The organism is Streptomyces sp. NPDC020362 (genome assembly GCF_040642095.1).
Classification (GTDB): domain Bacteria; phylum Actinomycetota; class Actinomycetes; order Streptomycetales; family Streptomycetaceae; genus Streptomyces.
Window position 1 is genome coordinate 55,114 of record NZ_JBFAET010000009.1, and the last position, 56,991, is coordinate 112,104.

Genomic DNA, 56,991 nt, shown 5'->3' on the forward strand with positions numbered 1-56,991 from the left:
GAAGGTGCCGGCGAGCAACCAGAACGGGCCCGTGCGCACCGCGGAGAGCAGGACCGTGACCGCGCGGCGGGCGGCACCGGTGACGGGCGGCGGCTTGGGCACGAACTCCTGCGCGCCGTAGGGCTTCAGACCCACGTCGGCCGGGTGGTCGCGCAGCAGCAGCCAGACGAAGGGGACGACGGCGAGGGCGGCCAGGGCGACCGTGACGGCGGCCGGGCGCCAGTCGTACGACTCGACCATCCAGGACAGCAGGGGCAGGAAGATCAGCTGGCCGGAGGCGGACGCGGCGGTGAGGATGCCGCTGACCAGGCCGCGCCGCTCGGTGAACCACCGGTTGGTGACCGTCGCGGCGAAGGCGAGGGCCATGGACCCGGAGCCGAGACCCACCAGCAGGCCCCAGCACAGCAGCAGCTGCCAGGCCGCCGTCATCCACACGGTCAGGCCGGAGCCGAGCGCGATCACGGTCAGCGCGACGGCGACGATCCGGCGGATGCCGAAGCGGTCCATCAGCGCGGCGGCGAAGGGCGCGGTGAGGCCGTAGAGCGCGAGGTTGATCGAGACGGCCGCGCCGATCGTGCCGCGCGACCAGCCGAACTCCTCGTGCAGGGGGTCGATGAGGAGGCCGGGCAGGGAGCGGAAGGCGGCCGCGCCGATGATCGTGACGAAGGTGACGGCGGCGACGAACCAGGCGCGGTGCACGCGGCGGCGCCGGGCGGGCGGGGCCTGGAGCTGGGCTGCGGCTTCGGTTGTCTGAGTCACGTCATAAAGGGTCGGGTTTCCGGTCCCGCGCATCGAGTGGCCCGAAGGCCAGCATTCGATAGGATCGGGCCATGACTGTCGGCCAGGTTTTCCGCCCGCACCGGATCGTCGTCCTCGCCCTGGACGGGCTGCTCCCCTTCGAGCTGGGCATCCCGCACCGGATCTTCGGGCGGCCGCGGGACGCCGAGGGGCGGCTCCTGTACGAGGTGGTGACGTGCTCGGTCCGGCCGCCCGGCCCGGTCGAGACGGACGCCGACTTCGCGGTGCAGGTCCCGCACGGTCCCGAGGCCCTGGAGTCGGCCGACACCGTGATCGTCCCGGCGTCGTACGAACTGGGCCCGGTCTACGACGAGGGCAGGCTGACGGACGAGCTGGCCGCCGCGCTCGGCCGCATCCGGCCCGGCACCCGGCTGGCCTCCATCTGCACCGGTGTGTACGTCCTGGCCGCCGCCGGGTTCCTCGACGGCCGTCCGGCCACCACGCACTGGGCGGACGCCGAGCGCTTCCAGCGGATGTTCCCACGGGTGAAGGTGGACGCGGACGTGCTGTTCATCGACGACGGCGATGTGCTGACCTCGGCCGGAGTGGCCGCCGGGATCGACCTGTGCCTGCACATCGTGCGCCGCGACCACGGCACGGCGATCGCCAACGACGTGGCCCGCCGCACGGTCGTCCCGCCCCACCGCGACGGCGGTCAGGCCCAGTACATCCACCGCCCGGTCCCGGACCCGCAGCTCGCCACCACGACCGTCGCCCGCGCCTGGGCCCTCGGCCGGCTGCACGAGCCGATCCAGTTGCGGGACATGGCCGGGCAGGAGGCCATGTCGGTGCGCACCTTCACCCGCCGCTTCCGTGAGGAGGTCGGCATCAGCCCGGGCCAGTGGCTCACCCAGCAGCGCGTCGAACGCGCCCGCCACCTGCTGGAGTCCACCGGCCTCTCCGTCGACCAGGTGGCCCGCGACGCGGGCTTCGGCACGGCGCAGTCGATGCGCCAGCATCTGCAACAGGCCCTCGGCGTGACCCCCACGGCATACCGACGAACCTTCCGAACGGGGGTCGGTGAAACCGGCGAGCAGTACGGCGAGGTGGGAAGCCGGGGGTGAGAGCGACGGGGACGGCGGGTCGACTGGGTGACGGGGACGGCGGGTCGGCGGGTCGGCAGGTCGACTGGGTGACGGGGACGGCGGGTCGGCAGGTCGACTGGGTGACGGGGACGGCGGGTCGACTGGGTGACGGGGACGGCGGAGTGACGGGGCCGTGAGGTGACTGGGCCGTGACCGGGATGCCCGGGTGCGGCCGCTCCCCGACGGCGCCTGCCGGCCGACGCCCACCGACGCGCCGACACCGACCGCACTCGGGCGCTGCGGACACCCGCCGACCGCACTCGGAGACCACGGCAACCCCACCGACCGCACCCCGGCGCTACGGCACCGTGGGCAGCCGGTCCTGGACGCTCGCGGACGCCACGGCGGCAGCCTCCCCCACCCCCGCCGCCCGGCCCGCCCTGCGTCTCTCTCCCCACCAGCCCACCCCCGTGAGCGTCAGGGTCAGCCCCACCCCCGCCAGGATCGCCGTCGAGGGAGCGGTCCGGGTGAGCAGGGCGCCCGCCAGGGAACCGGTGGCCGCGTATCCGGCGCCGACGGCCGCGTACATGACCGAGTAGGCGGCAGCCAGGGCCTCGGGCGGGAGGGCCTCGCGCAGGGACAGGTTGCGGGTGAGCATCGCCCCCGACTGGAGCAACCCCGCCACCGCCAGCCCGGCCGCCATGCCGGGCCCGGACGGTATCAGCGCGACCGCGGTCAGGACCGCCGCCATCGCACACAGCAGCACCACGCTGCGCGTTGCCAGCCGGCCCGGCCAGGTGCGCAGCCCGTACAGGAACGCGCCCACGCCCGCGGCCGCCGACATGCCCAGCAGCAGCGGTCCCGCCCAGCCGACGCCGATGCCGCGCTGTTCCAGGAGCGCGGGCAGAACCAATTCGGCGAGGGCGAGCAGGGACAGTCCGGCCGCACCGGTGACGTACACCGGCCAGGCGCCCGCCAGCACACGGAGTCTGGGCGTGCCCCCGGTGTGTTCCTCCGCCTGCCACCCCTCGGGCAGCAGCCACAGCCCCGCGACCGAGGCGGCCATCAAAGCCGCCGCGAGCACCAGCGGTATGCCCGGGGCGACACCGAGCGCGAGGCCAGTCACCGCGGCCGGGGACACCGCCCAGATGCCCGAGGTCAGCATGGACTCGACCGACAGGGCCTGCGCGGCGGCGTGGCCGGGGACAAGCGAGGTCAGCAGGGCCCGCAGTCCTCCGGAGGCGGCCGAGGGCGCGGCACCGGCGAGGAACGCGAACGCCGCGAGGAGCACGGGGTGCACGCCGGGAAACGTGCCCAGGCACGCGAAGCCGGCGGCCCCGGCCGCCAGTCCTGCGGCCAGATGCGGGCGGGCCCGGCGCGGGTCCAGGCGCATGCCGAGGACCGGGGCGCCGAGGATCTCGCCGATGACGTAGGCCGCGGCGAGGGCGGCGCCCAGCGAGTAGCCGCCCGGGCGTTCACGGACCAGGAAGACCAGGGCCAGCGGGGCCATGGCCACCGGCATGCGGGCACCCATGGCCACACAGGTCCAGGTCAGCACCGGTTTCGAGGCGACGTCGCGGTAGGTCATGCGATGACGGTAGAGGTCGCCGCCGACAGTCCTCTCGGCAATTTCCCCCGCCTGTGGACAACTTCGCGGCTGTGGACACCCGTCGGCGCCTCAGAAGGTGAGCACCGCCCGTGCCACCCGCCCCGCCTCCGCCTCGGCCCGCGCCTTCTCGAAGTCCTCCACCGGATAGGCCGCCGTCACCAACTCGTCCAGGAGCAGGCGGCCCTGGCGGTACAGCTCGGCGTACAGGGGGATGTCCCGCTGGGGGCGGGAGGAGCCGTAGCGGCAGCCGAGGATCGCCTTGTCCAGGAACATCGAGGAGACGAGGAAGGACGCCTCGGCACTCGCCGCGGGCACGCCGAGCAGGACGGCCTGGCCGTGCCGGTCGAGGAGGTCGATCGACCGGCGGATCAGCTCCACCCGGCCGACGCACTCGAAGACATGGTCGGCGCCGGTCGGCAGGATGTCCCGGACGCCGTCCACCGAGGTCAGGAAGTCGGTCGCGCCGAACTGCCGGGCCGCCGCCTCCTTCGCCGGGTTCGCGTCCACGGCCACGATCCTGAGCGCCCCGGCGATGCGCGCGCCCTGCAGGACGTTCAGCCCGATGCCGCCGGTGCCGATGACGACCACGCTGTCCCCGCGGTCCACCCGCGCCCGGTTGAGGACCGCACCGACCCCGGTGAGCACCCCGCAGCCGATCAGCGCCGCCGCCTGCAGCGGGATGTCCTTCGGGATCCGCACCGCCTGCACGGCCTTCACGACCGTGCGTTCCGCGAAGGCCGAGTTGGAGGCGAACTGGTACACCGTCCGCCCGCCCCGCGTGAAGGGCTGCTGCGGACGGCCGATCGCCCGGCGGCACATCGTCGGGCGGCCCCGGTCGCACTCCGCACAGGTGCCGCAGTTGGCGAGCGTGGACAGGGCCACGTGGTCGCCGGGGGCCACATGGGTCACGCCCGGTCCCACGGCCTCGACCAGGCCCGCGCCCTCGTGGCCCAGCACCACGGGGACCGGGAAGGGGATGGTGCCGTCCACCACCGAAAGGTCGCTGTGGCACAGCCCGGCCGCCGAGACCGCCACCAGCACCTCACCGGGCTCCGGCTCCCGCACCGCCAGGTCGTCCACCACCTGGACCTGTTTGCCGTCGAACACCACACCACGCATCACACGACCCCCTTCGGCTCTCTCGGCAGGCCGAGCACCCGCTCGGCGATGATCGTGCGCTGGACCTGGTCCGAGCCGCCGTAGATGGTGTCGGCCCGGGAGAAGAGGAACAGGTGCTGGTCGGGGTCGAGTTCGTAGGGCGCCGCCGGTGACCAGTCCGCGGGCCCCGCGGAGGCGGCCGCGCCCCGGACCTGGACGGCCAGCTCCCCGAGCCGCTGGTGCCAGTTCGCCCACAGCAGCTTGGCGACACTGGGCGCGCCCGCGTCACCGGAGCCGCCGAGGGTGCGCAGGGCGTTCCAGCGCATGGTGCGCAGCTCGGCCCACTGGCGCACGAGCCGGGCGCGTACGACCGGGTCGTCGGCGGCTCCGGTGCCGAGGGCCGTGCGTACGACCCGCGCCAGTTCCTCGGCGAATCCGATCTGCTGGGCGAGTGTCGACACCCCGCGCTCGAAGCCGAGCAGGCTCATCGCCACCCGCCAGCCCTGCCCCGCGCCTCCGACGACGTGCTCCACGCGCGCGTGCGCCCCGTCGAAGAAGACCTCGTTGAAGTCGCTCGTCCCGGTCATCTGACGGATGGGCCTGACCTCGACACGGCCCGGCTGGTTCATGGGGACGAGCAGAAAGCTCAGACCGTGGTGGCGGCGCGAGTCCGGCTCGGTCCGGGCCAGGACGAAGCACCAGTCGGCCTCGTGGGCGAGGGAGGTCCAGATCTTCTGACCGGTGATCCGGTAGGACACCCCCTCCCGCACCGCCGAGGTACGGATGCCCGCCAGATCGGACCCGGCGCCCGGTTCGCTGTATCCCTGGCACCACAGCTCCTCGCCTGCGGCGACGGGCGGCAGGAAGCGGCTCTTGTGCTCCGCGGTGCCGTGGGCGATGAGCGTGGGAGCCAGCAGGTTCTCCCCGATGTGCCCGGACCGCGGGGGTGCGCCCGAGCGGGCGTACTCCTCGGCCCAGGCGACCTGCTGGGTGAGGGTGGCGGTGCGGTTCCCGTACCCGGACTCGGGCCAGCCGAGCCCGATCCAGCCGGCCGCGCCGAGGGTCTTCTCCCACGTACGCCTGTCCGTCGCGCCGCCCGCGTGGGCGGCCAGCCAGGCACGGACCTCGGTCCGGAACGCCTCGTCCTCGGCAGCGAATTCAAAGTCCACAGGGGTCTCCTCACAGCACCGGTCACATCGAGAAACCCAGGGGCGCGGGACTGCATCGACATGCGGCTCCGCCGCGTGAGCGCCACCGGCCGCAGAAGATCCGCCGCCGCCGTACGACGCATCCCCGAGCTCCTAGGCGTTCGGCCGAGACCCCTCGCGGGCGGCACTCTCCATGGCCGCCAGCTGCAAGAGCATCGGCATCGGATCCACCCCCACCGACCCGGGCAGGAGCTCCGCGATCCGCTCCGGCGTCCAGGCCCCCTCCCCGTACACCGAACGGAGTTCCCGCGGCTGGGCCCAGACCGCGATCTTCGGCCCGGCGATCGTGTACACCTGCCCGGTGATGCCCTGCTCCTTGGCGGGGTCCGACAGCAGGTACACGACGAGCGCGGCCACGTCCTCCGGCTCGCCGATCTCCTTCAGCTCCATCGGGACGCCCGCCGACATCCGCGTACGGGCCACGGGGGCGACCGCGTTGGCGGTCACGCCGTACTTGTGCAGTCCCAGGGCCGCGCTGCGGACCAGCGAGATGATCCCGCCCTTCGCGGCGCTGTAGTTGGCCTGCGAGACGGAGCCCTGGTGGTTGCCGCTGGTGAAGCCGATGAGGGTGCCGGACTTCTGCTTCCGCATGACGGCCGAGGCGGCCCGGAAGACGGTGAACGTTCCCTTGAGGTGGGTGGCGACCACCGGGTCCCACTCCTGCTCGGACATGTTGAACAGCATGCGTTCGCGCAGGATCCCGGCGACGCAGACGACCCCGTCGAGACGGCCGTACGAGGACAGGGCCGCATCCACGACCCGCTGCCCGCCGGCCATCGTGGAGATGTCGTCGGCGACCGCGACCGCCTCGCCGCCCGCCGCCTCGATCTCCTTGACGACGGCGTCGGCGACCTCGCTCGTCGGCGAGGTGCCGTCGGCGGCCACCCCGTAGTCGTTGACGACGACCTTCGCACCCTCGGCCGCCGCCGCGAGCGCGACCGCCCGCCCGATGCCCCGCCCGGCGCCCGTCACGGCGACCACCTTGCCTGCCAAGAAGTTCCCCACGTCCGGCCCCTTCCCGCTGTTTCTGACGGACCGTTAGATTTTATGGCCCGTCAGATGTGCGGACACAAGCCCTGGGGAGGCACCGATGTCACTGCCCGCCGAGTTCCACGACATCGCCAAGCGCGTGAACAACTGGGGGCGTTGGGGGGCCGACGACGAGATCGGCACCCTGAACCTGATCACCGGCGAGGTGGTGCGCGAGGCCGCGGCCTGCGTCCGCACCGGCCGCAGGGTGCCGCTCGCGCTGCCGCTGCAGCAGGACGGGGTGCAGACCGGGATGATCCCCGGGCGGGTCAATCCGCTGCACACGATGGTGCAGATCAACCAGGAGCTGTTCGGGCCGGGCACGGTGGCGTGCAGCGACGACGCGGTGACCATGGGGCTGCAGGCGGGCACCCACTGGGACGCGCTGACCCACGTCTCGCACTCCGGGAAGCTCTACAACGGCCGCCCGGCGCGGACGGTCACCGCGCACGGCGGTGCGGAGTTCTGCGGGATCGACAAGGCGCGGCACATCGTCTCGCGCGGAGTCCTGCTGGACGTGGCACGCGCGCGCGGCGTGGACCGGCTGGCGGGCGGGCACGCGGTCACACCGGAGGACCTGGCGGCGGCCGAGGAGTTCGGCGGGGTACGGGTGCGCACGGGGGACGTGGTCCTGGTGCGCACGGGTCAGGTGCAGGTCTGTCTGGCCGGGGACAAGCACGGGTACGGCTATCCGTCGCCAGGCCTCTCGGTGCGCTGCCCGGAGTGGTTCCACGCGCGCGATGTGGCGGCGGTCGCGAACGACACGCTCACATTTGAGATATTTCCGCCGGAGATCGACAATCTATGGCTGCCGGTACATGCCCTGGACCTGGTGGAGATGGGGATGCTCCAGGGGCAGAACTGGAATCTCGAAGAGTTGTCCACAGCCTGTGGAGAAGAAGGGCGGTACGCGTTCCTGTTGTCAGCGATGCCCGAGCCGTTCGTCGGCGCGACGGGGACACCGGTGGCGCCGGTAGCCGTCCTCTGAGGCCCGACGGCCGTCCTGCGAGATCCGGCAGCCGTCCCGTGCGGCCCTACAGCCGCCCTGCGAGGCCGACGGCCGTCCCACGAGGCCCGACGGCCGCCCTTGTGACGCCGGGTCGGCGGAGCGTGGAGCCCGGTTGGCGGCGCGCCCCCTGTATGCGACTCGCGCCGCCATCCGGTGCGACCCACACTCGACGAGGGCTGTCGTCACCCGAGCCCTCGTCGTCCCCTCGCGGCGAATCGTTGCTCACCAGCGTGTTCATACGGTCACACGCCGTCAACACCGGTACGGGGGTTTATTGTCTTCGCCCTGTTCATACGGGACGCGCACGGGTGCATCCCCGGCGCACTGCCGCACGGAGGGGCCTACACCGCTTCGAACGCAAGGTCCTCGTACGCGGACAGACCGCTTCCGTACGCCACCGCTGCGCCCTCGCGGGCCTCGGAGCAGCGGTCCAGCTCGCACCAGATGCTCTTGCCGGAGCCCTCGGGGTTCCAGCCCCAGCGGTCGGCGAGGCAGTCGACGAGCGCCAGACCCCGGCCTCCGGTGGCATCGCTGCCCACGCAGCGCGGAACGGGCGCACGGGAACTGGAGTCGGCCACCTCCAGCCGCACGGTGGCCGACTCGTCCGCCTCCGTCTCCTTCGCCGCTTCCTCCGCGGCGCCCGGCAGGGACAGTCGCAGTACGGCCGGGCGGCCGGTGTGCACCACGGCGTTGGTCACCAGCTCGGAGACGAGCAGGACCAGGGTCTCGGCCAACGGCTCGTCGGCCCCTATACCGAGCCCGGCGAGGCGCGAGCGCGCCCACTTCCTGGCCCGTCCCACCTCCGCGGGGTCGGGCCGGATCTCCAGCTGCACTTGAAGCACCTGCACCGCTCACACCATCCGAACCGGCGGACACATGACCCCACGCCACCCGGACGCCGCGGCGAAAGCCGCGGCGAGCAGCACGACGAGGGCCACGATCGTAGCCATTTTCTGCATGGCCAGAACAATGGCCAGAGCAAGGGTCACGGACCGTGACTCCCTTGCGAGACAGCATGGTTGACGTACAGTCACCCCAACAAGCGCTTCGGGCATATTCCAGCGCGAAGGAGTACGCGTGCGCCATGCTGTGCGAGGCGCATGCCGGGGAGTCGAACAGGCGGGGGCAGAGGCCCTGACCGCCCCGCGAGCGGGGGTGCACACCCCGCAGTCCGGCGACACCCCGGGGGCACCACCGGCACGGCTCGTGCTCGCAGCCACTCGCATCCCACACAAGGTACCGGAGGGGGCACCCGACTCCAGGACGTGACGAGTCACGCGATGGACACAACCCGGTATCGACGCTCTGTGATTCCGGTATGCCACGATCCGCGACATCCCGAGCCGGCGTCGCGCCGGCGGTCCGGCCCGGCGTGCCGCCGGGCGATCAGGCCACCAGGTCGGCGGCAAGCACGTCCTCACTCTGCGTACCCCCACCACCACGACGGGCCCGCACCCAGGCCCGTTTGAGATGCAGATGGACTTCGGCCTCCCAGGTGAAGCCCATGCCGCCGTGCACCTGGAGGCAGTCGCGCATCCCGCGCACGGCGGCCTCGTCGGCGAGCAGCCGGGCGGCGGCGATGTCACAGCGGTCGGCGGTCACGGCAGCCGCGTAGACCGCGGCGCGGGCCGTCTCGGCACGCACCAGCAGGTCGGCGCACAGGTGTTTGACCGCCTGGAAGGCCCCGATCGGCTGCCCGAACTGCTCACGCGCCCGGGCGTGTTGCACGGCCAGCTCGCACGCGCGCGTGGCCGTGCCAAGCTGCTCGGCGGCGGTGAGCAGCACGGCCACCGGGTCCGGTGCACCGGCACCGGAGGCGCCGGGACCGGCGGGAACACGGTGCAGCGGCGTCAGCGGGTCCACCGAGCGCAGGGGTACGGCCCCGGAGGCGTCCCCGCACACCACGTCCGCCGCGTCCAGCCACTCCACCAGCGAGCCGTCCGCGCGGGCCACGACCCGTTCCCCGGTGGCGGCGCCGGGTACGGTGCCGGCGGCCAGGTGGGTGGCCAGCACGGGCCCCGCCAGCAGTGCGCGGCCGGTCTCCTCGAAGACCAGCACCGCCTCCGGCAGGCCCAGACCGACCCCGCCCTCCTCCTCCGGCAGCCGGAGCGCGAACAGGCCCGCCGCGCCCAGCTCCCGCCACAGCTCCCGGTCCAGGTGCCCGGGCCGGGCCACGGCCGCCCGCAGCGCGTCCGCGCCGAACCGGCGCTCCAGCAGCTGCCGCACGCCGGTCCGCAACGCCCTTTGTTCCTCGGTGAGTCGGAACCGCACGGTCACCGCCCCCTGGGCAGGCCGAGGATGCGCTCGGCGACGATGTTGCGCTGGATCTGCGAGGTGCCGGCGGCGATGGTGTACGACAGCGAGGAGAGCCGGTCCAGGACCCAGGGCCGGTCCAGGTCGAGGCTGTCCGGGCCGAGCACCTCGGCGGCGGTGTCGTACAGCTCCTGACGGGCGTGCGAGTACCTCAGTTTGAAAACCGAACCCCCGACGCCCGGCACCCCGCTGCTCGCCTCCGCCTCGCTCACGTTCCACTGGGTCAGCCGCCACAGCGCCCGGAACTCCGCGCCCAGCCGCCCGAGCCGCCGGCGCAGGACCGGATCGTCCCAGCGGCCGTTCTCCCGTGCCGTGCGGGCCAGTTCGCCGAGCACCCGACGGCAGGCGACGACCTCGCCGACGAAGGCCGTGCCGCGCTCGAAGGACAGCGTCACCATGGTCACGCGCCAGCCGTCGTTCTCCGCCCCGACCCGGTTGGCCACCGGCACCCGGACCTCGTCCAGGAACACCTCGGCGAACTCGGCCGACCCGGCGAGCGTGCGCAGCGGCCGTACGGTGACGCCCTCGGCGGCCATCGGCATGGCCAGCCAGGTGATGCCCTTGTGCCTGGGCGCCTGCGGATCCGTGCGGACCAGCAGTTCGCACCAGTCGGCGACCTCGGCGTGCGAGGTCCAGATCTTGGAACCGGTCACCACGTAGTCGTCGCCGTCCCGCCACGCACGCGTGCGCAGCGCGGCGAGGTCGGAGCCGGCCTCCGGTTCGCTGAAGCCCTGGCACCACACCTCGTCCCCGCGCAGGATCGGCGGCAGCCAGCGCGCCCGCTGCCCGGGGGTGCCCTCGGCGGCGATGGTCGGCCCGGCGTGCAGCAGCCCGACGAAGTTGGCTCCCACATAGGGGGCGCCCGCCTTCTCGGTCTCCTCCAGGAAGATCAGCCGCATGGTCGGGGAGGCGTCCCAGTGGACGTCGGCGTACCCCGCGTCGTGGAGCATCCGCTGCCAGCCGAGGTCGTAGGCGCGGCGGCCGGGCCAGTCGTCCGGGGACGGCTTGGCCGGCAGGGTGGGCAGCACCTTGGCGAGCCACTCGCGCAGCCGGGCCCGGAACTCCTCCTCCTCGGGCGTGTACGAGAGGTCCATCAGCTGTCGAGGTCCAGGTCCAGCATGCGGATGGCGTTGCCCCGCATCAGCTTGTGGACGGTCTCGTCGTCGAGGCCCTTCACATGGTCGAGGGCGACCTCCTTGGTGTGCGGGAAGGTCGAGTCGACGTGCGGGTAGTCGGTCTCGAAGGTGGCGTTGTCGCGGCCGACGACGTCGATCGAGGCGACCCCGTGCTTGTCGCGGAAGAAGCAGCAGAAGATCTGCCGGTAGTAGTACGTCGACGGCGGCTCCGGGATCAGATCGCGCACCCCGCCCCAGGCGCGGTGCTCCTCCCACACGTCGTCGGCCCGCTCCAGGGCGTACGGGATCCAGCCCATCTGGCCTTCGGAATAGGCGAGTTTGAGGGTCGGGAACTTCACCAGCACCCCGCTGAACAGGTAGTCCATCATCGAGGCCATCGCGTTGTTGAAGCTGAGCGAGGCCTGGACGGCGGGCGGCGCGTCCGGGGAGGCGGCGGGCATCTGCGAGCTGCTGCCGATGTGCATGTTGACGACGGTCCCGGTCTCCTGGCACACCGCGAAGAACGGGTCCCAGTACCCGGAGTGGATGGACGGCAGCCCCAGGTAGGTGGGGATCTCCGAGAAGGTCACCGCGCGTACCCCGCGCGCCGCGTTCCGCCGGATCTCGGCGACGGCCAGGTCCACGTCCCACAGCGGGATCAGGCACAGCGGGATCAGGCGCCCTGCGCTGTCCCCGCACCACTCCTCCACCATCCAGTCGTTGTAGGCGCGCACGCAGGCGAGGGCGACCTCCTTGTCGTGCGCCTCGGCGAAGGTCTGCCCGCAAAAGCGCGGGAAGGTCGGGAAGCAGAGGCTGGCCTCGACGTGGTTGAGGTCCATGTCGGCGAGCCGTGCCTTCGGGTCCCAGCAGCCTCGCCGCATCTGCTCGCGGGTGATCCCCTCCAGGGTCATCTCGTCCCGGTCGAAGCCGACGGCCGCGATGTTGCGCTTGTACGGGAACTTCAGGTCCTCGTAGATCCACCAGTCGGTCGGCTGGCCCTCCGGATCCATGGTGATCTGGTACTTCCCGCCGACGTACGCCAGCTCCCCGATCCCTGCGGTCAGCGGCTTGGGGCCGCGGTCCCGGTACTTGGCCGGCAGCCAGGTCTCGAAGAGGTGGGCGGGCTCGATCACATGGTCGTCGACGCTGATGATGCGGGGCAGTTCGGGCATGGATCCCCACCTATCGATCTGATGGACCGTCAGATTTACCGTTTCCAGCAGGCTAGCCCCGCACCCCTGGACCGACAAGGCGCACGGCCCTACGCTCTGCCCACGATCTGACGCACCGTCAGCTGTCCAGGGGGTCGACGTGAACGACACCGCACATGCCCTGAGCGCCGCGCGCACCCTGTGGGAGCTGGTGGACCGCCGGGCCCGCCTCACCCCGGAGCACCCCGTCCTCCTGCAGGACGACCGCCGGCTGACCTTCGGCGAGCTGCGCGAGCGCGCCGAGCGGGTCGCCGCTGGCCTCTACGGCATGGGCGTGCGCCCCGGCACGGTGGTCGCCTGGCAGCTGCCCACCCGCATCGAAACGGCCCTGCTGTCCTTCGCGCTGGCCCGGATCGGCGCCGTGCAGTCCCCGGTCATCCCGTTCTACCGGGACCGGGAGGTCGGCTTCGCACTGCGCGAGTCCAGGGCCGAGTTCTTCGCCGTGCCGGGCGTCTGGCGCGGCCACGACCACACGGAGATGGCCCGGCGGCTCGGCGCGAAGGGCGTGTTCGAGGCGTACGACACCCTCCCCGACGGCGATCCGTCCGTCCTTCCCGCTCCCCCGGCGGACGGCACATCGGTCCGCTGGATCTACTGGACCTCGGGGACCACCTCCGACCCCAAGGGAGTCCTGCACACCGACCGCTCGCTGATCGCGGGCGGCTCCTGCCTCGCGCACGCGCTGCGCCTCACGCCGGACGACGTGGGCTCGATGGCCTTCCCGTACGCGCACATCGCGGGCCCCGACTACACGGTCATGCTCCTTCTCTACGGCTTCCCCGCGGTGATGTTCGAGCAGTTCGCACTGCCGGACGCACTGGCGGGGTACCGGCGGCACGGGGTGACGGTGGCCGGCGGCTCGACGGCGTTCTACTCGATGTTCCTGGCCGAGCAGCGGAGGCGGCCCGGGGAGAAGGTCATCCCCTCCCTGCGGCTGCTCGCGGGCGGCGGGGCCCCCAAGCCCCCCGAGGTCTACCACGCGGTCGTCCGCGAGATGGGCGTGCAGCTCACCCACGGCTACGGCATGACCGAGGTGCCGATGATCACCATGGGGGACCCCGAGGACACGCCCGAGAACCTCGCGACGACCGAGGGACGCCCGCCGGAGGGGATGGAGATACGGGTCGTGGACGGCGAGGTGCGGCTGCGCGGCGAGGCGGTCTGCCGGGGCTATCTGGACCCCGCCCAGACGGCCGCGGCCTTCGACGAGGAGGGCTTTCTGCGCACCGGCGACCTCGGCCGTCTGACCGGCTCCGGGCACCTCGTGCTCACCGGCCGGCTGAAGGACGTGATCATCCGCAAGGGCGAGAACATCTCGGCGAAGGAGATCGAGGACCTGCTCGCCGCGCATCCGGCGGTGGGGGATGCGGCGGTGATCGGACTGCCGGACGCGGAGCGCGGGGAGCTGGTCTGCGCGGTGGTCGAACGGCGGCCGGGCGCCGCCGAGTTGACGCTTGCGGAGGCCGTCTCCCATCTGCGGGCCAAGGGGCTGTCGGTCCACAAACTGCCCGAGCGGCTGGAGGTGGTGGACGCCCTGCCGCGGAACGACACCCTGCGCAAGGTGCTCAAGTACAAGCTGCGGGAGCGGTTCTCCTGACCCCGCCCGGGGAGATGCCCCCAGGTCCTTGACCCGGGGGCGGGTTCCTCACCGGCTGCTGCGCACCCGCGTCAGTTCAGCCGGAACGTCGCCTCGACCGGGTAGTGGTCGCTGGGCGCGTTGGTGTCGATCTGTCCGCTGGTCCAGCCGGGCTGGGGGTCGAAGTCCGCCTTGACGGCGGACACCGCCGCCGGCACCGGGCGGCCCGGGGCGTTCAGATGGCCGATGTAGTCGAGGTCGTCCCGGTAGTCCTTCGGGAAGGTCTCGACGCCGGACATGTACTGGCACCAGGCGGAGACCGGGCAGTCCATGGTCCGCAGGGTCTGGCCCGGGTCGGCGGCCGGGGTGCCGAGCACGCCGTTCGCCGCGCTCTGGGCGTTGGCGTAGTCGCCGCGCGAACGGCCGCCGTAGTACTCCACGTTCAGGTCTCCGCCGATCAGCACCGGACCGCTGGAGCCGGCGATGCCGTCCACCCAGGTGCGGATCTCGCCGAGCTGGGCGAGCCGGGTGGACTGCGTGGTGTCGGTGGAGGTGCCGGACTCGTCGGCCTGCAGGTGGGTGCCGACGACCCAGCTCTTCACGCCGCCCTTGTCGATCTGCACCAGCGCCGCGCCCTTGTTGGCGTGGTAGTCCCAGGTGCCGTAGGTGGAGTTGCTGAAGATGTGGGCGTACTGGGCGGTGATCGGGTACTTGGACAGGATCATCGTGCCGCCGTTGATGACGAACCACGAGTTGGAGCAGTCACCGCTGATGCCCGTCCAGCCACCGCCGGAGCAGCTCTGGCCGACCACCGGCGTGTGGTAGGGGTACAGGTCGGCGAGCTTGGCGGTGATGTCGGCGGTCGAGGTGTTGTTGAAGTCCTCGTCCAGCACGACCACGTCGGCGCTGTGCCTGCGGACGATCGACTCGATGACCGGGGTGCGCTGGGCCGCCTTCTCGTTCTGGGTGCTGTCGACGATCGGTGTGCCGAGATCGACGTTCCAGGCGAACACCGAAAGGTCGGTGCCGGTGGCCGCGGTCGCGGCGGGGGCCGTGTAACTGCCGAGGCCGAGCAGCGCGGCCGCCGCTGCGGAGGTGAGGGCGGCAGCAGTACGACGCGAGACCATGCGCTCTCCAGGTGGAAGTGGGGTCGTCCCCGACCCGTGCTTGGCTGGCGGTGCGCGTACATGACATCTCGGCTTCAGGTACTCACCGGTACGGCCGCGGGAACATCGGTCGATCACTCCATGGAGAAAAGGTGTCTGGACAAGTTGGGCCCGGCGCGAGCGGATCCGACCGGTCGGCGCCGTCGGATGCCCCGCGTCGTGCACACGCACGGCCGGGCTGCGCCCCGAGGGTGCGCCTACTCGGGCACCGTGAAGTACCGCGCGAACGCCGGAATGACCTCCGCCTCTCCGACCGTCCCGTCGCCGTCCGTGTCGAGGGCGACGGCGGTGACCTGGGCGATCTCCTCGGGGACGTGGAAGACGCACAGGACGCGGACGGTGTCGGGGACGGTGGCACGGCCGTCGCCGTCCGGGTCGGCCACGGCGAGGGCCGCATGGAGGAAGGGGCGGGCGATCTCGGCGAAGCGCCCGGGGTTGTCGCGCAGGCGCTTGACCGCGCCGGTGACGAACTCCTCTCGGGTGATGCGCTGGTCGCCGTCCCGGTCCGCGATGCCCGCCATGCCCTGCCAGAACGCCTCCGCACCGGCGTACAGCGCCTGGCCCTTGTCGGACCGGGCCGGGACGGCGAACTCGGCGAGCAGGGCCTTGGCCGCCGCGCTGAAGTCCTCGCGGTCGATCCAGCCGTTGCCGTCCTGGTCGAAGGTGGCGAACCGGGCGGCGATCCTGCGCTCGTACTCGGTGCTGACCATGTCTGTTCAGGCCGCCTTACGTTGACGTGAGGGTTGGTCCGGGGTGGAGCGTACGTCGGCCATGACGGCCACGCGGCGGGAAAGCGGCGGTTGTGCCAAGACCGGGGGAATTCTGCGACAACCCTGTAGCGGCGGCCGGGACAGTGCTACGGCCCGTCCGGCGGACCGGGCCCGCCCGGGTCAAGAGGGGGCCCGCCCTAGGCGGAGAGGGGGCCCGCCTCGTCGGAGGCCGCGGAGTCGACGTCGGGGCGGACGTCGAAGAGGCGGCGGACGCCGAGTGCCCCGAGGACCCGGTTGACGTGCGAACCGTCGTCCGCACCCCGGTCCGGCAGGATCAGCCGCAGCCGGCCCTGGCAGGAGCGGATCAGCCTGCGTGCGGCGACGAGGACGCCGACCCCGCTGGAGTCGCAGAAGAAGACCTCGGAGAGGTCGAGTATCAGACTGTGGTGGCCCTCGGCGACCACGTCGTGCACCCGCTGGCGCAGCACCGGCGAGGTCATCAGATCCAACTCCCCGGACACGCGGAGCACGGCCCACTCGCCCCGCTCGACGCCGGTCACCTTGAATGCCACGGCCACGCCCCTCCGCTCGCCGGATCTCCCGGAACCGCCCGGAAACGGAAGCAGTTCCTACGTTTCTTTCCGCGCGGCTGCCCAGCGGCCGTTCCCTGAAACTTCGCCGACCAAACGGTGCACGATCAACAAGGGGCTTGTTTCAGTCACTATCGATCCTGTTCGATCGGAGATGGACACTCATTGAGTGAAGAATGCGCGAAGAAGGCACTATCACCTGCGGCGCCTCGGGGGGCGCACATTGGCACAAAGGGGCGTGCGCTGTCAGAGGTGCCGACTACATTCGGGATGACGGTGCAGACACGCTGAACGGGCCGGACGAGGGCGAGGGGAGGGGCCGCATGGCGCAGAAGGACGTCCCGCCCCGCTGGGACCGCAAGATGCAGCAGCGGCTCGCACGCGGGGAAGCAGCCGCGCTCGGCGAACTGTACGACCGGTTCGCCTCGCTCGTGCACAGCCTCGCCCACCGCGTCCTCGGCGACGAGCGCGCCGCCGACGGCGTCACCCGCGAGGTCTTCGCCCACGTCTGGGAACACCCCGACACCTACGACCCCAAGCAGGGCCCCCTGCGCTCCTGGGTCGCCACCGTGACCCACCGGCTGGCGGTGCAGCGGCTGCGCGCCACCGAGACCGCCGCGCTCCCGCAGGGCGAGAGCGGCTCCACGGAGGAGCTGGAGAGCAAGCTGCGCCGCGCCTCGGTCGCCGCCCGCGCGGACTACATCGTGCACTCCATGCCGGCCCCGCTGCGCGCCGCCCTGGAACTGGCCTACTTCCAGCGCCGCGACTACCGACAGACCGCCGCCGACCTCGGCGTCACCGAGGACGAGGCCCGCCGCCGGCTCCGCCTCGGCCTGCAGTTGCTGTCCACCGCCCATGACGCCCGGACGCCGCCGGAATACGGGAGTGCGGTGTGAGCGGGGCGGGAGAGTTCGAGGCGCACGACAGCAGCGGTGCCGGTTCCGGTGACGTGCCGTCGGGGGCCAGCGGACCCGGTCCGGACGGGCCGCCCCGCATACCGCTGCCCCGCGCCTCCGTCGAGGACGGCGGGCAACCCCTGCCCGACCTCGCCGAGTCCGGCGGCCTCGCGCCCGCGCCGCTCGACCTGCCGCACGACGTCCTGAAGTCGCTCCTCGGCGCCTGGGCCCTGGCCGCCTGCTCGGCGGCGGAGACTGCGGCCGTCGAGGAGCACCTCGGCGCCTGCGGATCCTGCGCGGACGAGGCGCGGCGGCTGCGCGAGGCGGTCGGTCTGCTGCACCAGCCCGAGAGCCTCGACCTGGACCCTGCGCTGCGCACCCGGGTCCTGGAGAGCTGCCTCACCCGCCGCCCGCCGCGCATTCCGGTGCCCGGGTGGGCGGCTCCGTACGACGCCGAGACCGCGCGGCTGGACGCGCTGCTGCAGGACTTCGGGGACGCCGAGTGGCACGCGCCCGTGCGGCTGCGGTGGTTCGAGGACGACGCGGCGACGAGCCGTCGTACCACCGTGGCCGGGGTGATCGCGCATCTGCTGTCGGTGGACGGACTGGTCGCGGCGGCCGTCGGCCTGGACGATCCGCTGGCCGAGGTCGTCGACGAGGGCGGCACGGGAGGGCGGGAGACGGCGGGACCGGCCGCACGTACCGAGGCACTCTGGCGGGCGTCGCACTTCCCGCCCACCCGCTCCGTGCGGGCGCCGTGGCGGGAGCAGAGCCACAGCCTCGTGCGGACGGTGTCCTTCACGGGCAGCAGCGCCGGTGGGCTCACGGTGCCGTACGGCGACTTCGACCTGCCGTTGCACGACGCGATGCTGGACCGCGCCTTCGAGTGCTGGGTGCACGCGGAGGACATCGCCGTGGCGGTCGACTATCCGTACGACCCGCCCGCGCCGCGCCATCTGAACAAGATGATCGACCTGGCGGCCCGGATGCTGCCGGCGGCGCTCGCCGAGCGACGGCGGGCGGGGCTGTCCGCGCCCGGGCGGACCCCGCATCTCGTACCGGCGGGGACGCCGGGGCGGAGCCTGCGGCTGGAGATCGAGGGTGCGGCCGGCGGGGAGTGGCTGATCCCGCTGGACTCGCCCGCGGCGGTGGGTTCCGCCGAGTTCGAGGTGGCCCATGTCGCGCTGGACGGGGTGGAGTTCTGCAAGCTGGCCGCCGGCCATGTGTCGCCGGAGGAGGCTGCGGCGGGGCAGGCGGGGGATCGGGAGGCGATCAGGGATGTGCTGTTCGCCGCAGCCGGGCTGAGCCGCATGTGAGGTCGCCTGCTCACCTTGCCCGGCGCCGAGGCCGGGCAGGGGGTGCGGTCACGTGCCCGCGCTTGCGGTGTGCCGCCCGCGCCCACCCTCCCCCACTCTCGGCCACGAGCACCCCGAAGGGGCGCGGGGAACTGCGCGACAGGCCCCCCACGCACGCGCAGCCGGGAGACGGCTCGCAGCCATGAGCGCCCCGAAGGGGCGCGGGGAACTGCGCGAGCAACCCCCGCGCAGCCGCAGTCGCGTGGGACGAAAGCCCCCGCTCCTTGGGCGAACAAGGCAAAGCACCCGCACGCGGACAACGCGGGCACCCTCAGGCGAACACCACCGTCCGGCGGCCGTTCAGCAGAATCCTCCGCTCCGCGTGCCACTTCACCGCCCGCGCCAGCGCCTGACACTCCACATCACGGCCGATGGCGACCAGCTGATCGGGGGTCACGTCGTGGCCGACCCGCTCGACCTCCTGCTCGATGATCGGCCCCTCGTCGAGATCCGCGGTGACGTAGTGCGCCGTCGCACCGATCAGCTTGACGCCCCTCGCGTGCGCCTGGTGGTACGGCTTCGCACCCTTGAAGCTCGGCAGGAAGGAGTGGTGGATGTTGATGATCCGGCCGCTGAGCTGCTTGCACAGGTCGTCCGAGAGGACCTGCATGTAGCGGGCGAGGACGACCAGTTCGACGTCCTCCTCGCGGACCAGATCCAGAAGCTCCGCCTCGGCCTGCGGCTTGTTCTCCTTCGTCACCGGAATATGGCGGAAGGGAATGTTGTACGAGCCCACCAGCTCGGCGTATTCGGTGTGGTTCGACACCACGGCCGCGATCTCCACGGGCAGCGCGCCGATCCGCGCACGGAACAGCAGGTCGTTGAGGCAGTGGCCGAACTTGCTGACCATCAGCACGATGCGCATCTTCTCGTCGGCCCGGTTGATCTGCCAGTCCATGTGGAAGGAGTCACCGATCGCCGTGAAGCTCGCCCGCAGCTTGTCCACCGTCACCGGCGCCTCCGCCGAGAAGTGGACGCGCATGAAGAACAGACCCGTGTCGTGGTCGCCGAACTGCTGGCTGTCCTCGATGTTGCAGCCGGTCATGAACAGGTAGCTCGACACGGCGTGCACGATGCCCTGCTTGTCCGGGCAGGAGAGGGTGAGAACGTACTGATCGGCGGGGGCCGCGGCTCGGCTGGGCTGCTCGTTCATGCACCACAGGGTCTCATGCCCGTACCGCCCCAAGGGCGGACGTCCGCTGGGCGGACCGCCTGTGCGGACCGGCTATGCGGACCGGGTGACGATCCGCAGCACCTCGAGGCTCTTCGGCGGCGTGTCGGGGTCGTCCCCGTCACTCGCCGACATGCGCACATGGGCGTCCCGGGCCGCCCGCACCGCCTCCGGCCACCCATGGTGGTCGACGTAGGCGGCGACCGGCGCGTCCGGGCCGACCTGGTGCATGATCCGCAGCACCCGCAGGACGGCCGTGTCGACGAGCGCCGCCTCCTGCGAATCGCGGAATATCGTGCCGACGTACTTCTCGGCGGACCAGTTGTCCAGCCAGGTGTCCTCCACCAGCCGGTACACCGCGTCGGTGACGTCGCCGTATCCGTCGACGCCGGCCAGCCAGACGTCCCGCTGGAACGCCTGATCGGAGAGCATGTGCAGCGCGGAGCGCACATTGCTGCGCCAGCGCCACCACGGCATGTCGTTCAGTGGCATGCCGCCCATGGTGGAGGAGCGACGGCCGCGACGGGAAGAGTTCTCCGAACCTTGCACAGTCGTCGATCGTACGTTCCTCGCCACAGGAGTCCCACGGGCCCCCGTAATTCACCTCGGTGTCACCTTTTGTTGACCGAGGGTCACTCCCGGGTTAGTGGTGTGACGGAATCGTGCGGATACATGACCGGCAGGCGACGCATCCGCAGCACCTTCCCTCCTTTCCTCTCCCGGCCCGTCAGAGCCACCGCCCTGTCCGCGGGTGCCCTGGCCGCCTGTGCGTCGCTCACCGCCGGATGCGGGGCCATCCCCGGTGCCACGGGGGGCTCCGGGGATGGCCCGATCAAGGTCATGACCTGGGCACCCGAGAACACGGACGCGACCAACAAACCCGGCATGCCCGCGATGGCCCGCGCCTACGGCAAGTGGATCAACGCCCACGGTGGGATCAACGGCCGCCAGATCAAGGTCCTGACCTGCAACGACCACAACGACAGCGTGGGCGCCGCGAAGTGCGCCCGATGGGCGGCGGCCGAGGACGTGGTCGCGGTCGTCGGCTCCTACAGCCAGTACGGCGACTCCTTCCTCGCCCCGCTGGAGAGCTCCGGCATCCCCTACATCGGCGGCTACGGCGTCACCAACGAGGAGTTCACCGGCCCGATGTCGTACCCGGTCAACGGGGGCCAGCCCGCCCTCCTGGCCGGCCTCGGCAGGGCCCTGGCCGGCACCTGCGGCCCGGTCTCCCTGGTCCGCCCCGACAGCATCGCCGGGGACCAGCTGCCGGTGCTGCTCGACTCGGGCCTGAAGGCGGGCCGGCATGCCGCGGCCACCGACCAGCTCGCCGCCGAGGACGCCACGGAGTACAGCGAGCAGGCCGATCAGGCGCTGCGGTCCGCGACCAAGGACGTGACCAGAAAGGGGTGCGTGGTGCCTGCGCTCGGCGACCGCACCGACACCTTCATGGACTCCTTCCGGCGCAACCGTGAGGACTACGCCGCGGTGCGGACGGCGACCGTGCTGGGCAGCGTCGACCAGACCGTGATCAACGCGACGGGCGGGGCGTCGGGGCCGTACGAAGGGGCGTACATCACCAGCTGGTACCCGGTGGCGTCGGACGCGCGCTGGGACGCGATGAAGAAGGTGATCAGCGAGGAGGCCTTCGGCGACAACCGCATCGACCCCGCGGACGCCGGAGTGCAGACCACCTGGATCGCCTACACCGTGCTCAAGGCCGCCCTGGAGAAGATCGGCAACGGCGAGGTGAGCGCCGACACCGTGCGGCACGCCCTCGACGACGGGCTGGAGGTGTCCACGGGCGGCCTGACCCCGAAGCTGCGCTGGCCCTACGAGGGCAAGCTCGCCGGGGTCGGCTTCCCACGGCTGGTCAACGCCGACGTGACCCTTCAGGTGGTGCAGGACGGCCGGCTGGTCGCCGCGAAGAGGACGGCGGGCTCGGGCATCGACGGAATCACCGACATGACGAGCACGCTGGAGAACGTGGACCTCAACTGACCCGGTCCACGCTCCGCGCCGCCCCCGCGGCCGTCCTCACAGCTGGGTCGGCTGGCGCTGGGTCAGGCCGTACTTCTGCGCGATGGCGTTCCACAGCGCGGCCGCCTTCACCTTCTGCTGGCTGGCAGTGCCGCTCTCCCGGTTGCCGGCCTGGGTCTGCGGGGTGATGCGGGCCTGGCCCTTGTGGCAGCCCTTCCGGCCGCCGTCCACCTGGTCGGCCCAGGCCGCGTAGTGGTTGTCGGCGGCTGCGGACGCCTGCCAGGCCCGGTTGAGGGCCGCGGTCAGCTCGGCGTTGCCCGGCAGCTTGTCGACGGACAGCTTGCCGAGCCGGGTGACCAGGCCGCCTCGCTGCTTGGCCGCGTCGCGCAGGTCGGAGGCGGACTGTCCCAGGTTGTCGCACCGCTTGACGTTCGCCACCGCCTGGATCACCGAGGCACGGCTGCTGCCGCTGTCGGCGAGCAGCTTGTCCAGGGCGACCGCCTGCTGCTTGGCCGGGTCGGCGGCGGCCGAGGCGGAGTCCTGGGTGGCCGGGCCGGTGGCGGCGACGGTCTTGTTGTCGTTGCCCTTGTCCCCACCGCCGCTGAGCATCGCACCGGCGCCGACCCCGAGGACGACGATGCCGACGCCTGCGGCCGCGATGAGCGGCACGCGGGAGCGGCGGCCGCCACGACGGCCCTCGTCCTCGTACTCGTCCATCGGCGGGCTGTACGACGGCTGGGACGGTCCCGGGTAGGCGTTCGGCTGCTGGATGCGCGGCATCTGCTGCGTGGCCCCGGCCGGGCTCTCGCCGGCGCCGGGACCGCTGCGGAACAGGTTGTCGAACTCGGCGAGAGGCTGCCGGTCCCCGCCCTGCGCCTGGCCGGTGTACGGCGGTATGTACTGCGTGGCCTCCGCGTCGGAGTGGGCGGCCGGGGCGGCCGGCTGCTGCGCGCGCCCCAGGTACCGCGTCTCCTCACCGGCGGACTCGGGCGGCAGCGCACCGGCCACCGGCGGGATGTACTGCGTGGCGCCCTCGTCGGCGGGGGCCGCCGGGACGGGCGGCAGGTACTGCGTCGCGCCCTCGTCCGCGGGAGCCGGCGCCTGCGCGGCCATCGGGGCGGGTACGGCGCCGGGTATGGGTGCGGCTGCGGGAGCCGGCGCCGAAGCGGCGGGAACCGGCGGCAGGTACTGGGTCGCGCCCTCGTCGGCCGGGGGCAGCGAGGCACCCTGCGGCAGGCCCTGCGCCGGGTACGCGTCCGGCGCGGCCGGCGGCAGGGGCGCGCCCTGGGCGGACGGCGCCGGGGGCTGCTGCTGGTAGACGGCGGGGTAGCCGTACCCGGACTGGCCGCCGCCGTACTGGGGCTGCCGGCCGCCGGGGCCGTGGGCCGGGTTCTGGCCGCCCGATCCGTACGCCGGTTCCTGGCCGGCCGCGCCGTACGCCGGTTCCTGGCCGCCGGCGGAGCCGTACGCCTGCCCGCCGTACGCCGGAGCCGGTGCGGCCTCCGGGGGCAGCGGGCCGGGGCCGTTGCCGGACGGGAGCTGCTGGTCCGCGGTGCCCCACTGCTGGCCGGGGGCCGCGGGCCAGCCCTGGCCGGGCTGGGGCGCCTGCTGCTGGCCGGGGCCCCACGGGCCGCCCCAGGCCTGGCCGCCGGCCGGCCCGACGGGGTCCGGGCCCGTCAGGCCCGGCACCAGCGGCTCGCCTCCGTCGGAGGGCAGCACGATGCCTTCGCGCGCGGGCCGCGCCGAGGGCTCCTCGCCCTGTCGACTCTGCGTCACCGGGACTCCTACGAATGGGGGACCTTCGGAATCGTCGGCTCACGCTACCGGGTCCCCCGAGCCAGGTGCCACGCAGTCAGGGGCGCGATCTTGTTCCCTGTGACGGCGGTAACAAAACCGCCCCGCGGTGCGCTGTTCATGGCATCCGTCGCACGTCCGGGTGCCGTTTCCCGTCCGTTCACGCATCCGCGGGGCTGGTGTTCAGGCGGCCTGCTGGAGATCGAGACGGGCCCCGAACTCGCGCACGACCGCTTCGTCCCGGAAGGGCTCCAGGCGCTGCTGGAGGTCCTCCAGATACTCGGCGCCCCGGTTGGAGCGGAGCGTCTCCAGCAGCTCCACGGCCTTCAGACCGGTACTGCAGGCCTGTTCGATCTCGCGCTGCTGCACCTGGGCTGTGGCGAGCAGCACATAATCGATGGCCCGTCGCCGGGCCCGGGACTTCGGGTGCCCGGCCAGTGACTGCTCGGCGTACCGCGCCGACGCCTCGGCCTGGCCCAGGTCCCGGTGGCAGTGCGCCAGCTCGTCCGCCAGATAGGCCTCGTCGAAGTGCGCGATCCACACCGGGTCGTCCCCGGAGGCCGCGTCCGCCTGTTCCATGGCCGCGATCGCCCGCCCGGAGGCGTCCTGTGCGGCACGGACGTCGCCGAGCAGGGCGTGCCCGCGCGCCTCGGCCGCGTGGAACATCGCCTCCGCGCGCGGGGTCACCCGCCCGCGTGCGCCCTCCTGTGCGGCACGCGCCAGCTGGGCGATCTCGCGCGGGTTGCCGAGCTGCGCGGCCAGGTGGCTCATGGACGCGGCGAGGATGTACCCGCCGTAGCCGCGGTCGCCCGCGGCCTGCGCGAGACGCAGGGACTGGATGTAGTAGCGCTGGGCCAGGCCCGGTTGCCCGGTGTCCACCGCCATGTACCCGGCCAGCTCGGTCAGACGGGCCACGGTCGCGAAGAGGTCCCGGCCGACCGCCTCCCGGTACGACCCCGCGAGCAGCCCGGAGACGACGCTGTTGAGGTAGTGCACGACGACCGGGCGCACATGCCCGCTGCCGAACTGGTGGTCGAGGTCCACCAGCGCCTGGGTCATGGACCGCACGGCCGCCACGTCGGACTGGCCCACGCGTGGGCCCGCCTGCCGGGCCACCTGGGAGTCCGGCGCCGAGATCAGCCAGTCGCGGCTGGGCTCGACCAGCGCGGAGGCGGCGACGGACGAGCCGGACAGGAAGTCCCGCCGCCCCACGTCGCTGCGCCACAGCTCGCAGACCTGCTCGATGGCCCCCAGTACCGTCGGCGAGAACTGGAGGCCGACCCCCGAGGCGAGGTTCTTGCCGTTGGCCATGCCGATCTCGTCGATCGTGACCGTACGGCCGAGCTTGCGCCCGAGCGCCTCGGCGATGATCGCCGGGGCGCGGCCCCGCGGCTGCTGGCCGCGCAGCCAGCGGGCCACGGACGTCTTGTCGTAGCGCAGGTCGAGACCGTGCTCGGCGCCGCACATGTTGACCCGCCGGGCCAGCCCGGCGTTCGAGCACCCCGCTTCCTGGATGAGTGCCTGCAGCCGTTCGTTCGGCTGCCTCGCCACGAGAGGCCTTGCGGCCATGTGCTACCCCCTGCGAACCCCTGGAGCGTGAACATCCGGCCGGAAGAATCCGGTCGCGAAGATCACTGCCCAGCTGACATACCGTCAATGCGTGACATGTGCGGTTTGCCGGGGTAAAGGCTGACGCCATCCCCCTCCCTGGCTACCCGGGCCACGACCTGGTTCCTCCCGCGCGCCCCCGCGTGTGCACCCATGCGCCCCACTTGCGGAATCAATGCTCCTCCCCCGCGCACGCTCCAGCCGTAACTACAGGTGGGTGCGGGAGTTGAGTTGAGCGTGGAAGAGACGATCGCCGGCACCGAAGCCGCTCAGATTCCGCAGCAGCGCGGGGAATCGCTGCTGGAAACCGCCGTACGCTACGCCGAGGAGCGGCACTGGGACGTGTTCCCGGGCAGCTGGCTGGAAGCCGTCGACGGGGTGCAGCGCTGCTCGTGCGGCGACGCCTCCTGCCCCGCGCCGGGTGCGCACCCCACGCGCCCCGACTGGACGACGCAGGCGACCGGCAGCGCGACCGTGGCGCGCCGGATGTGGCAGAGGCAGCCGACGGCGTCGATCCTGCTGCCGACGGGGCGTACGTTCGACGCGCTGTCCGTCCCGGAGAGCGCCGGGTTCCTGGCGCTCGCCCGGATGGAGCGGATGGAGCTGACCCTGGGACCGGTGACGCTCACTCCCGACCGGCGGATGCAGTTCTTCGTGCTGCCGGGCGCCTCTGCGAAGGTCCCGGACCTGGTGCGGAAGCTGGGGTGGTCGCTGTCCTCGCTGGACCTTGTGCCGTTGGGGGAGGGCGGTTACGTGGCCGCTCCTCCCACCCGGTTCGGATCGCGTGGTGCCGTGCAGTGGGCCTGCCGGCCGACCGCGGCGAATCGGTGGCTGCCGGATGCGGAGGAGTTGATCTCGCCGCTGGCTTATGCGTGCGGTCGGGATCGGTAGCCGTTTCGCCCTCGCGTCTGCCTGGTTGCGGTGATCCGGCGGCTGCGGGTTGGCCGTTGGCTTGTCGCGCCCACGCGGCGGAGCGCATGTCAGCACAGTCCCGCGCCCCTTGGCGCGCTGCAGTGGTCGTAGGGTGCACGCATGACCGAGGCAGCAGTTCGCATACAGGGACTCTGGAAACAATTCGGGCAACAGGTGGCCGTGGGCGGAATCGACCTAGATCTGCCCGCGGGGAAGTTCGTCGGGCTGGTCGGGCCGAACGGGGCCGGTAAGACCACCACGCTGTCCATGGTGACCGGGTTGCTCCGGCCCGATCAGGGAACCGTCGAGATCGTCGGTCATGACGTGTGGCGGGATCCGGTGGCCGTGAAGGCCCGGATCGGGGTGCTGCCCGAGGGGCTGCGGCTGTTCGAGCGGCTGTCGGGGCGGGAGCTGCTGGGGTACTCGGGACGGCTGCGCGGCCTGCCCGGTGCCGAGGTCGACAAGCGGGCCACGCAGCTGCTGGACGTGCTCGACCTCTCCGGTTCGCAGCACAAACTGGTCGTGGACTACTCGACCGGCATGCGCAAGAAGATCGGGCTCGCGGCCGCTCTCCTCCACAATCCCGAAGTGCTGTTCCTGGACGAGCCGTTCGAGGGCGTCGACCCGGTGTCCGCGCAGACGATCCGGGGGGTGCTGGAGCGGTACACCGCCTCCGGCGCCACCGTCGTGTTCTCCTCGCACGTGATGGAGCTGGTCGAGTCCCTGTGCGACTGGGTGGCCGTCATGGCGGCGGGACGCATCCGGTCCACCGGGAGCCTGGCCGAGGTGCGCGGGGAGCATGCCACACTGCAGGACGCGTTCCTGGAGCTGGTGGGGGCCCGCGGCCGGGACGCCGGGTCCGATCTGGACTGGCTGGGCGGCGGAGCGGCCCGATGACGAGCCTGACCTCCACCGTCGTACGGCTGAAGCTGTCCCTGCTGCGGGGCGGGCTGAGGCAGTCGGCCGGCCGGCGGGCCGCGTTCCTCGCCTCGGCCGTCGTCGCGCTGCTGGTCGCGCTGCTCCAGCTGCTGGGCCTCGTGGCGCTGCGCGGGCATGCGCACGCCGAGGCCGTCGCCGTGCCGGGTACGGCCGTGCTGGCGCTGGGCTGGGCGGTGATGCCGCTGTTCTTCCCGAGCGGGGACGAGACGCTGGACCCGACCCGGCTGGTGCTGCTGCCGCTGCAGCCCCGTCCGCTGGTCCGGGCGCTGCTGGCCGCCTCGCTGGTCGGCATCGGACCGCTGTACACGCTGCTGGTGCTGGCGGGCTGTGCACTGTCGGTGGCGCAGTCGGCTGCGGGGTACGCCTTCTCCGTCGTCGCCGTCGCCCTCGCGCTGCTGGTCTGCGTGGCGCTCGCGCGGGCCGTCGCCGCCGCCAACGTGCGGCTGCTCACCAGCAGGAAGGGACGTGATCTGGCCGTCCTGAGCGGGCTGTTCGTCGCCCTCGGGATGCAGCTGGTCAACTTCGGTGCGGGCCAGCTGGGTTCGGGGGGCCTGGGGCGGCTGCAACCGGTCGCGGACGTGCTGTCCTGGGTACCGCCCGCGTCGGCGGTGGGGGCGGTACGGGCGGCGAGCGAGGGGTCGTACGGCACCGCCGTCGGTCAACTCGCCATGTCTGTGGCCGCGCTGGCGGGACTCCTCGTCGTATGGGCGCGGAATCTGACCCGGTTGATGACCTCGCCCGACGCGTCCACCCTCCAGGCCGCCGACAGCGGGGGCCGGGACCGCTCCTCGGCCGGGCTCGGCCGGCTGCTGCCGGACGGGCGCACGGGTACGGTCATGGAACGCACCCTGCGCTACATCTGGCGCGACCCGAAGACCAAGGCCGCATGGGTGACCTCGCTGGCCATCGGTCTGATCGTGCCGGTGTACAACGCGGTGCAGGGCACCGGGACCCCCTACTTCGCGTGCTTCGCCGCCGGAATGCTCGGCATCCAGATGTACAACCAGTTCGGGCAGGACACCTCCGCCTTCTGGATGGTGGCCCTGACCATCTCCTCGCCCCGGGACGCATACACCGAGCTGCGCGGGCGGGCGCTGGCCCTGCTGGTGATCACCCTGCCCTACTCCGCGCTCGTGACCGTCCTGACGACCGCGCTGCTCGGCGACTGGGACCGGCTGCCGGAGGTACTCGGGCTGTCGTTCGCCCTGCTCGGGGCGATGCTGGCCACCGGCGCCTGGGCCTCGGCCGGCTTCCCGTACTCCATCCCGCAGGAGGGCCACAAGAACGTGGCCCCCGGTCAGGCCGGCCTCGCCTGGATCTCCATCTTCGGCGGCATGATCTCCGCCGCCCTGCTCTGCTCCCCCGTCATCGTCGCGACCATCTGGCTGAACGTCAGCGCGGACGGCGATGCTTGGAGCTGGGTGCTGCTGCCTGCGGGGGTGGGGTACGGGGCGACGATCACGTACCTGGGCCTGAGGCTCGCGGCACCGCGCACGGCGGCCCGCCTGCCGGAAATCCTCACGGCCGTGAGCAAGGGCTGACGGCACTGTTCGACGCAGGGCTTCTGCAGCATCTCAGGGGCGCGGGGAACTGCGCGACGAACCACAGAGCACCCGCGCCCGCCGACGCTCCAGGGCCACCCACCCGAGAAGCGGCTCAAACCCCGTGCACCGCGTCGAGAAACGGCTCGACAGCCCCCCGCCAGGCCCCCGGCTGGTCGTAGTGCACCAGGTGCCCCGCCTCGGCCACCTCGGCATACTCGCCGAGAGGCAGCACCCGGACCATCTCCTGCGCCTCGGCCCGCCCCAGCTCGCCGTCGAGACCACGAACGACCAGGGCAGGGCACCGCACCTGAGCCAGCTCCTCCCAGTGCGCGTCGTACACCCAGCTCTCCCGGGTCGTGAGCATCTGCTCCGGCTCGAAGACGGGGCGCCAGCCGTCGGCGGACTCGTGCATGACCTCGGCGTAGAAAGCGCCGCGGGCAGGGTTCGGCCGCTCCACCCAGGGATCGTCCTCGCCGAACCACTTGCGGACGTCGGCGAGCGTGGCGAAGGGGACGGGCCAGGCCCGGAACCAGGCGGCCCACTCGCGCTGCGAGGCCGCCCCGAGCGCGGAGGCCCGCATGTCGCAGATGACCAGGCCGCGCACCAGGTCGGGGCGTTTCGCGGCGAGCTGCCAGGCGGTCAGGGCGCCCATGGCGTGGCCGATGAGGACGGCGGGGGCGAGGGCCAGCTGTTCCAGGGCGGCCTCGGCGTCCTCGACGTAGGCCTCGCGGGTGTACGCGGCCTGGGGCCGCTTGTCGCTCCGGCCGTGGCCTCGCTGGTCGAGCGCGACGGCGCGCCGGCGCTCGGCGAGCCAGCGGGCGGTGGACGCCCAGTGCGAGGCGCGGCCCATCAGACCGTGGAGTAACAGCACGCCCGGAGCTCCGGGCTCCGTCTCCGGTTTGGGAGGGTCCGCGAACTCCCATGCGGCCAGGCGCACCCCGCCCGCTCCCGTCACATCGATACGCCGTGCCATCGGCCTGGCACCCCCCAGCTCCGCCTGCCTCGTACCGCTGTACTGCCGTAGTTGTCGTCGTACGCACCGTATGCGCTGTGAGCGCCGTTGCCGTCGGCGTACTGTCGCCGCAGACTATCGAATGCCCATTCGAAGATGCTGCCTCTGCGGACAACACCCCTCATTTGAGTGACACCCCTCAAGGAATGATCGCCGCCGCCGAGGGGATCTTTCTGGCGGGAGGCGGACCGCTCGGGGAAAAACGGTCCGAGGGGGATGACCCTGAGAGCTCGGGGCTCCGGGTCAGCACAGGGGAGGACAGGCCCCGGCGCCAGAAGGCGCCGGGGCCCTCTCACGCTCAGCGCTTGGCGACGAACACGTGCGAGGCGACGTCCGCCTCCAGCTCGGCCGCCTCGCCGCCGCTGCCCACCAGCACCCCGCCGGCCGACTCCGTCACACTGACCACCGAGCCGGGCTGCACGCCCGCCCGCCGCAGCGTGTACATGAGCTGCGCGTCCGTCTGGATCGGCTCGCCGATACGACGGACCACGACCGTCTTCCCGTCCGTGCCCGCGTCCAGGTCGGCCAGCGACACCATGCCCTCGTCCAGGAACGGGTCGGCGCCGTCCTTCTCGCCCAGCTCCTCCAGGCCCGGGATCGGGTTGCCGTAGGGCGACTCGGTCGGGTGGCGCAGCAACTCCAGCACGCGCCGCTCCACGGCCTCGCTCATCACGTGCTCCCAGCGGCAGGCCTCGGCGTGCACCTGCTCCCACTCCAGGCCGATCACGTCGACCAGCAGACACTCCGCGAGGCGGTGCTTGCGCATCACACGCGTGGCCAGCCTGCGGCCCTCGTCGGTCAGCTCCAGGTGACGGTCGCTGGCCACGGACACCAGGCCGTCGCGCTCCATCCGCGCCACCGTCTGGCTCACCGTCGGCCCGCTCTGGTCCAGCCGCTCCGCGATGCGGGCGCGCATGGGGACGACGCCTTCCTCTTCCAGTTCGAGGATGGTGCGGAGATACATCTCCGTGGTGTCGATCAGTCCGGACATACGTGCCCCTCGATTACCTCTGCCGGAAGCCCGGCGCGTGCGCTGGCCCTATCACCAATTCTGCCGGATCCCACTGACATGCGGGGGCCACTGTGCAAACGGCGGGGCAGACGGGCGCCGTCCCGCAGGTGCACGGCCCGGTGACCCGGGGGCGCAGCCCGCTCCGCGGCACGCCGACGGACCCACGGCCGTATTGACACCGCATTGGTCCAGACCGCAGGGTGATCCGCGACACAGACGCTGCGAAGGGGCACCGCATGAGCGACGGCACGCCTGCCGACCTGTTCTTCGACGCCGCCATCGGCCTGCTGCAACGGGTCCGGGAGGAGGAAGCCGAGGCGATCACCGCGGCCGGCACCCTGCTCGCCGACACCGTGGCGGCCGGTGGCCGCCTGTTCGCCTTCGGCGCCGGACACTCCTCGCTGGCCGCCCAGGACGTCGTCTACCGGGCCGGCGGCCTCGCCCTGATGAACCTGCTCGCCGTTCCCGGGGTCGTCGGCGTCGACGTCACCCCGGCCACCCTCGGCTCCGCCCTGGAACGCGTCGACGGACTCGCGAGCGCCGTCCTGGACACCTCGCCCGTCCGCGCCGGCGACGCGCTCGTGATCGTCTCCCTGTCCGGCCGCAACGCCCTGCCCGTGGAAATGGCCCGGAGCGCCCGCGCCCTCGGCGTGAAGGTCATCGGCGTGACCTCGGTGGCCTACGCCTCGCAGACCACGCCCCGGAACCCCTCGGGCACCTTCCTGAAGGACCACTGCGACATCGTCCTCGACTCGAAGATCGCCGTCGGCGACGCGGAACTCACCCTCGACACCATCCCGGCCCCCTTCGCCCCCGCCTCCACGGTGGTCACCAGCGCCCTGATGCAGGCCGTCGTGGCCACCGCGGCCGCCGCGCTGGCCGACCGCGGCATCGAGCCTCCACTGCTGCGCTCCGGCAACGTCGACGGCGGCCACGCCTGGAACCGGCAGGTCATGGAGCAGTACGGGGACCGGATCTTCTACCAGCACTGAGCCGGCACCGCCCGCCGCTCCCCCGGCTTCCCCCCGCGGCCTCACCTGTCCGGGCTCGAACCTCCGGCCTGACCTGTCCGGGCTCGAACCTCCGGTCTCCCCCCTCCGGTCCCACCGCCCCGGCCTCACTCCTCCGGCTTCTCCCGCACCGCCTCGGCCAGATCCAGCGCCGCCGCCATCCGTACGGCCACGTCCTCCGCATAGACCGCGTCCGCACGCTCGAAGCGACTGCGGCCGGCCCCGCGCAGGAAGGTGACCACGCCCAGCGTCCGGCCGCGGCTGCGCAGCACGGAGCACAGGGCGTGCACGGTGTCACCGGGCCACTGCCGGGCCAGCGCCCACTCGCGCGCCTGCTCGGCCGGGACCGACCCGGCGTCCGCGCGCACGGTGCCGGCCCGCTCCACACAGTTCAGCGCCGGGTGCCCCTCCTCGTAGCGCACGGGCAGCCCGGCCGCGCCCGTGAGCGCACTCGGCCCGGGCGCCCCGGCGGGCGTGGCCGCGAACCGGACCAGCCGTACCGGGACCGTCTCGTCGCCCTCCGCGCGCGGCGCGACGGCCAGCCGGTCGAGCAGGGCGTGGTCGGCGAAGCCCGCGAGGGCGAAGTCCAGGTGAACGGTGACCGCCTCCGCCGGATCCTCGCACTCGGCGGCGGCACGGGCCGCGCGGTGCAGCTGGTTGGTGCGGAAGCGCAGCAGGGCCGCCTCCTGCTCGCCCTGCTTGCCCTCGGTGACGTCCTGGAACAGCCAGCCGACCCCGAGCGGTACGGGCTCCTCGGCGAGCGGCGAGGCCAGCCGCACGAACCCGCTGCGCCAGCAGCGCCGCTTCTCGCCCTCGGGCGAGCGCACGGACACCCACATCTCGGCGGGCGCCGGCGGAGCGCCCTCGGCCAGGACGTGGGTGAGCGCGCTCTCCAGCTCCTCCACGCCCTGCGCCAGCAGCTCGCCGAGCGGCCGGCCGAGCGCGGACGTACGCCCGATGCCCAGGGCCCGCGCCGCATGCGCGTTGACGACGGCGGGCCGCAGATCGGCGTCGACCAGCACCACGCCCCAGGACGCGTTCTCGAACAGCGCCTCGCTCAGCGCGATGGACCGCTCCAGATCGATCTGCGCGTGCACCTCGCTGAACGCGCAGTACACACCCGCCGACTTCCCCTCGGGCCCGCGCACGGCGGCGGACTGGGTCCGTACGAGGACCCGGCCGCCGTCCTTCGTGACGAGGGCGAACTCGTGCACCTGCCGGCCGGGCGCGTGCATGACCGACATCAGGCGCTCCTGGACGTCCTCGGCGTCGGCACTGCGCACCGCCCACCCGGCGAACCCGTGCCGCCCCACCGCCTCGGCAGCGGTCCAGCCGAGGATCCGCTCGGCCTCGCGGTTCCAGTGCGTGACGACGCCGTCCGCGTCGAAGGCGCACAGCGCGGCGTCCATGCCGTCCAGCAGCGCGGCGAGCAGATCGGAGCCGCCGGACTCCTCCGGACCGTCAGGGCTGTGCGGACCGTCCGGCTCGGGCTCGTCCGGCCCCAGCTCGTCGGTGGTCCCACTCCGCCGGGAAGCACTCACCTGGACCCCCTGCAGGCTGCGTCGGCGCACGTACGGCGCTCGGTTCGCTAGTGGCCTTCATTCAACTGGAACGTGACTCAGCCCACATCCTGTTCCCTCAGATTGCAGCAATCAATGCCCGCTGCCCGGGCCCGGGTCCAGACGCAGATCGACCCATTCGTCGCTCTCCCCGTCCAGCACGTACCGGTCGGCCTCCACGAACCCGTGTTTCCGGGCGAACCTCAGCCCGTCCTCGTTCACGGCGAGCACACACGTCTCGACCGCCTTCGCGCCGAGCACGCGCGCGTGGGCGATGCCGTTCTCGTACAGGGCCGTACCGAAGCCGCGCCGCCGGTACTCGGGCAGCACGCGCGCGATGACCGTGGCCACGGCGTCCTCGCCCTCCGGCGGCCGGACGGTCGAGCAGCCGACGAGAACGTCCCCCAGGTACGCGTTCTCCAGCCGGTACCGGGCGCTCCGCCGCCGGGCGTCGTCCGGCGACATGGCAGCGGGCGGGACGATCACGTTGTGGACGTGGCGCCAGTGTTCGAGCCGGAGATCGCTGTCGACGGCCTCGATACGAAGATCGGTCATGCGAGCAGCGAATCGCCACGGACATCGCGCGTCAACCGCATTCCCCAGGTGTGGCAGCCAGGGGCCGGCACCGCCTCACCACCTCGGTCGGCCGGATCAACGTCTCTCACCGGAATCCGCGGCTGCTCCAGCGGGCCGACGGGTACGGCTACCGCCTCCGGCCAAAAGCCGTTCCGTCAGCGCCCCCAAAAAACAGTTGATCCCGCCTGGGCAGCTTCTTAGGGTGGGCCTTACGTCGAAGGGAGGTGATCGGGTAAATGAGTGAAACCCGGACGCGCGAGGTGGCTGCGGGCTAGCGGCCTGCCACCACACCATGTGCGGTGCCGGACCAGCGTGTGCGACACACACGCAGCCGGCTCAATCCAACGCAGTCACCCGACCCGCGAGCTCGCCGGTACGTCCGGCCGGCTCCTCCGCCGTGCAGGCGGAGGAACCCGAGCTCGCGGGTCGTCTGCGTGTGCGGCCGACCTCGTGGGGCGTCTGCGTGTGCGGCAGCGGGCCCGAGGGGCCGTCAGTGGGCGATGTCCGCGTATCCCTCGATGTCCCGCGGGCTGCGCGAGCCGGGGCCCACATAGCGGGCCGAGGGACGCACCAGCCTCCCCGTGCGCTTCTGCTCCAGGATGTGCGCCGACCAGCCGGCCGTGCGGGCGCACGTGAACATCGACGTGAACATGTGCGCCGGGACCTGCGCGAAGTCCAGCATGATCGCGGCCCAGAACTCGACGTTGGTGGCGAGGACCCGGTCCGGCCGCCGGTTGTGCAGCTCCTCCAGCGCCGCCTTCTCCAGCGCCTCGGCGATCTCGAAGCGGGGAGCGCCCAGCTCGCGGGCCGTACGGCGCAGTACGCGGGCGCGGGGGTCCTCGGCCCGGTACACCCGGTGCCCGAAGCCCATCAGCCGCTCCCCGCGGTCCAGCGCGTTCTTGACGTACGCCTCCGCGTCGCCCGTCCGCTCGATCTCCTCGATCATGCCGAGCACCCGCGAGGGGGCACCGCCGTGCAGCGGGCCGGACATGGCGCCGACGGCTCCGGAGAGTGCGGCGGCGACGTCCGCGCCGGTCGAGGCGATGACCCGGGCGGTGAACGTGGATGCGTTCATGCCGTGCTCGGCGGCCGAGGTCCAGTAGGCGTCCACGGCCGCGACGTGCTTGGGGTCCGGCTCGCCGCGCCAGCGGATCATGAACCGCTCGACGACCGAGTTCGCCTTGTCGATCTCCCGCTGCGGCACCATCGGCAGTCCCTGCCCGCGTGCGGACTGGGCGACGTAGGACAGTGCCATGACGGCGGCTCGCGCGAGGTCCGCGCGGGCCTGGGCGGCGTCGATGTCGAGCAGTGGTTTCAGGCCCCAGACCGGGGCGAGCATGGCGAGCGCGGACTGCACGTCCACGCGGATGTCGCCGGAGTGCACCGGGATCGGGAACGGCTCGGCGGGCGGCAGTCCTGGGTTGAACGCGCCGTCGACCAGCAGTCCCCACACGTTCCCGAAGGAGACGTGCCCCACCAGGTCCTCGATGTCGACGCCGCGGTAGCGCAGGGCGCCACCTTCCTTGTCGGGTTCGGCGATCTCCGTCTCGAACGCGACGACTCCTTCGAGCCCGGGTACGAAATCGGACATCAGGCGGCTCCTCGTGAAAGTGTCGGCGGCGGTCACCCCGGTGATGCCCGGATCGGCCGGTGGTCACCCAATCCGCAGGCGGACCTGCACGATAGCGCTGAGTGTCATAGTTGGGGAGCCCACACGACACTGAGTGCCAGGCGTTCGATACGGCAGGATGACCGGGTGACCGACCGCGACCTCAGCCTCGACCCCGTCGTCGATCCCGCCGCCATGCGCAAGCAGTACCGGGCCCAGGGCCTCGACGAGAAGGACCTCGCCTCGCATCCGATGGACCAGTTCTCCCGCTGGTTCGAGGACGCCGCCCGCGCCGCCGTGCGCGGCACGCTCTACGAGCCGAACGCGATGGTCGTCTCGACCGCGGACGCGGCGGGCCGGCCCAGCTCCCGCACGGTCCTGATGAAGCAGTACGACACCGACGGCTTCGTCTTCTACACCAACTACCACTCCCGCAAGGCCCGCGAGCTGGCCGCCAACCCGTACGTCTCGCTGCTCTTCCCCTGGCATGCGATCGCCCGTCAGGTGATCGTCACGGGTGTCGCCCGCCGCACCGACCGGGTCGAGACCGCCGCCTATTTCCGCACCCGCCCGCACGGCTCCCAGCTCGGCGCGTGGGCCAGCGACCAGTCCTCGGTGATCCCGTCCCGTGACGGGCTGGAGGCCGCCTACGCCGAGCTGGGCGCGCGTTACCCGGAGGGGGAGCAGGTGCCGGTACCGCCGCACTGGGGCGGTTTCCGGATCGCGCCGGAGACGGTCGAGTTCTGGCAGGGCCGTCAGAACCGTCTGCACGACCGTGTGCGGTATGTGGTTCGGCCGGATGGGGGGTGGGTGGTGGAGCGGCTGAGTCCCTGAGGGTTGCTCAGGGGGCCGCGCGCGCGGTGGGGGGTTGAGGGACGCGGGCGGCTGCGGGCACGCGGTGGCTTGTCGCGCAGTTCCCCGCGCCCCTGAAAACCGGGCGCTTCGCGCCCTGATTCTCATGCCACCGCGAGCAGATCCGCGTGGTGTCGTTCCGCCGCCAGTGGGTGGGCCCGCAGTTTGCCCTTCAGTTCGTTGTAGCCGTACTCGGCGAACAGGGGGTTGGCCGGGTCCGTCGTGATGCCGGGGGCCGTCGAGGCGTGCGGGAAGGGCAGGGGCTCGACCTTGGCGTCCAGGCGGGGGTTGTAGAAGAACGGGACCGAGTAGCGCTCGGTGGCTCCGGGCGGGCTGATCACCCGGTGGTTGGTGGCGATCAGATAGCCGTTGGTGGCCACTTCCAGGAGTTCGCCGAGGTTGACGACGAAGGCGTCCTGCAGCGGGGGCACGTCGTGGAAGAGGCCGTCCTCGCGCTGGACCTGGAGGCCGCCGACGGTGTCCTGCAGGAGCAGGGTGAGGAAGCCGTAGTCCTTGTGGGCGCCGACGCCCTGGTCGGTGCCGTCGCCCGCGCTGCCCGGGTAGCGGACGAGCTTGAGGTGCGGGTGGGCGTGCGCGCCGAAGACCGGGTCGTAGAAGTCGGCGGGGGCGCCGATGGCGGTGAGGAGTTCGTGCAGGAGGCGCTGGGCCACCGCGCTGAGCTTGTCGATCCAGGCGAGGGCGGTCGTGCGCAGCTCGGGGAGGGTGGCCGGCCACTGGTTGGGGCCCTCCAGCCACCAGTACGGCGGCTCGCCGGGGCCGGGTGCGTGCGCGGGGCGCTCGGCGCCTATGTCGAGCTGGTCGCGCCAGTCGCGGGCGCCGCGGGTGCGTTCGTCGCCGGTGCGCGTGTAGCCGCGGAAGTGCGGGGAGTTGACGTTGTCGAGGGCGAGCCGGTCGGCCTCGGGGAGGGCGAAGAAGGCGCGCATGGCGGTGAGCAGCGCGTCGGTCTCGCCCCGGGTCACGCCGTGTCCGACGAGCTGGAAGAAGCCGACGTCGTGGGCGGCGCTGTGCAGCTGGGCGTGGAGCAGGGCTCGGGCCTGGGAGCCGCGGTCGGCGGCCGACAGGTCGATGATCGGGAGCTGTTCGTACGACGGGGTCGTCGCGGAGTGCGTCGTCATGGATGCGTCCACAGGGTGTGTGGGCCACGGGCAGGCCGCCGAGGGTAGGGCGGCGCCCAGAATGCCGTAAGAAGGGGAGAAAAAGGGGCTGAATTCAGGCCGAAAGCCGACAGCCCATGCTCGTGACGCGCACGTAGTCCACGTGGCGACGGCGAACGAGCATCGGAAGCATGGGCCCAAGGGTAACTCGCTCGCGCGGTTGCTCCCCGGCCCGGTGCCGCCCCTCTCAGCCCAGCGCTTCCTCCAGGAGCACGGCCCACTGGGCCACCACCCGCTCGCGGCGGGCGGTGTCGTCGGTGAGGAGGTTGGCGAGGCCCAGGCCGCGGGCCATGTCGAGCAGGCCCTGGACGCTCTCGCGGACGCCGGGTTGCCTCTCGTCGGCGCCGAGGAGGTCGACGGCGATGCGGTGGGTCTCGCGGCCCACGCGGGCCTCCAGCTCGGTCACGCGCGAGCGCAGCTGCTCCTCGTTGGAGGCGGCGACCCACAGGTGCAGGGCGGCCCGGAAGAGGGGGCCGGTGTAGAGGTCGACCAGGGCCAGGACGACGGCGCGGCGGTCGGCGGCGCCGTCCGGGAACAGCTCCCTGAGGGCGGTGGAGCGCTGTTCGGCGACGTACTCGACGGCCGCCGTGAACAGGTCCTCGCGGGTCGGGAAGTGGTGCTGGGCGGCGCCCCGGGAGACGCCGGCGCGTTCGGCGACGACGGAGACCGTGGAGCCTGCCCAGCCGTGCTCGGCCAGGCAGGCCACGGCGGCCTCCAGGAGCCGCTGCCGGGTGGCCCGGCTGCGGTCCTGCTTGGGGCTGCGGTCCGGCTTCGGGGCCTGCCCGGGCAGGCGGTCGCGTTCCGCCGTCGTGCTCACGTCCTCACACCACCCATGCCGCGTCCCGCTTCTGAAGGAAGGCCGTCATCCCCTCCCGGGCCCGGGCGGAGGAGAACAGCCGGGCCGAGAGCGCGGTCAGTTCCGCCGCGTCCCGGTCGAACGTCTCCAGCACCCTAGCCGTGAGCAGCAGTTTCGTCTCGGCCAGGGCCTGCGGGCAGGAGCGGCGCAGGCCGTCCAGGACGGGGGCGAGGGCGTCGTCCACGTCGTCGCCGGTAACGGTGAGCAGGCCCAGGCGTACGGCCTCGGCGGGGTCGAAGCGCTCGCCGGTGAGGTAGTAGCGGGCCAGCGCGCGGGGGTCGGCGCGGGGGACGACCGGCAGGGAGATCACGGCCGGGGCGAGACCGATGCGGACCTCGGTGAAGGCGAAGGTGGCTCCGGTGGCGGCGGCGGAGATGTCGCAGGCGGCCAGCAGGCCGAGGCCGCCCGCGCGGACGTGTCCGGTGACCCGGGCGACCACGGGCCTGGGCAGCTCCACGATCTGCCGCAGCAGGCCCACCAGCGCGTCCGGGTCGGGCGGGTCGCGCAGGTCGGCGCCGGCGCAGAAGGTCGTGCCGGTGTGGGTGAGGACGACGGCCCGGACCTCCGGGTCCTCGGCGCACTCGGCCAGAGCCTTCGCGAGGTCGCCGACGAGGGCCGACGAGAGCGCGTTGCGGGTGTCGGTGGAGTCCAGGCTGAGGGTTTCGACGCCGCGCGTGCGCGTGCGTCCGATCGGTGTGCTCATGAGTGCTCCCTGAGCTGTCGGCGCAGGATCTTCCCGGAGGTCGCGCGGGGCACGGTGTCGATGAAGGTGATCCGGCGGATGCGTTTGTAGGGCGCGACGCGCTCGGCGACGTAGAGCATGATCTCGTTCTCGCTCGGGCCGTCGGCGGTGGGCCGGCGGACGACGAAGGCGTGCGGGACCTCGTTGCCGTCCTCGTTGTAGGCGCCGACGACCGCGGCGTCGGCGATGTCCGGATGGGTGAGCAGCAGCGCCTCCAGTTCGGCGGGGGCCACCTGGAAGCCCTTGTACTTGATGAGTTCCTTGACCCGGTCGACGACGAAGAGCCAGCCGTCGGCGTCCACGTGGCCGACGTCTCCGGTGTGCAGCCAGCCCTCGGGGTCGATCATGGCGGCGGTGGCGTCGGGACGGCCGAGGTAGCCCTTCATCACCTGCGGGCCGCGGATCAGGATCTCGCCGGCCTCGCCGGTGCCGAGGTCCTTGCCGGGGTCGTCCAGGGAGACGATCCGCATCTCGGTGCCGGCGATGAGTCTGCCGACGGTGCCGGCGGGTGCCTCGTGCAGGGCGTCGAGCGGGACGACGTGGGTGCCGGGCGAGAGTTCGGTCATGCCGTAGGCCTGGCCTAGGGGCGGCAGGCCGAGCCGTTCGGCGCAGGCGACGGCGAGCCGGGCGTCCAGCGGGGCGGCGGCACTGATGACGTACTTCAGGGAGGAGAGGTCGTAGCGGGCCACCGCCGGGTGCTTGGCCAGCGCGAGGACGATCGGCGGGGCGACGTACAGGCCGGTGATGCGGTGGTTCTCGATGGCGGCGAGGAAGGTCTCCAGGTCGAAGCGGGGCAGGACGACGACCGTGGCGCCCTTGCGCAGGGGCGCGTTCATCAGGGCGGTCAGGCCGTAGATGTGGAAGAACGGCAGCACGGCCAGGATGCGGTCGCCGGGCCCGGTCGGGACGGGGGGCTCCAGCTGGGCGAGGTTCGTGGCGATCTGCCGGTGCGTGAGCATCACGCCCTTGGGGACGCCGGTGGTGCCGGAGGAGTACGGCAGTGCGGCGATGTCCTCGGCCGGGTCGAAGCCGATCTCGGGTTCGGGGGCGGCCGAGGCGAGCATGTCGATCAGCGAGCGGTGCCCGGGCGCGCTGTCGCACACGAATATCTCCCGCACCCCGCCGGCGATCTCGGCGGCCCGGCGGGCGGACTGCAGCAGCGGGGAGGCGGTGACGATCCAGCGGGCCGCGCTGTCGGCGAGCTGCTTGGCGAACTCCTCGGGCGTGGCGAGCGGGTGCACGGTGGTGACGCAGGCGCCCGCGCGCGTGGCCGCGTAGAAGGCGGTCGGGAAGGCGATGGTGTTGGGGCTGTGCAGGGCGAGGACGTCGCCCTTGCGCACTCCCGCGTCGGCGAGCGCGGCGGCGAGCCGCCGGTGGAACCGGTCCAGTTGCTCGTACGTGAGGGTGGTGCCGTCCGTGCCGTCGACGAGGGCCGGCCGGTCGCCGAAGTCGGCGGCCCCTCCCAGGACGGCTTCGTGAATGGGCAGTTCTACGGGCGGAACGTCTGCGTACGCGCTGCGGAACACGGTTCCTCCAAGCGGCTGCGGCGGCCTAGTACGACTTGGGCAGGCCCAGGGTCTGGTGGGAAACGTAGTTGAGAATCATCTCCCGGCTCACCGGAGCAATACGAGCCACACGTGCGGCCGTTATCAACGAGGCGAGCCCGAACTCGCGCGTGAGGCCGTTGCCGCCGAGGGTGTGCACGGCCTGGTCGACGGCCTTCACACAGGCCTCGCCCGCCGCGTACTTGGCCATGTTGGCCGCCTCGCCCGCGCAGATGTCGTCGCCCGCGTCGTACAGATGGGCCGCCTTCTGCATCATCAGCCGGGCCAGTTCCAGGTCGATGTGCGCCTGCGCGAGGGGGTGGGCGATGGCCTGGTGGGCGCCGATGGGGGCCTTCCAGACGGTGCGGTCGCGGGCGTACTCGATCGCCCTGGCCAGTGCGTAGCGGCCCATGCCGATCGCGAAGGCGGCCGTCATGATGCGCTCGGGGTTGAGCCCGGCGAACAGTTGCAGCAGACCGGCGTCCTCGTCGCCGACAAGGGCGTCGGCGGGCAGGCGTACGTCGTCCAGGACCAGCTCGAACTGCTTCTCGGCGGCGTTGAGCTCCATGTCGATGGGGTGCTTGTGGAAGCCCTCGGCGTCCGTCGGGACGATGAACAGGCAGGGCTTGAGGCGTCCGGTGCGGGCGTCCTCGGTGCGGCCGACGATCAGGACGGCGTCGGCCATGTCGACACCGGAGATGAAGACCTTTCGGCCGGTCAGGAGCCAGTCGGCGCCGTCCTTGCGGGCGGTGGTGGTGATGCGGTGGGAGTTGGAGCCGGCGTCGGGTTCGGTGATGCCGAAGGCCATGAGGCGGGTGCCGTCGGCGATTCCGGGGAGCCAGGTCCGCTTCTGTTCCTCGGTACCGAAGCGGGAGATGACCGTGCCGCAGATGGCCGGGGACACGACGAGCATGAGGAGGGGCGAGCCGGCGGCGCCCAGCTCCTCCAGGACGATGGAGAGTTCCGTGATGCCGCCGCCTCCGCCTCCGTGCTCCTCCGGGAGGTTGACGCCGAGGTAGCCGAGTTTGCCTGCCTCGGACCAGAGTTCGGTGAGGGGTTTTCCTTCGGCGACGGTGCGGGTGAGGTAGTCGCGGCCGTAGCGCTTGCCGAGGGCGGCTACTGCGGCTCGTAGGGCCTTGTGCTCTTCGGATTCGATGAGGGTGGTCATGGGGCTCCTTCGGGCTGCGGGTGATCCGTGGCTGGGCGCGCTCACGCGGCGGAGCCGCATATCGATGCGGCCCGCGCCCCTAGGTCTCCTGCACCACCGCCAGCAACATGCCCGGCTCCACCTGCTGTCCCGGTTTCACCTGCAGGGCCGTGAGCGTGCCGGTGGCCGGCGCCGAGATCTGGTGCTGCATCTTCATCGCCTCCAGCCAGATCAGGGGCTGGCCGGCCTGCACGGAGGAACCCTCGGTCAGGCCCTCGGCGATGCGGACGACCGTGCCGGGCATCGGGGCCAGCAGGGAGCCGGGGGCCAGCTGGGCCGTGGGGTCGGGGAAGCGGGGCAGTGCGGTGAGGGCGGTGGAGTTGACGTGGACCTGGTCGCCGTAGCGCGCGATCTCGAAGCGCCGCCGGACGCCGTCCACGTCGAGGACGACCAGACGCGCGTCGGCGTGCACGACCCGTACCCCGTCGGCGGTGAGGCCCTGCCGGGTGTGCCGGTAGCGGACCTCGTGCTCCTCGCCCGCCATCGCGTACCGCTTGGTCTGCGGCTGTGAGGGCACGTTGCGCCAGCCGCCGAAGCGGGAGCGGGCGTGGGCGTCGGCCAGGGCGGCGGCGAGGGGCGCGAAGGGGGCGGTGGCGGGTGCGGTCAGCTCGGGCAGGTGGCGGTCGTAGAAGGCGGTGTCCATGCGGGCGGTGGTGAACTCGGCGTGCCGCAGAGAGCGGACCAGCAGGTCGCGGTTGGTGACCGGGCCGTGCAGCGCGGCTCGCTCCAGGGCTCCGGCGAGCTTGCGGAGCGCCTCCGTGCGCGTGGGCGCGTGGGCGACGACCTTGGCGAGCATCGGGTCGTAGTGGACGCCGATCTCGTCGCCGTCGGTGTAGCCCGTGTCCAGGCGGGCGCCGCCGGGTACGGCGAGGCGGTGCAGGGTGCCGGTCTGCGGCGCCCAGTCGCGGGCCGGGTCCTCGGCGTACAGGCGGGCCTCGATCGCGTGGCCACGCGCGGGTGGCGGGTCTTCCGGGAGGGCGTGGCCCTCGGCGATGCGAAGCTGTTCGGCGACCAGGTCGATGCCGAACACCTCCTCCGTGACGGGGTGTTCGACCTGGAGGCGGGTGTTCATCTCCAGGAAGTGCGCACGGCCGTCGGCGACCAGGAACTCGACGGTGCCGGCGCCCACGTAGGCGACGGCACACGCGGCCTGTACGGCCAGCGCGTACAGATCCTCCGTGAGCCCCTCGGAGAGGCCGGGCGCCGGGGCCTCCTCGATCACCTTCTGGTGGCGGCGCTGGAGGGAGCAGTCGCGGGTACCGAGCGTCCAGACCGTGCCGTGGGTGTCGGCGAGGATCTGCACCTCGACGTGTCGGCCCTGTTCGATGTAGGGCTCGACGAAGACCTCGCCGTCGCCGAAGGCGCTCGCGGCCTCGGCGCGCGCGCCGTCCAGCGCGCTCTGCAGCTCCTCCAGGCGGCGCACGATCCGCATGCCGCGCCCTCCGCCGCCCGCGGCGGCCTTCACCAGCACGGGCAGGTCGGCCTCGGTGACCTCGCCGAGGGGCGCGAGCCCCATCAGCTCCTTGGCGCGCGTCTTGGACGCCATCGCCTCGATCGCCTCCGGCGGGGGGCCGATCCACAGCAGGCCGGCGTCGAGGACGGCACGGGCGAACTCGGGGTTCTCGGAGAGGAAGCCGTATCCGGGGTGCACGGCGTCCGCGCCGGCGGCCAGCGCCGCCTTGACGATCAGGTCGCCGCGCAGATACGTCTGGGCGGGCGTCGCCCCCGGCAGCCGCACCGCCGTGTCGGCCACGCGCGCGTGCAGCGCGTTCTCGTCCGCGTCCGAGTGCACGGCGACCGTCCGGATTCCCAGCTCACCGCAGGTGCGGAAGATCCGGCAGGCGATCTCGCCCCGGTTGGCGACGAGTACGGTCGAAATCACGTGATCCCTCACATCCGGAAGACGCCGAAGCCGCCGCGGGCGCCCTCGTAGGGGGCGGTGTGGACGGCGGACAGGCACAGGCCGAGGACGGTGCGGGTGTCGCGCGGGTCGATGACGCCGTCGTCGTACAGCCGCCCGGACAGGAACATCGGCAGCGACTCGGACTCGACCTGCTGCTCCACCATGGCGCGCAGGGCCGCGTCCGCGTCCTCGTCGTACGGCGCGCCCTTCGCCGCCGCCGACTGCCGGGCGACGATCGACAGCACGCCCGCGAGCTGCTGGGGGCCCATGACGGCCGACTTGGCGCTGGGCCAGGTGAACAGGAAGCGGGGGTCGTAGGCGCGCCCGCACATGCCGTAGTGCCCGGCGCCGTAGGAGGCCCCCATGAGGACGGACAGGTGGGGCACGCGGCTGTTGCTCACCGCGTTGATCATCATGGCGCCGTGCTTGATGATGCCGCCCTGCTCGTACTCCTTGCCGACCATGTAGCCGGTGGTGTTGTGCAGGAAGAGCAGCGGGATGTCGCGCTGGTTGGCCAGCTGGATGAACTGGGCGGCCTTCTGCGACTCCTCGCTGAACAGGACGCCCTGGGCGTTCGCCAGGATGCCGACGGGGTAGCCGTGCAGGCTCGCCCAGCCGGTGGCGAGGCTCGTGCCGTACAGCGGCTTGAACTCGTCGAAGTCGGAGGCGTCGACGATGCGGGCGACGACCTCGCGCGGGTCGAAGGGGATCTTCAGGTCGCCGGGGACGATGCCGAGCAGCTCCTCCGGGTCGTACTTGGGCGGGGCCGCCGGGCCCGGATCGCCGTACGCCTTACGGTGGTTGAGGCGGGCGACCACGCGGCGCGCCTGGCGCAGCGCGTCGTGCTCGTCCACGGCGAAGTAGTCGGCGAGGCCCGACACGCGCGCGTGCATCTCCGCACCGCCCAGCGACTCGTCGTCGCTCTCTTCGCCGGTCGCCATCTTCACCAGCGGCGGTCCGCCGAGGAACACCTTCGCCCGCTCCTTGACCATGATCACGTGGTCGGACATGCCGGGGACGTACGCGCCGCCCGCGGTGGAGTTGCCGAAGACGACGGCGACGGTCGGGATGCCGGCGGCGGACAGCCGGGTCAGGTCGCGGAAGACGGCGCCGCCCGGGATGAAGATCTCCTTCTGGGACGGCAGGTCGGCGCCCCCGGACTCGACCAGGCTGATGCAGGGCAGCCGGTTGGCGAGCGCGATGTCGTTGGCGCGCAGGGCCTTCTTCAGGCTCCAGGGGTTGCTGGCGCCGCCGCGCACGGTCGGGTCGTTGGCGGTGATCAGACACTCCACGCCCTCGACCACACCGATCCCGGTGACCAGGGAGGCCCCGACCGTGTAGTCGCTGCCCCAGGCGGCCAGCGGGGACAGCTCCAGGAACGGGGTGTCCGGGTCGAGGAGCAGCTCGATGCGCTCGCGGGCGAGCAGCTTGCCCCGCCCCCGGTGCCGCTGGACGTACTTGTCGCCGCCGCCCGCGAGGGCCTTGGCGTGCTCGGCCTCCAGGTCGGCGAGTCTGCCGAGCATGGCCTCGCGATGGGTCCGGTAGTCCGGGCCGTTGATGTCCAGGGCGGAGGAAAGGACCGTCACAGCAGGGCCTCCGGGATGTCCAGGTGGCGGGAGCGCAGCCATTCGCCGAGGGCCTTGGCCTGCGGGTCGAAACGATGCTGGGCGGCGACGCCCGCGCCGAGGATTCCCTCCACGACGAAGTTGACGGCGCACAGGTTCGGCAGCACGTGCCGGGTGACGGGCAGGTCCCGGCTCTCGGGGAGGAGCTGCCGGAAGCGGTCGGTGGTCAGCTCGTGGGCGAGCCACCGCCAGGCGTCGTCGCTGCGGGCCCAGACGCCGACGTTGGCGTTCCCGCCCTTGTCCCCGCTGCGGGCGCCGGCGACCAGGCCGAGCGGGGCACGGCGGACCGGCCCGGACGGGAACGGTTCCGGCAGGGGCGGCTGCGGTACGTCCTCGGGTACGAGGGTGTCCTGGGCCGGCGGCACACTCACCCGGCGGTTGTCCGGGAGGACGGCCACGTGGTCGACGGCGCCCTGGGGCACGTACACATCCTCGAAGACCCCATAGGGCGCGCCCTTTCCGGGTGGGGCCAGCACATGGAAGCCCGGGTAGCTGGCCAGCGCCAGCTCCACGGCGGCCCCGGTCAGTGCGCGCCCGACGACCTGCTGGTCCGGGTCCCGTACGACGAGCCGCAGCAGGGCGCTCGCGGTCTCCTCGCTGTCGGCGTCGGCCCGGTCGGTGCGGACGAGGTCCCACCGGACCTCGGCGGGCGGCGACTTGGCGAGCGCGTCCGTCAGCTGCTCCCGGACCAGGGCCGCCTTGGCCTCGATGTCGAGTCCGGTGAGGACGAAGGCGACCTCGTTGCGGTGGCCGCCGAGCCGGTTGAGCCCCACCTTGAGGGTCGCCGGGGGCGCCTCCCCGCGCACGCCCTCGATCCGCACCCGGTCCGGCCCGTCCTGGCTCAGCCGCACGGTGTCCAGCCGGGTGGTGACGTCGGGGCCGAGGTAGCGGGCGCCGCCCGTCTCGTACAGCAGCTGGGCGGTGACCGTACCGACGTCGACGAAGCCGCCGGTGCCGGGGTGCTTGGTGATGACGGCGGTGCCGTCCGCGTGGATCTCGGCGAGCGGGAAGCCGGGACGGCGTACGTCCCCGTCCCCGAAGAACGCGTAGTTGCCTCCGGTGGCCTGCGTCCCGCACTCCAGCACGTGCCCGGCGACGACGGCTCCCGCGAGGCGGTCGTAGTCCCCCGGCCGCCAGCCGAAGTGGGCGGCGGCGGGGCCGGTGACGAGCGCCGCGTCGGTCACCCGGCCGGTGATCACGACGTCGGCGCCGGAGCGCAGGCACTCCGCGATGCCGAAGCCGCCGAGGTAGGCGTGGGCGGCGAGGACGCCGGTGGGGGTCCCCTCCGGTCGAGCGGCGTCGAGGGCACCGGTGGGGGTCCCCCCTGGTCGAGCGGCGTCGAGAACTTGGGGGAGGGCGGAGGCGAGGTCGTCGCCCTCGACGTGGGCGACCCGGACCGGGATGCCGAGCCGGCCGGCCAGCTGCCGTACGGCGTCGGCGAGTGCGGCCGGGTTGAGGCCGCCCGCGTTGGTCACGATCCGCACCCCGCGCTCGTGGGCGAGGCCGAGGCAGTCCTCCAGCTGACGCAGGAAGGTCCGGGCGTATCCGGCGGCCGGGTCCTTCAGCCGGTCCCGGCCGAGGATCAGCATGGTCAGCTCGGCGAGGTAGTCGCCGGTGAGGACGTCGACCTCGCCGCCGGTGAGCATCTCGCGCAGGGCGTCGGCGCGGTCGCCGTAGAAGCCGGAGAAGTTGCCGATGCGCAACGGGTTCACCGGGTGGTCTCCTTCGGCGGGCGGCCGGTGCCGGGCGGGCCCGCGAAGGCCTGGGCGATGTCGAGCCAGCGGTCGGCGTCGGGGCCCTCGGCGGTCAGGGCGAGGTCGGCGCGGTGGGCGCGCTGGGTGACCAGGAGGCAGAAGTCGAGGGCGGAGCCGGTGACCCGTTGCCGGGCCTCGGGCGGGCCGTAGGTCCACACCTCGCCGGAGGGGGCGGTCACCTCGACGCGGAACTCCTCCTGCGGCACGGGCAGTCCACGTACCCCGAAGGCGAAGTCACGGGCGCGCACCCCGATGCGGACCACATGCCGGAGCCGGTCGGTGGGTGCGCGGACCACACCGAGGGTGTCCGCCACGTCCTGGCCGTGGGCCCAGGTCTCCATGAGACGGCCGGTGGCCATGGAGGCGGCCGACATGGGCGGCCCGAACCAGGGGAACCGGGTGCCGCTCGGTGCCGCCCTGAGCGCCGTGTCCAGCGCGGCGCGGCCCTCCCGCCAGCGGGACAGCAGCTCGGCGGGCCGGAGCCGGGCGCCTTCCTCGGCGGCGTCGTCCACGAAGGTGTCGGGGGCGGCGAGCGCCTGCTTCGCGGCCTCCTGGAAGCCGCCCCGGTCCGTCACGGCGAGCAGTGCGGCCTGGTCGGTCCAGTGCAGATGGGCGATCTGGTGGGCGATGGTCCAGCGCGGCGCGGGCGTCGCGAGCGCCCACCGCTCTTCGGTCAACTCGGCTACGAGCCGGTCGAGTTCTTCGGTTTCCTCACGCAGATCGTCAAAGACGGGCGTCGGATCGGACATGGGGGGAGCATGGCAGCGCCGCCAGAAACAATCAAGCGTGCTTGCATGAATTTGGCCGGAAGCCGGGTCCCGGGACGGGCCGGAGGCGGCACCGCCCTAGGAGGCCACGGCGACCGGGGACATCACTCGCCGCCGCGGCTCTTCGGATGGTGGCTTCGTGTGATCAACCATGTCCCGCCGACTATGAGCAGCGCGAACACCGCCAGGCCCGCACCCTGTGCGCCCAGGAGCCACAGGCGATCGGAGAGGGGCAGCTTGCCCGTGAGGGTGACCTGGAGGGACCCGACGGCGAAGGCGATGGCGGCCGTGAAGACGGCCACGACTTCCACCGCTCGCACGGAGGACGTGTGCAGTGACCGTTCCAGCTGTGCGTTGGCTGCCGCCTGTTCCTCCCAGCGGCGCTGCTGCTCCGCGTCCCGCACGGCCCGCAGGCGCCCCTCCTGGATCGCGTCCCGTTTCGTCAGGAACTGCTCCTGCAGAACGCCGAGGCTGGCGGTGGGACTCGCCGCGAGCAGCGCAAGAGCGGTGTCGATACTCTCCAGCGCCGCGTCGTGCCGGCCGCACATGTGCAGGCCGGCGGCCAGGCGTGCATGGAACATGTGGTCGCCGGGATACGCCTCCACCGCCTCCGCCGCATGGCTGCGCAGCAGTTCTCCCTGCTCCTCGAAGGGGACGGCGAAGGCCACCCCGTTGAGGCAGATGTCCACCGTGTGCCGGGTCCGGTCCTCCGAGGACCAGGCCTTTTCCAGCAGCTCGGAAGCAAACGCTATGGTCAGCGCCCTGCTCCCGAAGGCGGCGAACGACTGGAGCGCCACGAAGACGGGCCTCGCGCGCAGGGAGCCGGCGGCCACGGACGAGGGCGCGTAGGCCAGGAAGGCGTGCAACTCGTCGAAGCAGAAGTTCGCCCGCAGCTTGCCCGCGTGGAACAGAGTGAGGAAGAACGCGATGCGCTCCGCCTCGGCGACCGTGCCCGCGTCCGTCCCGGCCAGCGCCTCCGCAAACTGATCCGCCGACCCCAAGGACCCCCGGTTGAGGAAGCCGTTGCCGAGTGCCCACTGCTCGGCGACGACACCCCAGCTTCCGTCCGTCACGTGATCCGCCATCCACCGTGCGCACTCGAACGCCGTGCCGGCCGTCGGCCGCTCCTGGAAGCGGCCGCGCCAGTAGCGGTCGGCGCACACGAAGTAGGGGTCGTTGCGGAAGTCGGCGGACCGCACCTCGAAGGCCGGCGGAGTGCTCGCCGCCAGCAGTGCGGCGGCCGTCTCGTCGCAGATGCGGTCGCGCGTTCCGGGATCGGCCGCGCGCGCCTCGTCCAGCCGCGCGATGACGGTTGCCATGTCCATGCGCCCCTCGTCCTCCGTGAACGCGCCCCACAACAATGATCACCCGAACATACCCGCTGGGCGCGGAAGTTGATGTGGCGCCGGCAGCGGCGCCGGACGGCCGGGCCGCCGCCCTCAGCTGCGCGGGGCTGCGCGGTCCTTGCCGTCGGCCCAGGCCCGCAGAGCCTCTGCGTGCTCCCGGATCAACGACATGCGCGCCTCCCACTCCGCGCCGTTGCGGTGATGGGGGTGTGCGGTGATCTGACCGCCGTGCTTGCGGTACATCAGTCCGGTGTCGCCGATGAACCATCCGTCCGCCAGTGCGTCCAGACCGAGGAGAAGACCGGTGTCGCCCGAGGCGGGCAGGGCCATCCATCCGCCCAGCAGCGCCATCAGAGAGCGCCGGACGCACAGGGTGGCGGGGTGGACCGGAGGGCGGCGGTGCTCGGTCCAGAAACCGAATGCGCATCCCCTGGGGAGCAGCCCCGGCTGCGGATCGCTGAGCTCGAACGACACGGTGCTGCCGTCCTCGAGGAGATCGACGACCCGGGACGTGGTCCAGCCCACCGACGGGTGCTCCTCCAGCACGGCGACATCGCGCGCGAGAGCCCCGGGAGCGAGCTGGTCGTCGGAGTCCAGGGTCTTGACGTAGAGGCCTGTCGACCGGGCGAATGCCATCGTTCGCGCCACGTGCGGGCCGCCGGCTCGCGACGCCGAGATCCGGATGCGCGCATCGTCCGCCGGAAGCTGCGACTGCGCGCGGACATCGCTCCCGTCCTCCTGCACACACCATTCCCACGACCACCCGTCGGGAAGGTCCTGGGAGAGCAGGGACGCGTACGCGTCGGGAAGGAAGCGCGCGGCGTCGCCGTGTACGGGAGTCACGACCGAGACGATGTTCATGAAGACCTTTCACCAGGGTTCGCACAGCGCCGCGAGGGGCCGCCGCCGGTCGTCCCATCATCCCCGGGCGGCCGGCGGGGCGGTCACGGCTGCCGGTGGCCGGTGGCCGGACGGGAAAACGGGACGCGGCGCGGGCCGCCCCAGCAGTACCGTCGTTCGATGCTCGACGAGGACGGACACTTCGGGGAAGCGGTCGCGGCGAGGTACGACGAGTCGTCCGGGGAGATGTTCACCCCTGAGGTCGTGGAACCGGCCGTCGGCTTCCTGGCGGGGCTGGCGGGTGAGGGCGGCCGGGCACTGGAGCTGGGCGTCGGCACCGGGCGGATCGCGTTGCCGCTCGCGCGGCGCGGGGTCGAGGTGCACGGTGTCGATCTCTCCCGGGCGATGGTGGAGCGACTGCGGGCCAAGCCGGGTGGGGACGCGATCGGGGTGACGATCGGGGACTTCGCGACCACGAAGGTGGACGGCGTCTTCCCCGTCGCCTACCTGGTCTACAACACGATCATGAATCTGACCTCGCAGGACGCCCAGGTGGACTGCTTCTGCAACGCCGCGGCCCATCTGGAGCCCGGCGGCCGTTTCGTCGTCGAGGTCGGGGTGCCGGATCTGCGGCGGCTGCCGCCGGGGCAGAACGCGGTGCCGTTCCGGGTGGACGGCGGGCGGCTGGGCTTCGATCTGTACGACGTGGCGACGCAGTCGGTCACCTCGCACCATGTGGAGGTCACGGACGGCCGCGGTACGTCCCTCGCCGTCCCGTTCCGGTACGTGTGGCCGGCGGAGCTGGATCTGATGGCCCGGCTCGCGGGGCTGCGGCTGCGCGAGCGGTGGGACGGCTGGACCCGGGAGCCCTTCACCGGCGAGAGCCGGCAGCACGTGTCGGTGTGGGAGAAGCCCGCCGGCTGACGCAGGCCCGCCCTGGCCGAGAAGCTCCCGGCCGGCGCCCATGTGCCCGGCCGGAGAAGCCTCCGTCCGGCGCTTACTGCCCCTCGGCCGGAAGGGGCGGCACTTTGGCCCGGCCCACCTGTGTGCGCACCGCGCCGATGCTCGCCGCGATGACCAGGGCGATCGCGGCGGCCTCCGTGGCGGACAGGGCCTGGCCGAGGATCAGGAAACCGGCCGTCGCCGCGAGGGCAGGCTCCAGGCTCATCAGGACGGCGAAGGTGGAGGCGGGCAGGCGGCGCAGGGCCAGGAGTTCGAGGGTGTAGGGCAGGACCGAGGAAAGCAGGGCCACCGCCGAGCCGAGGGCGACGGTGGTGGGGTCGAGGAGGCGGGTGCCGCCCCCGACGATGCCGAGGGGGAGGAAGAGCAGGGCCGCGATCGCCATGGCCAGCGCCAGGCCGTCCGCCTGCGGGAAGCGGCGGCCCGTACGGGCGCTGAAGACGATGTACGCCGCCCACATGGCGCCGGCGCCCAGGGCAAAAGCCACACCTGTGGGGTCGAGGTCGCTGAAACCACCGCCGCCGAGCAGGAACACGCCCGCGAGGGCCAGGCCCGCCCAGAGCGCGTTGATCGCGCGGCGGGAGGCCAGGACGGACAGGGTCAGCGGGCCGAGCACCTCCAGGGTGACGGCGGGACCCAGCGGGATGCGGGCCACCGCCTCGTAGAAGAGGCCGTTCATCGCGCCCATGGTGATACCGAAGACGATCACTGTGCCCCAGTCGGTGCGGGAGTGACCGCGCAGCCGGGGGCGGCAGACCACGAGGAGGACGACCGCCGCCGCGAGCAGGCGCAGGGTGACGACGCCGAGGGCCCCGGCCCGCGGCATCAGGGTCACCGCGAGGGCGCCGCCGAACTGCACCGAGACGCCGCCTGCCAGCACCAGGCCGACGGGCCCCAGCGAGCCGAGGCGGCCGGGGGCGCGCGGAGACTGCAGCGGCGTCGATGACGTCGAGGTGGCGGCGCTGGGGCTGTTGACGGTGCTCACGGCGGTCCTGTGCTGGCTCGGATCAGATCATGTACATCTCCATGTACTACCAAGTCCAGGGTAATGGACTTCGTCAGGGGTGTGAACTGCTTATGGAACTGTCCTGGATGGTGAGATGCACCCCTCTCAGATACCGGGCCACGGCTCCTCCCGGACACCGGGCGACGGCTCCTCCCGGACACCCGGCCACGGCTCCTCGTGGACGGGCCGGGGCCAGGCGGCGGTGGCACGGGGGGCGGCTCGGCCGACGGGTGTGGCGGCGGCCTGGGTCGTGTATGCGTGCGGGTGCGGGTCGTAGCTGTACGCCCCGTCGTGTCCGTACGAGCCGTCGTGTCCGTACGAGCCGTCATGTCCGTACGACCCGTCATGTCCGGGCGTCTGCGCGTACCCCGTCACCTGGACCGGTGCGGGTGCGGGCTCCTCCTCGAACAGCGGCAGCCGCAGTTCGCCCGTGTCCATGGACGCGTTGTTCTGCGAGCGGTGCAGTCGCGCGTAGGCCCCGCCCCGCGCGAGCAGTTCCTCGTGGCGACCGGTCTCGACGATGCGGCCGCGGTCGACGACGAGGATGCGGTCCGCGTCGGGCGCGAGGTTGAGGTCGTGCGTGATCATGATCGTCGTACGGCCCGTCATCAGGCGGCGCAGCGGCTTGACCACCCGGCGGGCGGCCATCGCGTCCAGGCCGGTGGTCGGTTCGTCCAGGACCAGTACCGGTGCGTCACGCAGGATGGCGCGGGCGATGGCCAGACGCTGGAGCTGGCCGCCGGACAGCCGGGCCGAGTTGGGGTCGACCCTGGTGTCGTAGCCGTCGGGGAGACGGACGATGAAGTCGTGTGCGTCGGCCGCCCGTGCCGCCTCCACGATCGCCTGGTCGCTGGCGCCGGGGCGGCCGCAGGCGATGTTGGCGCGGACCGTGTCGTGCAGGACGAGGGTCTCCTGCGGGAGCAGGGTCACGTACTCGCGCAGGCGGGCCAGCGGGAAGTCACGCAGGGGCACGCCGTCCAGGAGCAGCTGTCCCGCGTCCGGGTCGTAGAAGCGGAGCAGGAGCTTGGAGACCGTGGACTTTCCTGCGCCGCTGGGGCCGGTGATGATCACCAGTTCACCGGGGCTGACGGTGAAGGACAGGTCTTCGAGGGCGGTCCTGTCGGCGCCGGGGTAGCGGAAGGAGACGCCCCGCACCTCGACCGTGCCGTCCGGGCGGCCGGCCCCGGTGCCGTGCCGGGGGTCGGTGACCGAGGGCCTCACGTCCAGGATCTCGATCAGCCGCTCGGCGCCCGCCGTGGCCGCGGTGACCGTGAGCCCGAGCTGGGCCAGGCCCCGCACGGGCGGGTAGAGGTAGCCGAGGAACGCGGCGAAGGCGAGGAGCTGGCCGAGCGTCATCCGGCCGGTGGAGATCTCCCAGGCGCCGATGCCGATCACGGCGAGCACACAGACCGTCTCGATGACCTGGACGAGCTGCTCGTAGGCCTCGTTCAGCCGGGTGGAGCGGACCGAGGCACGGAACCAGGCGTTCGCCTCCTCGCGCAGCCGCCGGCGCTCGGCGTCCCGGCGGTCGTACGCCTGGGTGAGCACGATGTTGCCGAGGGACTCCTCGACGACGGAGGTGATCGCGCCGTCGGCGACCCGGCCCTCGCGGGACACGTCCTTGATGGAGCCGGAGAAGCGACGCGCGGCCAGCCAGAACAGGGGTGCGAGGACGAAGGTGGCGGCGGCCAGGTCCCAGCGCAGCCAGAACGCGGCGGCCGCATAGAAGAGGGCGGAGAAGGCGGCCGACGCGGCGCCCACCAGACCGGAGACGACCATCGTCTCGATCGCCTCGACGTCGCCGGTCAGGCGGGAGAGCAGATCGCCCTGGCGGTGGCGCTGGAAGAAGTGCGGGGGCAGCTGCTGGACGTGGTCGAAGACGTGCTCGCGCAGCCGCATCACGAACCGCTCGGTCACCCACGCGGCCAGGGAGTTGCCCGCGTACGCGACCAGTGCGCCGACCACGGCGATGCCCAGCCACTTGACGGCCGGAGCCCAGAACGCGCCGAGCGAACCCTGCTGCAGGGCGTGGTCGGTCAGGTCGCCGAAGAGCAGGATGGCCTCGGTCTCGGCGAGCGCGGCGATCACCGTGCACACCCAGACGAGGAGCAGCAGGCGACGCAGTCCTCTGGTCAGCGGCCAGAAACGGCGGAACGCGGTGCGGGCCGAAATGCCAGGAGTGTCGTACGCGAGTGCGCCGTCCTCGTCATCCATCACGAATTCCCTTCAGAATCCCCTCCGAACCCCGTCCGGATGCCTTCCGGATCAGCTTTCGGATCCCTCCCGGATCAGCTTCCTGAACTTCCTGGGCGAACATGCAAAGGGGCCGACGGTGCACCGTCGGCCCCTTTCCCCTCAGCCCTGGATCAGTGGCCCTGGCCGGGCAGCGGCTTGGGCAGCGGCTTCGGCGCGTGCTTCCTCGGCTTCGGCTTCGGCGGCGGAGGAAGCTGCTTCGACTTGGGCTTGGGGGGCAGCGGGGCAAGCTTCTTGAAGCTCATTCCTACTCCTGTTTTCTCGTAGTTCTTCGGTCCGGGAATTCCGTGTCCGGCTCCCGACACCGAGGAAGCTACACAGGTGCTCTGTGACTGCCCTTGGAATACCTGGGAATTACGTGAGCGTGCTCAGCGGCGGGCCATGTAGACGTCGAGCGCCTTGTGCAGCAGCCGGTTCAGCGGGAAGTCCCACTCGCCCAGGTACTCCACGGCCTCGCCGCCCGCGCCCACCTTGAAGCGGAGCAGCCCGAGCAGATGGTTGGACTCCTCCAGGGTGTCGGTGATGCCCCGGAAGTCGTAGACATGGGCGCCGAGTTCATGGGCGTCGGCCATCATCCGCCACTGCATGGCGTTGTTGGGCTGGACCTCGCGCTTTCGGCCGGTGGAGGCGCCGTAGGAGTACCACACGTGGCCGCCTACGACCAGCATGGTGGCGGCGGCGAGGACGTCACCCTCGTGGTGGGCGAGGTACAGGCGCATCCGGTCGGGGTGTTCGGCCGCCAGTGCCGTCCACATGCGCTGGAAGTACGGCAGCGGGCGCGGGATGAACCGGTCGCGCTCGGCGGTCTCGGCATACAGGCCGTAGAAGGCCGGCAGGTCCTCGTAGCCCCCGCGTACGACCTTCACGCCCGCCCTGTGGGCCTTCTTGATGTTGCGCCGCCACTGCTGGTTGAGCCCTTGGTGGATGTCCTCCAACGATCGTCCGGCGAACGGAATCTGACACACGTACCGGGGCTGACCGGCGGCGAAGCCCTCCTCGCCGCCCGGCTCGGCCTGCCGCCAGCCCAGGCTGCGCAGCCGCTCGGCGAGTTGCCCGGCACCCGGCTCGTACGACGTCGCCTCCACGTCCCCCAGCCGGTGCGCGCCCGGGTCGGCGATCGCGGCCTTGACCGCCGCGGGACTCCACCGCCGGGCCACGACGGGCGGCCCCATCTTCACCGAGAAGGCACCCCGGCGCTTCAGATACGCAAGCATCGGCTCCAGCCAGCGCTCCAGGTCCGGCGTGTGCCAGTCGATGACGGGCCCTTCGGGCAGATACGCCAGATAGCGCTTCACCTTCGGCAACGGCCGCAGCAGTACCAGCCCGACACCGGCCAGCCGCCCCGTCCCGTCGAACCAGCCCAGGCTCTCCGCCTGCCAGTCGGGCTTCACATCGCCCCACGACGGCAGCTGCATGTGGCTGGCCGAGGGCAGCGAGGCCACGAAGGCCAGATGCTCGGCACGGCTGATGGGACGCAGTGTGAAGGTCATGCGCGGGACTCCTTCGAGGTCGCTGATCCCCTCACTCTAAAAAGGTGGGCCCCTCCCGCTCCTCGGGACGAACGCCGCCGGCACCTGCGTTTCCGTCACACGGGAGGCGAGGCGGCAGACGGCCCGGCCGGTAATGGCCTGCAGGCCCACGCGGCGGCCTCCGGACAGGTGGACACGGTGACCGGGACAGGCGCACGCGGCGGTGCGCACCCACGGTTGTCCGAAAGGACCGCCAACCGGTCGTATTCCTCGCTCACTTCCCGGCCCCCGTCCCCCTTCCCGGTGTCTCCAGCGCCTCCGCCAGCACCTGAGCCAGATGCCGCCCCCGCACCCCGGCCAGCTGCTCCAGCTGGGTCCTGCACGAGAAGCCGTCCGCCAGGACCACCGTGCCCTCGGACGCAGCCCGTACCGACGGCAGGAGCTGCTCCTGCGCGCAGGACTTCGACACCTCGAAGTGCCCCTGTTCGAAGCCGAAGTTGCCCGCGAGGCCGCAGCAGCCGCCGCTCAGCTCGCCGGTCAGGCCGGCGGCGGCGCGCAGGGCGCGATCGGCGCTGTCGCCGAGGACCGCGTGCTGGTGGCAGTGGGTCTGCCCGGCGACCGGGCGGTCCACGGCGGGCGGGGTCCAGCCGGGCGCGTGCTGCTCGAGTGCCTCGGCGAAGGTGAGGACCGCCGAGGCCAGCCGGGCCGCGCGCGGGTCGTCGTGCAGCAGCTCCGGAAGGTCGCCACGGAGGGCCGCCGCACAGCTCGGCTCCAGGACGACGACCGGAGCGCCTCTGCGCAGTACCGGCTCCATCAGATCCAGTGTGCGGCGCAGAACCGCACGGGCCCGGTCGAGCTGGCCGGTGGAGACGTAGGTCAGGCCGCAGCAGACCTGGCCACCGAACGGCCGGGACGGCGGCAGCTCCACCCTGAGTCCGGCGTCCTCCAGCACCCGTACGGCCGCCTGTCCGACCGAGGGCGAGAGGTGCTCGGTGAAGGTGTCGGGCCACAGGACGAGCAGCTCTCCCGTGGTGCGCCGCTGCCGCCGTCGCCACCAGCGGCTGAACGTCTCCGGCGCCACCCGGGGGATCTCCCGCTGCGGCGCGATCCCGCCCAGCCGCTTCCCCGCCCGCGCGAACAGCCCCACGGCCGCGAGCCCGTTGAGGAGCGGGGCGGTACGCGTCCGTGCCACCCAGCGCAGCCATACCGGCAGCCACCCCATCGCGTAGTGGGCGGCCGGGCGGCGCCGGCCCGCGTA

50 protein-coding genes (2 of these 50 cut by a window edge) are annotated in these 56,991 nt (G+C 72.3%); 12 read left to right on the forward strand and 38 right to left on the reverse strand.

Features of this window, described 5'->3' with window-relative positions:
* Positions 1 to 759, reverse strand: the 5' portion of a protein-coding gene (locus AB0H32_RS06545) for an MFS transporter (RefSeq protein ID WP_361115205.1). Its footprint begins 546 nt before the window's first position; only the first 759 of its 1,305 coding nucleotides appear in the window; it begins with the start codon at positions 757 to 759; its stop codon lies off the left edge, out of view.
* 71 nt (positions 760 to 830) lie between these two features.
* On the opposite strand from AB0H32_RS06545, the gene AB0H32_RS06550 reads away from it, so the two are divergent.
* Positions 831 to 1,862 carry a helix-turn-helix domain-containing protein gene (locus AB0H32_RS06550; RefSeq protein WP_361115208.1) on the forward strand — a complete coding sequence of 344 codons (1,032 nt, stop codon included), beginning with the start codon at positions 831 to 833 and terminating at the stop codon, positions 1,860 to 1,862.
* A 319-nt stretch (positions 1,863 to 2,181) separates the two neighbouring features.
* Here AB0H32_RS06550 and AB0H32_RS06555 read toward each other — a convergent pair whose 3' ends face one another.
* The 4 genes from AB0H32_RS06555 to AB0H32_RS06570 form a co-directional block, all read right to left on the reverse strand.
* Positions 2,182 to 3,411 carry an MFS transporter gene (locus AB0H32_RS06555; protein WP_361115211.1) on the reverse strand — a complete coding sequence of 410 codons (1,230 nt, stop codon included), beginning with the start codon at positions 3,409 to 3,411 and terminating at the stop codon, positions 2,182 to 2,184.
* A 90-nt stretch (positions 3,412 to 3,501) separates the two neighbouring features.
* On the reverse strand, positions 3,502 to 4,551 hold the full coding sequence (locus AB0H32_RS06560) for a Zn-dependent alcohol dehydrogenase (RefSeq protein ID WP_361115214.1): 1,050 nt from the start codon (positions 4,549 to 4,551) through the stop codon (positions 3,502 to 3,504).
* On the reverse strand, positions 4,551 to 5,699 hold the full coding sequence (locus AB0H32_RS06565) for an acyl-CoA dehydrogenase family protein (RefSeq protein WP_361115217.1): 1,149 nt from the start codon (positions 5,697 to 5,699) through the stop codon (positions 4,551 to 4,553). Before AB0H32_RS06565 ends, AB0H32_RS06560 begins: the two co-directional genes overlap by 1 nt.
* A gap of 132 nt (positions 5,700 to 5,831) precedes the next feature.
* Complete coding sequence (locus AB0H32_RS06570; RefSeq protein ID WP_361115220.1) at positions 5,832 to 6,743, reverse strand: SDR family oxidoreductase; 912 nt, start codon at positions 6,741 to 6,743, stop codon at positions 5,832 to 5,834.
* 85 nt (positions 6,744 to 6,828) lie between these two features.
* Between AB0H32_RS06570 and AB0H32_RS06575 the strand changes: the two genes are divergently transcribed.
* Positions 6,829 to 7,755 (forward strand): cyclase family protein, encoded by a 927-nt coding sequence (locus tag AB0H32_RS06575; protein ID WP_361115223.1) that lies wholly within the window; start codon positions 6,829 to 6,831, stop codon positions 7,753 to 7,755.
* 362 nt (positions 7,756 to 8,117) lie between these two features.
* Here AB0H32_RS06575 and AB0H32_RS06580 read toward each other — a convergent pair whose 3' ends face one another.
* From AB0H32_RS06580 to AB0H32_RS06600, 5 genes are all read right to left on the reverse strand, one after another.
* Positions 8,118 to 8,609: an ATP-binding protein gene (locus AB0H32_RS06580; RefSeq protein ID WP_361115360.1), complete on the reverse strand. Its 492-nt coding sequence runs from the start codon at positions 8,607 to 8,609 to the stop codon at positions 8,118 to 8,120.
* An 18-nt stretch (positions 8,610 to 8,627) separates the two neighbouring features.
* Complete coding sequence (locus AB0H32_RS06585; RefSeq protein WP_361115226.1) at positions 8,628 to 8,765, reverse strand: hypothetical protein; 138 nt, start codon at positions 8,763 to 8,765, stop codon at positions 8,628 to 8,630.
* Positions 8,766 to 9,162: 397 nt separating this feature from the next.
* Positions 9,163 to 10,047 (reverse strand): acyl-CoA dehydrogenase family protein, encoded by an 885-nt coding sequence (locus AB0H32_RS06590; protein WP_361115229.1) that lies wholly within the window; start codon positions 10,045 to 10,047, stop codon positions 9,163 to 9,165.
* A 2-nt stretch (positions 10,048 to 10,049) separates the two neighbouring features.
* Positions 10,050 to 11,183, reverse strand: coding sequence for an acyl-CoA dehydrogenase (locus AB0H32_RS06595; RefSeq protein ID WP_361115232.1), 1,134 nt, complete (start codon positions 11,181 to 11,183; stop codon positions 10,050 to 10,052).
* Complete coding sequence (locus tag AB0H32_RS06600) at positions 11,183 to 12,376, reverse strand: amidohydrolase family protein (protein WP_361115235.1); 1,194 nt, start codon at positions 12,374 to 12,376, stop codon at positions 11,183 to 11,185. The genes AB0H32_RS06595 and AB0H32_RS06600 overlap by 1 nt, the downstream gene beginning before the upstream one ends.
* 139 nt (positions 12,377 to 12,515) lie before the next feature.
* Between AB0H32_RS06600 and AB0H32_RS06605 the strand changes: the two genes are divergently transcribed.
* On the forward strand, positions 12,516 to 14,012 hold the full coding sequence (locus AB0H32_RS06605) for an AMP-binding protein (protein ID WP_361115238.1): 1,497 nt from the start codon (positions 12,516 to 12,518) through the stop codon (positions 14,010 to 14,012).
* Positions 14,013 to 14,083: 71 nt separating this feature from the next.
* Here the strand turns inward: AB0H32_RS06605 and AB0H32_RS06610 are convergent, their stop codons facing one another.
* From AB0H32_RS06610 to AB0H32_RS06620, 3 genes are all read right to left on the reverse strand, one after another.
* Positions 14,084 to 15,118, reverse strand: coding sequence for a sphingomyelin phosphodiesterase (locus tag AB0H32_RS06610; RefSeq protein WP_361115241.1), 1,035 nt, complete (start codon positions 15,116 to 15,118; stop codon positions 14,084 to 14,086).
* 236 nt (positions 15,119 to 15,354) lie between these two features.
* Complete coding sequence (locus tag AB0H32_RS06615; protein ID WP_361115244.1) at positions 15,355 to 15,867, reverse strand: EF-hand domain-containing protein; 513 nt, start codon at positions 15,865 to 15,867, stop codon at positions 15,355 to 15,357.
* A gap of 197 nt (positions 15,868 to 16,064) precedes the next feature.
* Entirely contained in the window at positions 16,065 to 16,445 is a 381-nt protein-coding gene (locus AB0H32_RS06620) for an STAS domain-containing protein (protein ID WP_361115247.1), read from the reverse strand.
* Between the two features lie 335 nt (positions 16,446 to 16,780).
* Here AB0H32_RS06620 and AB0H32_RS06625 point away from each other — a divergent pair, with 335 nt between their 5' ends.
* On the forward strand, positions 16,781 to 17,353 hold the full coding sequence (locus AB0H32_RS06625) for a sigma-70 family RNA polymerase sigma factor (protein ID WP_361115250.1): 573 nt from the start codon (positions 16,781 to 16,783) through the stop codon (positions 17,351 to 17,353).
* A 53-nt stretch (positions 17,354 to 17,406) separates the two neighbouring features.
* The gene (locus AB0H32_RS06630; RefSeq protein ID WP_361115363.1) at positions 17,407 to 18,669 is read left to right on the forward strand and encodes a maleylpyruvate isomerase N-terminal domain-containing protein; all 1,263 of its coding nucleotides are present in this window, start codon (positions 17,407 to 17,409) and stop codon (positions 18,667 to 18,669) included.
* A 310-nt stretch (positions 18,670 to 18,979) separates the two neighbouring features.
* Here AB0H32_RS06630 and purU read toward each other — a convergent pair whose 3' ends face one another.
* Positions 18,980 to 19,861, reverse strand: coding sequence for a formyltetrahydrofolate deformylase (gene purU, locus AB0H32_RS06635; protein ID WP_361115253.1), 882 nt, complete (start codon positions 19,859 to 19,861; stop codon positions 18,980 to 18,982).
* A 72-nt stretch (positions 19,862 to 19,933) separates the two neighbouring features.
* Complete coding sequence (locus tag AB0H32_RS06640) at positions 19,934 to 20,380, reverse strand: hypothetical protein (RefSeq protein WP_361115256.1); 447 nt, start codon at positions 20,378 to 20,380, stop codon at positions 19,934 to 19,936.
* A 171-nt stretch (positions 20,381 to 20,551) separates the two neighbouring features.
* Between AB0H32_RS06640 and AB0H32_RS06645 the strand changes: the two genes are divergently transcribed.
* Positions 20,552 to 21,880 carry an ABC transporter substrate-binding protein gene (locus tag AB0H32_RS06645; RefSeq protein ID WP_361115260.1) on the forward strand — a complete coding sequence of 443 codons (1,329 nt, stop codon included), beginning with the start codon at positions 20,552 to 20,554 and terminating at the stop codon, positions 21,878 to 21,880.
* Positions 21,881 to 21,916: 36 nt separating this feature from the next.
* On the opposite strand, the gene AB0H32_RS06650 is transcribed toward AB0H32_RS06645, so the two are convergent.
* Positions 21,917 to 23,635 carry a hypothetical protein gene (locus tag AB0H32_RS06650; RefSeq protein WP_361115263.1) on the reverse strand — a complete coding sequence of 573 codons (1,719 nt, stop codon included), beginning with the start codon at positions 23,633 to 23,635 and terminating at the stop codon, positions 21,917 to 21,919.
* Between the two features lie 201 nt (positions 23,636 to 23,836).
* Positions 23,837 to 25,222 carry a transcriptional regulator gene (locus AB0H32_RS06655; protein WP_361115265.1) on the reverse strand — a complete coding sequence of 462 codons (1,386 nt, stop codon included), beginning with the start codon at positions 25,220 to 25,222 and terminating at the stop codon, positions 23,837 to 23,839.
* Between the two features lie 276 nt (positions 25,223 to 25,498).
* Between AB0H32_RS06655 and AB0H32_RS06660 the strand changes: the two genes are divergently transcribed.
* The 3 genes from AB0H32_RS06660 to AB0H32_RS06670 all read left to right on the forward strand — a co-directional run bounded on the left by AB0H32_RS06660 (position 25,499) and on the right by AB0H32_RS06670 (position 28,653).
* Positions 25,499 to 26,152, forward strand: coding sequence for a bifunctional DNA primase/polymerase (locus AB0H32_RS06660; RefSeq protein ID WP_361115366.1), 654 nt, complete (start codon positions 25,499 to 25,501; stop codon positions 26,150 to 26,152).
* A 141-nt stretch (positions 26,153 to 26,293) separates the two neighbouring features.
* Entirely contained in the window at positions 26,294 to 27,070 is a 777-nt protein-coding gene (locus AB0H32_RS06665; protein WP_361115268.1) for an ABC transporter ATP-binding protein, read from the forward strand.
* Positions 27,067 to 28,653 carry a transporter gene (locus tag AB0H32_RS06670; RefSeq protein WP_361115271.1) on the forward strand — a complete coding sequence of 529 codons (1,587 nt, stop codon included), beginning with the start codon at positions 27,067 to 27,069 and terminating at the stop codon, positions 28,651 to 28,653. The genes AB0H32_RS06665 and AB0H32_RS06670 overlap by 4 nt, the downstream gene beginning before the upstream one ends.
* A 115-nt stretch (positions 28,654 to 28,768) precedes the next feature.
* Here AB0H32_RS06670 and AB0H32_RS06675 read toward each other — a convergent pair whose 3' ends face one another.
* Both AB0H32_RS06675 and AB0H32_RS06680 read right to left on the reverse strand, forming a co-directional pair.
* Positions 28,769 to 29,629: an alpha/beta hydrolase gene (locus tag AB0H32_RS06675; protein WP_361115274.1), complete on the reverse strand. Its 861-nt coding sequence runs from the start codon at positions 29,627 to 29,629 to the stop codon at positions 28,769 to 28,771.
* A 337-nt stretch (positions 29,630 to 29,966) separates the two neighbouring features.
* A complete protein-coding gene (locus AB0H32_RS06680; protein ID WP_020940714.1) occupies positions 29,967 to 30,659 on the reverse strand; it encodes a metal-dependent transcriptional regulator in 693 nt (230 codons plus the stop codon).
* A gap of 257 nt (positions 30,660 to 30,916) precedes the next feature.
* Here AB0H32_RS06680 and AB0H32_RS06685 point away from each other — a divergent pair, with 257 nt between their 5' ends.
* Positions 30,917 to 31,672, forward strand: coding sequence for an SIS domain-containing protein (locus tag AB0H32_RS06685; RefSeq protein ID WP_361115277.1), 756 nt, complete (start codon positions 30,917 to 30,919; stop codon positions 31,670 to 31,672).
* Between the two features lie 125 nt (positions 31,673 to 31,797).
* Here the strand turns inward: AB0H32_RS06685 and AB0H32_RS06690 are convergent, their stop codons facing one another.
* The 3 genes from AB0H32_RS06690 to AB0H32_RS06700 all read right to left on the reverse strand — a co-directional run bounded on the left by AB0H32_RS06690 (position 31,798) and on the right by AB0H32_RS06700 (position 35,416).
* Entirely contained in the window at positions 31,798 to 33,231 is a 1,434-nt protein-coding gene (locus tag AB0H32_RS06690; RefSeq protein ID WP_361115280.1) for a PAS domain-containing protein, read from the reverse strand.
* Positions 33,232 to 33,342: 111 nt separating this feature from the next.
* The gene (locus AB0H32_RS06695) at positions 33,343 to 33,804 is read right to left on the reverse strand and encodes a GNAT family N-acetyltransferase (RefSeq protein ID WP_361115283.1); all 462 of its coding nucleotides are present in this window, start codon (positions 33,802 to 33,804) and stop codon (positions 33,343 to 33,345) included.
* 511 nt (positions 33,805 to 34,315) lie between these two features.
* Entirely contained in the window at positions 34,316 to 35,416 is a 1,101-nt protein-coding gene (locus AB0H32_RS06700; protein WP_361115286.1) for a citrate synthase 2, read from the reverse strand.
* Positions 35,417 to 35,581: 165 nt separating this feature from the next.
* Between AB0H32_RS06700 and pdxH the strand changes: the two genes are divergently transcribed.
* A complete protein-coding gene (gene pdxH / locus AB0H32_RS06705) occupies positions 35,582 to 36,268 on the forward strand; it encodes a pyridoxamine 5'-phosphate oxidase (protein WP_361115289.1) in 687 nt (228 codons plus the stop codon).
* A 122-nt stretch (positions 36,269 to 36,390) separates the two neighbouring features.
* Here the strand turns inward: pdxH and AB0H32_RS06710 are convergent, their stop codons facing one another.
* From AB0H32_RS06710 to AB0H32_RS06760, 11 genes are all read right to left on the reverse strand, one after another.
* Complete coding sequence (locus tag AB0H32_RS06710) at positions 36,391 to 37,422, reverse strand: 2-oxoglutarate and iron-dependent oxygenase domain-containing protein (protein WP_361115292.1); 1,032 nt, start codon at positions 37,420 to 37,422, stop codon at positions 36,391 to 36,393.
* Positions 37,423 to 37,648: 226 nt separating this feature from the next.
* Positions 37,649 to 38,278, reverse strand: a complete 630-nt coding sequence (locus AB0H32_RS06715) for a TetR/AcrR family transcriptional regulator (protein ID WP_361115295.1) — start codon at positions 38,276 to 38,278, stop codon at positions 37,649 to 37,651.
* A gap of 4 nt (positions 38,279 to 38,282) precedes the next feature.
* Complete coding sequence (locus tag AB0H32_RS06720; protein ID WP_361115298.1) at positions 38,283 to 39,020, reverse strand: enoyl-CoA hydratase family protein; 738 nt, start codon at positions 39,018 to 39,020, stop codon at positions 38,283 to 38,285.
* Positions 39,017 to 40,585, reverse strand: coding sequence for a 4-coumarate--CoA ligase family protein (locus tag AB0H32_RS06725; RefSeq protein WP_361115301.1), 1,569 nt, complete (start codon positions 40,583 to 40,585; stop codon positions 39,017 to 39,019). Before AB0H32_RS06725 ends, AB0H32_RS06720 begins: the two co-directional genes overlap by 4 nt.
* A 25-nt stretch (positions 40,586 to 40,610) precedes the next feature.
* Positions 40,611 to 41,771, reverse strand: coding sequence for an acyl-CoA dehydrogenase family protein (locus tag AB0H32_RS06730; protein WP_361115304.1), 1,161 nt, complete (start codon positions 41,769 to 41,771; stop codon positions 40,611 to 40,613).
* A gap of 79 nt (positions 41,772 to 41,850) precedes the next feature.
* Positions 41,851 to 43,692: a biotin carboxylase N-terminal domain-containing protein gene (locus tag AB0H32_RS06735; protein WP_361115306.1), complete on the reverse strand. Its 1,842-nt coding sequence runs from the start codon at positions 43,690 to 43,692 to the stop codon at positions 41,851 to 41,853.
* 8 nt (positions 43,693 to 43,700) lie between these two features.
* Positions 43,701 to 45,299 carry a carboxyl transferase domain-containing protein gene (locus AB0H32_RS06740; RefSeq protein ID WP_361115309.1) on the reverse strand — a complete coding sequence of 533 codons (1,599 nt, stop codon included), beginning with the start codon at positions 45,297 to 45,299 and terminating at the stop codon, positions 43,701 to 43,703.
* The gene (locus AB0H32_RS06745; protein WP_361115312.1) at positions 45,296 to 47,050 is read right to left on the reverse strand and encodes an acyclic terpene utilization AtuA family protein; all 1,755 of its coding nucleotides are present in this window, start codon (positions 47,048 to 47,050) and stop codon (positions 45,296 to 45,298) included. Before AB0H32_RS06745 ends, AB0H32_RS06740 begins: the two co-directional genes overlap by 4 nt.
* Positions 47,047 to 47,841: a TIGR03084 family metal-binding protein gene (locus AB0H32_RS06750; protein WP_361115315.1), complete on the reverse strand. Its 795-nt coding sequence runs from the start codon at positions 47,839 to 47,841 to the stop codon at positions 47,047 to 47,049. Before AB0H32_RS06750 ends, AB0H32_RS06745 begins: the two co-directional genes overlap by 4 nt.
* Before the next feature lie 122 nt (positions 47,842 to 47,963).
* On the reverse strand, positions 47,964 to 49,184 hold the full coding sequence (locus AB0H32_RS06755) for a hypothetical protein (RefSeq protein WP_361115318.1): 1,221 nt from the start codon (positions 49,182 to 49,184) through the stop codon (positions 47,964 to 47,966).
* Positions 49,185 to 49,298: 114 nt separating this feature from the next.
* A complete protein-coding gene (locus AB0H32_RS06760) occupies positions 49,299 to 50,048 on the reverse strand; it encodes a glycosyltransferase (protein ID WP_361115321.1) in 750 nt (249 codons plus the stop codon).
* A gap of 177 nt (positions 50,049 to 50,225) precedes the next feature.
* Here AB0H32_RS06760 and AB0H32_RS06765 point away from each other — a divergent pair, with 177 nt between their 5' ends.
* Positions 50,226 to 50,969 carry a class I SAM-dependent methyltransferase gene (locus tag AB0H32_RS06765; protein WP_361115324.1) on the forward strand — a complete coding sequence of 248 codons (744 nt, stop codon included), beginning with the start codon at positions 50,226 to 50,228 and terminating at the stop codon, positions 50,967 to 50,969.
* Positions 50,970 to 51,042: 73 nt separating this feature from the next.
* Here AB0H32_RS06765 and AB0H32_RS06770 read toward each other — a convergent pair whose 3' ends face one another.
* The 5 genes from AB0H32_RS06770 to AB0H32_RS06790 form a co-directional block, all read right to left on the reverse strand.
* Entirely contained in the window at positions 51,043 to 51,990 is a 948-nt protein-coding gene (locus AB0H32_RS06770; RefSeq protein WP_361115327.1) for an EamA family transporter, read from the reverse strand.
* Positions 51,991 to 52,116: 126 nt separating this feature from the next.
* Positions 52,117 to 54,225: an ABC transporter ATP-binding protein gene (locus tag AB0H32_RS06775; protein WP_361115330.1), complete on the reverse strand. Its 2,109-nt coding sequence runs from the start codon at positions 54,223 to 54,225 to the stop codon at positions 52,117 to 52,119.
* A 152-nt stretch (positions 54,226 to 54,377) separates the two neighbouring features.
* The gene (locus tag AB0H32_RS06780) at positions 54,378 to 54,509 is read right to left on the reverse strand and encodes a hypothetical protein (protein ID WP_361115333.1); all 132 of its coding nucleotides are present in this window, start codon (positions 54,507 to 54,509) and stop codon (positions 54,378 to 54,380) included.
* A gap of 123 nt (positions 54,510 to 54,632) precedes the next feature.
* Entirely contained in the window at positions 54,633 to 55,754 is a 1,122-nt protein-coding gene (locus AB0H32_RS06785; RefSeq protein ID WP_361115336.1) for a peptidoglycan bridge formation glycyltransferase FemA/FemB family protein, read from the reverse strand.
* A 253-nt stretch (positions 55,755 to 56,007) separates the two neighbouring features.
* Positions 56,008 to 56,991, reverse strand: partial view of an FAD-binding and (Fe-S)-binding domain-containing protein gene (locus AB0H32_RS06790; RefSeq protein WP_361115339.1) — the 3' portion only. 1,845 nt of this gene lie beyond the right edge of the window; 984 of the gene's 2,829 nt are visible here — the last part of the coding sequence; its start codon lies beyond the right edge, outside the window — the gene reads right to left on this strand; it ends in the stop codon at positions 56,008 to 56,010.

Coding starts and splice junctions, on each gene's coding strand:
- AB0H32_RS06550 (WP_361115208.1), top strand. CDS start 831: ATGACTGTCGGCCAGGTTTTCCGCCCGCACCGGATCGTCGTCCTCGCC.
- AB0H32_RS06555 (WP_361115211.1), bottom strand. CDS start 3,411: ATGACCTACCGCGACGTCGCCTCGAAACCGGTGCTGACCTGGACCTGT.
- AB0H32_RS06560 (WP_361115214.1), bottom strand. CDS start 4,551: ATGCGTGGTGTGGTGTTCGACGGCAAACAGGTCCAGGTGGTGGACGAC.
- AB0H32_RS06575 (WP_361115223.1), top strand. CDS start 6,829: ATGTCACTGCCCGCCGAGTTCCACGACATCGCCAAGCGCGTGAACAAC.
- AB0H32_RS06595 (WP_361115232.1), bottom strand. CDS start 11,183: ATGGACCTCTCGTACACGCCCGAGGAGGAGGAGTTCCGGGCCCGGCTG.
- AB0H32_RS06600 (WP_361115235.1), bottom strand. CDS start 12,376: ATGCCCGAACTGCCCCGCATCATCAGCGTCGACGACCATGTGATCGAG.
- AB0H32_RS06610 (WP_361115241.1), bottom strand. CDS start 15,118: ATGGTCTCGCGTCGTACTGCTGCCGCCCTCACCTCCGCAGCGGCGGCC.
- AB0H32_RS06615 (WP_361115244.1), bottom strand. CDS start 15,867: ATGGTCAGCACCGAGTACGAGCGCAGGATCGCCGCCCGGTTCGCCACC.
- AB0H32_RS06625 (WP_361115250.1), top strand. CDS start 16,781: ATGGCGCAGAAGGACGTCCCGCCCCGCTGGGACCGCAAGATGCAGCAG.
- purU (WP_361115253.1), bottom strand. CDS start 19,861: ATGAACGAGCAGCCCAGCCGAGCCGCGGCCCCCGCCGATCAGTACGTT.
- AB0H32_RS06640 (WP_361115256.1), bottom strand. CDS start 20,380: ATGGGCGGCATGCCACTGAACGACATGCCGTGGTGGCGCTGGCGCAGC.
- AB0H32_RS06645 (WP_361115260.1), top strand. CDS start 20,552: ATGACCGGCAGGCGACGCATCCGCAGCACCTTCCCTCCTTTCCTCTCC.
- AB0H32_RS06655 (WP_361115265.1), bottom strand. CDS start 25,222: ATGGCCGCAAGGCCTCTCGTGGCGAGGCAGCCGAACGAACGGCTGCAG.
- AB0H32_RS06665 (WP_361115268.1), top strand. CDS start 26,294: ATGACCGAGGCAGCAGTTCGCATACAGGGACTCTGGAAACAATTCGGG.
- AB0H32_RS06670 (WP_361115271.1), top strand. CDS start 27,067: ATGACGAGCCTGACCTCCACCGTCGTACGGCTGAAGCTGTCCCTGCTG.
- AB0H32_RS06675 (WP_361115274.1), bottom strand. CDS start 29,629: ATGGCACGGCGTATCGATGTGACGGGAGCGGGCGGGGTGCGCCTGGCC.
- AB0H32_RS06680 (WP_020940714.1), bottom strand. CDS start 30,659: ATGTCCGGACTGATCGACACCACGGAGATGTATCTCCGCACCATCCTC.
- AB0H32_RS06685 (WP_361115277.1), top strand. CDS start 30,917: ATGAGCGACGGCACGCCTGCCGACCTGTTCTTCGACGCCGCCATCGGC.
- AB0H32_RS06695 (WP_361115283.1), bottom strand. CDS start 33,804: ATGACCGATCTTCGTATCGAGGCCGTCGACAGCGATCTCCGGCTCGAA.
- AB0H32_RS06700 (WP_361115286.1), bottom strand. CDS start 35,416: ATGTCCGATTTCGTACCCGGGCTCGAAGGAGTCGTCGCGTTCGAGACG.
- AB0H32_RS06710 (WP_361115292.1), bottom strand. CDS start 37,422: ATGACGACGCACTCCGCGACGACCCCGTCGTACGAACAGCTCCCGATC.
- AB0H32_RS06720 (WP_361115298.1), bottom strand. CDS start 39,020: ATGAGCACACCGATCGGACGCACGCGCACGCGCGGCGTCGAAACCCTC.
- AB0H32_RS06730 (WP_361115304.1), bottom strand. CDS start 41,771: ATGACCACCCTCATCGAATCCGAAGAGCACAAGGCCCTACGAGCCGCA.
- AB0H32_RS06750 (WP_361115315.1), bottom strand. CDS start 47,841: ATGTCCGATCCGACGCCCGTCTTTGACGATCTGCGTGAGGAAACCGAA.
- AB0H32_RS06755 (WP_361115318.1), bottom strand. CDS start 49,184: ATGGACATGGCAACCGTCATCGCGCGGCTGGACGAGGCGCGCGCGGCC.
- AB0H32_RS06765 (WP_361115324.1), top strand. CDS start 50,226: ATGCTCGACGAGGACGGACACTTCGGGGAAGCGGTCGCGGCGAGGTAC.
- AB0H32_RS06775 (WP_361115330.1), bottom strand. CDS start 54,225: ATGGATGACGAGGACGGCGCACTCGCGTACGACACTCCTGGCATTTCG.
- AB0H32_RS06780 (WP_361115333.1), bottom strand. CDS start 54,509: ATGAGCTTCAAGAAGCTTGCCCCGCTGCCCCCCAAGCCCAAGTCGAAG.
- AB0H32_RS06785 (WP_361115336.1), bottom strand. CDS start 55,754: ATGACCTTCACACTGCGTCCCATCAGCCGTGCCGAGCATCTGGCCTTC.